This is a genomic window from Microbacterium sp. Soil_C_42 (assembly GCF_057656735.1).
This window is the reverse complement of the sequence record NZ_JBDGJU010000028.1, coordinates 1-49,146: the sequence shown is the minus strand read 5'-3', so window position 1 is coordinate 49,146 and position 49,146 is coordinate 1. Positions and strand designations below refer to the sequence as shown.

The window sequence follows — 49,146 nt, the reverse complement described above, 5'->3', positions numbered from 1 at the left end:
GGCGTGGGCGACGCGGTCGAGGTCGCCGGCGCGATCGTCGCCGCGGCGACCGACGACGCCAAGGCCCTCACCGCGGAGCGCGACGAGGCGGAGCGCGCGGGCCTGCTGCGCACCCTCGGCATCGCGGAAGGGGCCGCGGTGCCGCCCGCCGTGCGGTCGCAGCTGTCGGCGCTCGAGGACGAGCAGAAGCGCCGCGCCACACGCAGCCTGCGCGACGGCATCGACCGTGTGCTCACCGACCTCGAGTCGATGTTCCGCGACGTGCTGCTGCTGCAGTTCGGCCGCGACGCCGACCTCATCAACCGCGAGCTCGAGCCCGACCTGCGGGCTCTCGCCGCCGCGTGGACGCCCGAGCGCACGCTCACGGTCGTCGACCGCATCGGCGTCACCCGCGAGAACCTCGAACTGAACGCCGCGCCGGCCCTGGCGCTCGAGAGCATGCTCGTCACCGTCGCGAGCGGAAGGATCCCGTGAACCCGCCCCGCCCCCGCCGACTTCGTCGCGCTCTCGCCGTCGTCGTCGGCCTGGTCGCAGGATCCGTCATCCTCAGCGGCTGCCTGTCGGCGATGATCCCCGACTCGTCGCCGCGTCCGAGCTCGAGCAAGGCGGCCGACACCGACGGGGTCGCCGAGAACCTCCTGCCGTACTACGAGCAGCCGCTCGAATGGTCCAGCTGCGACGAGACGTTCGACTGCGCCACGGTCACCGCGCCCCTCGACTGGGCCGACCCGACGAAGGGCGATATCGAGCTGTCGGTCATCCGCAGCCGTGCCGAAGGCACTGACGAGCCGATCGGGTCCCTGCTGACCAATCCCGGCGGACCCGGCGCCAGCGGTGTCGACCTGATCCGCGACTCGGTGTCGTTCGCGGTGAGCGAGCCGGTGCGCCGGCAGTTCGACGTCATCGGCTTCGATCCGCGCGGCGTCGGCGCGTCGACCGCGGTGACCTGCTACGACGCGGCCGATATGGACGCGTACCTGTTCGACATCCCCGAGGGCGCCCGCGGGACGGAGGCCTGGGCCGACGACCTTCTCGCCCGGCACCAGAGCTTCGGCGAGGCCTGCGACCAGAACAGCGACGGCATCCTCCCGTACATCACCACCGAGAACTCCGCCCGCGACATGGACCTGCTGCGTGCGGTGCTCGGCGACACGGAGTTGAACTACCTCGGTTACTCGTACGGCACGTTCCTCGGCGCGACGTACGCGAAGCTGTTCCCCGAAAAGGTGGGACGACTCGTGCTCGACGGCGCCGTCGACCCCTCGGTGTCGAACCTCGACGTCAACGTGACTCAGGGCATCGGGTTCGAATCGGCTTTGCGCGCATACATGGCGGACTGCCTCACCGACAAGGAGTGCCCGTTCCGCGGCACCGTCGACGAGGCGATGGCCGACCTCGGAACGCTGCTCGCGAGCGTCGACCGCGACCCGATCCCGAACGCCGACGGCCGCCAGCTCGGCTCCGATTCACTGATGACAGCGATCGTCGCCGCGCTCTACTCGCCGGACAGCTGGGGTTACCTCACGATGGCGCTGACCGACGTGCTCCAGGGCAACGCCGACATCGCGTTCCAGCTGGCGGACTTCTACTACGACCGCCAGGGCGGCACGTACACCGGCAACCAGACCGAGGCGTTCCGCGCCTACAACTGCATGGACTACCCCACGGGTGCCACCGATGAGGACCTGGCGGCGGCCGAGGCGACCCTCGCCGAGAAGGCGCCCACGATCGCGCCCTACTGGTTCGGACCCGACCCCTGCGAGGTGTGGCCGTACCCGCCCACCGGCGTGCGCGAGCGCATCACCGCCGAGGGCGCCGCGCCGATCGTCGTGGTGGGCACCACGAACGACCCGGCGACGCCGTACGAGTGGTCGGTGTCGCTGGCAGATCAGCTCTCCTCCGGTGTGCTGGTGACGCGCGTCGGCGAGGGCCACACCGGGTACAACAAGGGAAACTCGTGCGTCGACTCGGCGATCGAGACGTACCTGCTCGAGGGCACGCCCCCGCAGGATGGGCTGCGCTGCGAGTGAACTGACGAACGACAGAAGCGGATGCCGCGATCTCAGGGTCGCGGCATCCGCTTTCTGCTTGCGAGGTCGTGGTCGTCAGCGGCGCAGCACGCGGCGGGCGAGCGCGTTGCCGAGGAACTGCACCAGCTGCACGATCACGATGATCACGAGCACCGCGGCCCACGTGACCGCCGGGTTGAACTGCTTGAAGCCGTAGACGATCGCGAACTCACCGAGTCCGCCCGCCGCGACGGCGCCCGCGATCGCCGTCATGTCGACGAGGGCAACGACGATGAACGTGTAGCCGAGGATGAGCGGGCCGAGCGCTTCGCGGGGGAGCAGGCGCAGGAGGATCCGCGAGCGGCTCGCTCCCGTGGCGCGGGCGGCCTCGATCACGCCGGGACGCACCGTCAGCAGGTTCTGCTCGACGATGCGGCTGATCGCGAAGAGCGACGCGATGGTGATCGCGAAGATGCCGAACTCGGGACCGATGCCCGGGATGCCGAGGCTGCGCGCGATCGGCTGCACGGCCGCGAGCAGGATCACGAACGGGATCGGCCGGAAGAAGTTCACGATGACGTTGATCGTGCCGAACAGGAACCGGTTGGGGAACAGGCTGCCCGGCCTCGTCGCGTACAGCGCGAGCCCGACGAAGAGTCCCGCGATGCCGCCGAAGACGAGGCTCAGCGACACCACGTACAGCGTCTCGGCCGTCGCGGCCCACAGCTCGGGAAGAAGGTCGATGAGCCTATCCACGAACGTCCTCCTCGATGAGCGGTGCGAACGCCGAGGCCGCGTCGATGGCCTGCTGCACGGCATCCGTCTCTCCGGTCAGTGCCAGAGTCAGATGCCCGAAGACGCGCCCGCCGATGTCGTTGATGCCGCCGTGCACGAGTTCGAAGCGCACGCCGCGCGACGACAGCGCGGCGAAGACGTCGGCCTGCGTGACGTCGCCGTCGCGGATCGTGAACGTCACGATGCGCCCCGGGTGGCGGCCGTGCAGCGCGCGCAGCTGGTCGCCGACCGGCACGTCCTCGATGATGCTCGCGACGAAGCGGCGCGTCGCGGCGTGCTGCGGCGACGAGAGCACGTCGAACACGGCGCCGCTCTCGATGATCGCGCCGTCCTCCATCACGACGACGCGGTCGGCGAGGGTGCGGATGACGTCCATCTCGTGGGTGATCACGAGGATGGTCACACCGAGGTCCCGGTTGATGCGCTTCAGGAGCGCGAGCACTTCCTGCGTGGTGTCCGGGTCGAGGGCGCTCGTCGCCTCGTCGGCGAGCAGGATGCGCGGGTTCGTCGCGAGCGCGCGGGCGATGCCGACGCGCTGCTTCTGCCCGCCCGAGAGCTGCTCGGGGTAGTTCTTCGCCTTGTCGGCGAGGCCGACGAAGCGCAGCAGCTCGTCGACGCGCGCCGCGATCTCGGCGCGCGGGCGACGCGCGACCTCGAGCGGGTAGGCGATGTTCTTCGCGACCGTGCGGGAGTCGAAGAGGTTGAACTGCTGGAAGATCATGCCGATGTCGCCGCGCAGCTCGCGCAGTTCGCGCTCGCGCAGGTGCGTGATGTCACGGCCGTCGATCTCGACGGTGCCGGAACTCGGCGTCTCGAGCGCGTTCACGAGCCGCAGCACGGTGCTCTTGCCGGCACCGGAGTAGCCGATGATGCCGCACACCTCGCCGGCCGCGATGTCGAGCGAGATGTCGTCGACGGCGACGACAGGCGCGCCGTCTTTGGATGCCGGCGGGAAGGTCTTGGTCACGCCGGTCAGGCGGATCAGGGTCATGAATGCTCCTCGGCGGAACGCGCGTGTGCGGCCCGCGCGCACGAGGTGCACGCGGACCGCACAGGCGAGTGCCGCGAAATGGCGGCTGTTACGAGTTGGCGCGGATGTCGTCCTCGACGTCGGTGAGCGACGTCACGAGCTCGTCCACCGGGGTCTTCACGAGGACGGCGGTGCCGCCCGACGCCTCGACGACGCCATCGAGGACGTCCTGCGTGTTCTGGTAGATCTCGACGAGCTTGAGGTACGTCGGGTTGTCGGCGTCCTCGGCCTTCGCCGCGAAGATGTTGATGTACGGGAACGCGCTCGGGTCGGTCGGGTCGTCCGTGGCGATGGCGTCCTCGGGGGCGAGGTCGGCGTCCGCGAGGAAGTCGTTGTTCACGATCGCCGCCGCCACGTCGGGAAGCGACGTCGCGGTGAAGGCGGCGTCGAGCGCTTCGACCTTGACCTTCGACTCGGGCAGCACGTCGGCGACGGTCGAGAAGACCGAGCCGCCGTCCTTCAGCTCGATGAGGCCGGCCGACTGGAGAACGAGGAGGCCGCGCGCCTGGTTCGACTCGTCGTTGGGAACGGCGACCGTGGAGCCCTCGGGGATGTCGTCGGTCGACTCGTACTGCGACGAGTACAGACCGAGCGGGTAGATCGCCGTGGCGCCGATCGGCTGGAGGTCGTCGTCGCTCTGCACGTTGTAGGTCGCGAGGTAGATGATGTGCTGGAACTGGTTCAGGTCCAGCTCGCCCGCCGAGAGCGCGGGGTTCGGCTGCGTGTACTCGCTGAAGTTGACGAGCTCCACCTCGATGCCCTCGTCCGCGGCGGCCTCCTTGTAGGTCTCCCAGTACGGGTCGCCGGAGTCGACGACGCCGATGCGGACGACCTCGTTCTCGTCGGAGGTGCCGGAGGCGGCATCCGTTCCGGTTCCCGCGCAGCCGGCGAGAAGGAGGGCGAGGGGAAGCGCGAGCGCTGCTGCGGCGGTGAGCTTCTTGGACGTGGACATGTGAGTGCTCCTGTGGATCGAGGCCCGTCTCGGGCTTGTGACCGCGCGCACGATCCACGGACCGCGCACGCTTCGTCGCGGACCGGCTTCGAACCTACGTGGGGTGATGCGCCATCTCGAACCGGGCGTAACACGTCGACACCGAGTCCGTCAGGAAGTGGCATCCAGTCCGGGACGGATGCCTCGGCCGTCCTGGTTCGCGAGCACCCGCGAGACCCTGTAAGATCGTTGCTTGTGCGTCGCGCAAGCGAGGCCCGCCACCTTAGCTCAGTCGGCAGAGCGAATCACTCGTAATGATTAGGTCAAGGGTTCGATTCCCTTAGGTGGCTCCGAACGGGAACGGCCGCGCACAGCGGCCGTTTTCCGTATGCGAAGGAGGGTGGTGCGGTGCCTCAGGCGATCGACGCTCTCGCCGAGATCTTCTCGTGGATCGGATTCGGCGTCGGCGCCCTCCTCGCCGGCGTCGCGCTCATCATGTATCTGTTCGACGGCACGTGGCTGCCGGTGCGCGCGGTCGTCGAGAGCGGTCCGAACGGCCGGCTCGTCCGCTGGTTCGACGAGGACGGCGGCGTCGGCGAGGCGCACCTCACCCACGAGCAGGACCACCGCATCGGCGACGCCGACATGGCCGACATCTTCGTGCGCCGCGGGTCGCGGAACCGCATGCGGCTGACCCACGGTTCCCCCGCAGTGCGGGCGGTCACGCGACTCGCGATCGGGATGCTCGCACTCGGCGTCGTGGCGCTGGTGACGTCCCTCGTCATGCTGTTCGTGCGGGGCTGATCCGCCGATCCCGTCTGCGGCCGGGGCTCACGCGACGGCGAGCATGCCCCCGGCGGTCAGTGCGAGGCCGAGACCGATCCACTGCACCGTGGCGACGCGCTCGCGCAGCACGATGGCGGCGAGCAGGATCGTGCCGGCGGGGTAGAGCGCGGTGAGCGCCGACACGACGGCCAGGTCCCCCGTGCGCAGCGCGAACAGCGCCAGGGCGTTGGCTGCGGCATCCGCGATCCCGCATGCGATCGCCAGCCACCACGCCTGACGCGTCGAGGCGACGACCCGCCCGACACCTGTCGTCGCGTGCTCGAGGTCTGCGTGTCCACTCGGCGTCGCGCCCAGGGGGAGCCCGGCGACGGAAAGGACAGAGCGGGCACGCTCACCGCGGCGCAGGGCGGCGAGGGCCAGTATCCCGACGATGACACCCGTCACGACGGCGCTCGTCGCGCGACTCGTCAGGAGCGGCACGAGTCCGCTGTCGTCCGAGGTCTGGTCGAGCACGATGAGGAACGCACCGATCGCGAGGCCCGCGCCGACCGCCATCGCCAGTCCCCGGGCGCTCGGCCGGACGATCTTCTCGCCGGGGATGAAACCCACGAGCACGACGGCGACGAGTGCCACGCCGAGGCCGGCGTACCCGAGGGGTGCGAGCGCGTCGCCGTTCACGAACAGCCCCCACAGCATCGGGGCGACGGCCGACACGACCGCGGTCAGCGGCGACAGGATGCTCATCGGCCCGATCGCGAGGCAGGCGTACAGGAGTGCGATCGCGACCACGCTGAAGACGCCGCCGAGCACCCCCCACGCCACGTCGGGTGCCGACCACACGCCGCCGAACAGTGGCTGGGCGACGAGCAGGGCCACGAGACCGGAGAGCGCGGCGACCGCCGTCACCACGATCGAGCGCAGGCGTCGGGCGGCGAGGCCGCCCAGGAAGTCCGCTGCGCCGTAGACGATGGCGCCCACGAGGGCGATGGCGGCGGAGATCATCGCGACCCAGCATAGGAGCGCGGCGAACGACATCGATCAGGCGACCTGATGTCAAGTGTCGAACTGATGCCAATTCGCTAGATAAGCTAGCGATATGACCTCGGCTCACCACGCGAACCGTCGCCCCTCGGGCTGGCTGCGGATCGGGATCCCCGCTCTCCTCGTGCTCATCTGGCTGACCGTGGGATCCATCGGCGGCCCGTACTTCGGCAAGGTCGACGAGGTGTCGAGCAACGACCGCTCGTCGTTCCTCCCCGAGAGCGCCGACGCGACGCAGGTGAACGAGCGGCTCGCCGGGTTCCTCGGCGGCGAGAGCATCCCCGCGGTGGTCGTGGTGACGGGCGACGGTGAGCTCTCGGACGACGACATCGCCGACGTGCAGGCGCTCGCCGACGACATCGCCGAGGTCGAGGGGGTGCAGGAGGACGTGTCGCCGCCGATCCCGTCTGATGACGGCGAGGCGGTGCAGATCTTCGTTCCCATCGACGCCTCGGGTGAAGTGGGATCGACCGTCGAAGAGATCCGCTCGCTCGTCGCCGAGGACCTGCCGATCGGGCTCGAGGGCTGGGTCACCGGTCCTGCCGGCTTCACCGCCGATCTCGCCGAGGGCTTCCTGGGGATCGACGGCCTCCTGCTGGGCGTCGCGCTGATCGCGGTTTTCCTGATCCTCGTGATCGTCTACCGCTCGCCGCTGCTGCCGGTGCTGGTGCTCCTGACGTCGGTGTTCGCGCTGTGCGTGGCGCTGCTGACGGTGTGGTGGCTCGCGTACGCCGGCATCGTCGTGCTCAACGGGCAGGTACAGGGCATCCTGTTCATCCTCGTGATCGGCGCGGCGACCGACTACGCCCTCCTGTACGTCGCCCGGTTCCGCGAATCCATCGCGACCGGGATGTCGAAATGGGATGCCACGCTCTCCGCGTGGCGCGGAGCCTTCGAGCCGATCCTCGCCTCGGGCGGCACGGTGATCGCCGGCCTGCTGTGCCTGCTGCTCTCCGATCTCGCGACCAACCGTGCGCTCGGACCGATCGCGTCCATCGGGATCGCGTTCTCGATGCTGTCGGCGCTGACCTTCCTGCCGGCGCTCCTGGCGCTGTTCGGGAGAACCGCCTTCTGGCCCTTCATTCCGAAGAAGCCGATCGCGATGATCCCCGACGACCTCACGCAGCCGGTCAAGGGCCTCTGGCCGCGCCAAGCGCGGTTCGTCGCCCGGCACGCGCGCGTCGTGTGGATCGCATGCACGATCGTGCTGCTCGCGGGCGCCGTCGGCATCACGCAGCTCAAGGCCGACGGTGTGCCGACGAGCGATCTCGTGCTCGGCTCCTCCGAGGCGCGCGACGGCCAGGAGGTCCTCGCCGAGCACTTCCCTGCAGGCTCCGGCTCGCCGGTGTACGTGATCGTGCCCGAAGAGGACCTCGCCGACGCGGTCGGCGTCGTCGAGGCATCGGACGGGATCGAGTCCGTGTCGGTCGCCTCGGACGACTCCCCGACGGGGCAGGCAGAGGTCACGGTCGAGGACGGCGAGCCGGTGTTCACCGCAGTCGGCCCGCCCGGCACGCCCGCGCCCACGCCGACGGTGTCCGAGGGCGACGTGCTCGTGATCGGGACGCTGACGGATGCTGCCGACTCCGTCGCCGCGGAGGACACCGTCCGTGACCTCCGCGCCGACCTCGACGAGACGCTCGGCGCCGGCACCGCGGTCGTCGGCGGCGAGACGGCCACCGACATCGACACCAATGACACGTCGACGCGCGACCGCACGGTGATCATCCCGGTGATCCTCGCGGTGATCCTCGTCATCCTGATGCTGCTGCTGCGCTCGCTCCTGGCGCCCGTGCTGCTGATCGGCACCGTGATCCTCTCGTTCGCGACGGCGCTCGGCGTCAGTGCGCTGGTCTTCAACGAGGTGTTCGGCTTCCCGGGGGCCGATCCGGCCGTGCCGCTGTACGGCTTCGTGTTCCTCGTGGCGCTCGGCGTGGACTACAACATCTTCCTGATGTCACGGGTGCGTGAGGAGTCCCTCGTCCACGGGACGAGAGCCGGCATCCTCCGCGGCCTCGTCGCCACCGGCGGGGTGATCACCTCGGCGGGACTCGTGCTCGCGGCGACGTTCGCGGCGCTCGGCGTCATCCCGATCCTGTTCCTCGCGCAGATCGCGTTCATCGTCGCCTTCGGCGTGCTGCTCGACACGTTCATCGTGCGGTCGCTGCTCGTGCCGGCGCTCTCCTACGACATCGGCAAGGCGATCTGGTGGCCGTCGAAACTGTGGCGGCGGGACATCGGCCCTTCGGCAGCGTCAGGGACCGCGAGCGTCGCTGAGCCCGCGCAGCCGGTCGCCGAGTCTGCCGACGCGCTGCCCACCGAGACTGATCCCGAGCTCGTGGCGGGCGACGGGCACCCTCTCACGCGCGATGAGTACAGGCGTACGCTCGAACCATGAGCAAGGCGCTGTTCATCGTCGACGTCCAGAACGACTTCACCGAGGGCGGTGCGCTGGGCGTCGAGGGCGGGGACGCCGTCGCGCAGCGCATCTCGGAGTTCCTCGTCACCCATGCCGAGGACTACGCCGTGATCGTCGCCTCGCGCGATTGGCACCACGCCGAAGGCGACAACGGCGGGCACTTCCACCCGGACCCGGACTTCGTCGACACGTGGCCGGCCCATTGCGTGAGCGGTACCGAGGGCGCGGAGTACGACCCCGGCCTCGACACGTCGGCGGTGACCCACCACGTCAAGAAGGGGCAGGGCAAGCCCGCGTACTCGCTGTTCGAGGGCACGACCGATGACGGCGTGACCGTCGCGCACCTCCTCGAGGAGCACGGCGTGGTCGACGTCGACGTCACCGGCATCGCGACCGACTACTGCGTGCGCGCGTCGGCGCTCGATGCCATCGAGCACGGCCGTCACGTCCGCGTCCTCACCGACCTCATCGCCGGCGTCGCGACGGAATCCAGCGATGCGGCGCTCGCCGAGCTCGCGCACGCCGGAGCCGAACTGCGGCCGTCGGCGCTCGAGGGCGGTGACTGAACCGCGGCGCCGGCCTCGAGCGCGCACGCGCGACCCACCGCCCGCACCGCGCCCGTCTGAGGCCGGCGACCCGCTACTCTCGGGCTCGTGACCGAGATCCGCCCCCTCGCCCCTGCCGACCGCGACGCCTGGCTCCCGCTCTGGCGGGGCTACATCGAGTTCTACGAGTCCGAAGTGTCGGACGAGCAGACCGCGCTGACGTGGAACCGCCTCCTCGACCCGCAGTTCCCGATCCATGGGGCGGTCGCGACCGTCGACGGGCGCGCCATCGGCTTCGTCCACTGGCTCACGCACGCGGCCACGTGGTCGGCGGCGCCGTACGTGTACCTCGAGGACCTCTTCGTCGCCCCCGACACGCGCGGCAGCGGCGCGGGTCGCGCCCTCATCGCCCACGTGACCCAGTGGGCGCGCGCACACGGCGCGGCGAAGGTGTACTGGCTCACGCAGGAGACCAATGCCACCGCGCGGGCCCTCTATGACCGCGTCGCGACGCACACCGGCTTCGTGCACTACGAGATCGGGCTCGGCCGATGAGCGCCTCGGGCCCGACGGAGCGGAGCACCGGCGACCTCGTCGCGACGCTGCTCCTGATCGGGTTCTCGGTCGGCGCCGCGGTGGTGCTCTTCTTCGTCTCGCTCGCGTGGGCCATCGGCAACCACGACAACACGGTGGCGATCGTGCTGGGCGGCTACCTGCCGCTGGCGCTCGCCGTGATCGGCGCCGTCGCGGGAATCGTCGCGCTGTCGCGGAAGCATCGCGCGTTCTGGTACCCGTTGATCGCCCTCGTGCTCAGCATCGTCGCCTGGGTCGTGGCCGCCTCGATCGCCCGCTGACCGGGCGCCACCGCGTCGCTCAGGTCGCCGCGCGCCGCTGCCGCCGGGCCAGGAAGATCACGAAGCCCAGCGCGACCAGGGCGGTGAGGCAGAGCAGGCTGAGACCGATCGTGTAGCTGTGGGCTTCGGCGTTGTAGGTCGCGCCCATCACGAGCGGCGGGAAGTAGCCACCGAGCCCGCCCGCGGCACCCACGATTCCCGTGACGGTGCCGACCCGCTCGGCCGGTGCGCGCTGCGCCACCCACGTGAACACCGCGCCGGTGCCGAGTCCGAGGAAGAGCGCCATCAGGACGAACGACGCCCCCGCTGCGAGCTCGGGAGGCGGTTGCAGCGCGATCACCACCGCCATCACGGCCGCGCCGCCGAGCGAGATGCTGAGCACGGTCGCCGGGCCGATGCGGTCCGACAGCCAGCCGCCGACCGGTCGTGCGATCACCGCGGCGATCGCGAAGCCCGCCGTGCGGGCGCCGGCGTCGGCGAGGTCGTACCCGTAGACCTCCTTGAGGTAGGTCGGGAGGTACGTCGAGAAGGCGACGAAGCCGCCGAAGGTCACGGCGTAGAGGAACGCCATCTGCCACGTGACGGCGAGCTTGGACGCCGCCTTGAGCTTGGGCATGACAGGCGCGGTGTTCGGCTTCCACAGCGGCGAGTCCCGCATGAAGAGCCAGACGATGACCGCGACCACGAGCAGCGCGCCCGCGATGATGAGGTGCGTGGCGACGTAGCCGAACCACGCCACCATGCGGGGCGTGAAGAACGACGACAGCGCGGTGCCGCCCATGCCGGCGCCGAAGAGGCCCGTGGCGAAGCCACGCTTGGCCGGCTCGTACCAGGCGTTCACGAAGGGGATGCCGATCGCGAAGGTCGTGCCGGCGATGCCGAGCAGGAACCCGAAGGCGATCATGAGCGCATACGACCCCCACACTCCGGCGAGGGCCACCAGCACCACGGGCACGGCAGACACCGCCGTCAGGACCGTGAACATCAGGCGCCCGCCGAAGCGGTCGGTGAACGCCCCGGTGAGGATGCGGCCGAGCGATCCGACCAGCACCGGCGTCGCGATGAGCAGCGACGCCTCCGTCGAGGTCAGCCCCATCTCGGCCGTGTACTGCACCGCGAGCGGCGCGACCAGGTTCCACGCCCAGAACGTGATGGTGAAGGCCAGCAGTGCCAGCAGGAGGTTCTTCGTGCGGCCGGGCAGTTCCTGGGTCCCGGTCGCGGCGGGGGCTTCAGCTGGGCCCCCGCCCCCGGAGGCTCGCCGCGGCGCGCCAGCGCCGTGGGGAGGGGGAGTGGGGACCGTCGTCATCGTCGTGTGCCTCTCGTCTTGCCTGCGGTGGTCGCCTTGCGGTCCGGGGTGCGGTCGGTGGTGCCCACGGGCGCCCAGCCGCGCCGGATTCCGCGCGCCGTCGTCGGTCGCCCGTCGCGTGAGCGGTAGACGATGTACGGGCGGAACAGGTAATGCACCGGCGCTGTGAACGCATGCACGAGCCGGGTGAACGGCCAGATCATGAACAGCACCATGCCGATCACGGTGTGGATCTGGTAGTCGAGCGACGCCTCGCTCATCGCGGCGATGTTCGGCTGGACGACGAACAGCGACCGGAACCACGGCGAGACGGTGTCGCGGTAGGTGAGCTCCTGGTGTGGCCCGATGACTCCCAGCACCGTGGTCGCGAGGCCCGCGACGATGGCGGCCACCAGCACGACGTACATGGTCTTGTCGTTCTTCGTCGTGGCCATGAACACCGGTCCGGTGGTGCGGCGGCGGTAGATCAGGATGCCGATGCCGACGAGCGTCGCGATTCCCGCCACGGTGCCGAGACCCAGCGCGGCGAGGTGGTACATCTCATCCGAGACGCCGAAGAAGTCGGTCCATGCCTTGGGGATCACGAGGCCGATGACGTGGCCGATGATCACGACGAGGATGCCGAAGTGGAACAGCGGCGAGCCGATGCGCAGCAGCCGCGATTCGTAGAGCTGCGACGAGCGCGTGGTCCAGCCGAACTGGTCGTAGCGATAGCGCCAGATCGTGCCGCCGACGAGCACCGCGACCATGACGTAGGGGAGGATGCCCCATAGGAACAGGTCCATCAGCGCCTCCCCACCGGCTCGAGCGGCAGCAGCCGCGGGTCGTGGGCGTCGAGGCCGACGGACTCGCGCGGCGGTCCGGCGGCTGCCATCGCCATCGCCTGCTGGCGGTCGGCGGGGGAGCGCCCGGGAAGCGTGTCGCACACCGCCGCGACGATGCCGGCGTACGGCGACCCGCGATCGGCGAGGGCGAGGCGGATGAGTTCGAGACTGGGCCGGTACTCCTGCAGCAGCGCCGCACCGTCGCCCGGCGCGTGCCGTGCGTACTCGAGCACGAGCGGCAGGAAGTCGGGCAGCTCGCCGGTGCCGTCGATCGTGAGCCCGGCTTCGCGGTACCGCCGATTCAGATCGGCGAGCACCGCGCCGCGCCGGCGCGTGTCGCCGTCGGTCCAGTAGCTCAGGTACAGCGCGTGGCGCCGTGACATGTCGAACGTGTCGACGTACACGGTCTGCACCGCGGGCGCCGGCGTCTTCTCCCACCACTCGAGGAGCGGGGCGAAGGATGCTGCCGCCCGAGGCGCCGCCTCCGACAGGGCGGGGCCGATCAGCGCCGCTGAGCCGAGCACGCCGTCATCCGGATAGCTCAGGCAGAGCGACGCCGCCTGGTAGACCACCCGGACGTTCACGACGAGCCTCCTGCCGAGGCATCCGGAGCCGCATCCTTCGGCGGGAAGAGACCGGGCGGTGCGCCGTTGCCGTCCCAGTTGAGGAGGTTGACGCGGCCGCGCAGCGACTCGGCGCTGGCGGCGGTGTCGGCGCTCTGGCGCTCCTTGAGGGCGTGGAAGGTCTCGACCGCCACCGGGACGGGCCGGCCGCTGGCCTCGCCGAACATGCCCGACTCGTTACCGTACGGGCCGCCGTCGAAGTCGAGCGAGCAGCCCAGCTCCTCGAGCTCGTGCGCGCGCTCGTAGTGGGCGGTCGGGATGACGTAGCGGTCCTCGTACTTGGCGATCGCGAGCAGCCGGTACATCGCGTAGATGGACTCGCCGGTCATGCCGACGGCGGCGGGGATCGACTCGTCGCGATCGCGCTCGAGCGTGATGTCGCGCAGGTACGAGCGCATCGCGGCGAGGCGCCACAGCACCCCCGTGATGATGTCGGTGTCACCGGCGGTGAAGAGCTCGGCGAGATACTCCACGGGGATCCGGAGCGCCTCGATCGCGCCGAACAGGGTGCCGGCGGCCTCGGAGTCGTGGCCCTGGTCGCGCAGCAGGTCGACGATCGGCGACAGCGGCGGGATGTACCAGACCATCGGCATGGTGCGGTACTCGGGGTGCAGCGGCAGCGCCACCCGGTACGTCTTCGCCAGGGCGTAGACGGGGGAGCGGCGCGCGGCATCCATCCAGTCCTCGGGGATGTCGCCCTGCGCGCGGGCCGCCGCGATCACCTCGGGGTCGTTCGGGTCGAGTATGAGGTCGAGCTGCGCCTCGTACAGGTCCTTCGGATCGGGTGTCGAGGCCGCCTCCGTGACGCGGTCGGCGTCATAGAGGAAGAGGCCGAGGTAGCGCAGGCGCCCGACGCACGTCTCAGAGCAGACGGTGGGGATGCCGACCTCGAGGCGCGGGTAGCACAGCGTGCACTTCTCGGCCTTGCCGGTCTTGTGGTTGAAATAGATCTTCTTGTACGGGCAGCCGGTGATGCACTGGCGCCAGCCGCGGCAGCGGTCCTGGTCGACGAGCACGATGCCGTCCTCGGCGCGCTTGTAGATCGCGCCCGACGGGCACGACGCCATGCACGACGGGTTCAGGCAGTGCTCGCAGATCCGCGGCAGGTAGAACATGAACGTCTTCTCGAACTGCAGCTTGATCTTGTCTTCGGACTCGCGCCGTACGCGCTCGACGATCGGGTCGAGATGGCCCATCTCGCTCGCGCCGCCGAGGTCGTCGTCCCAGTTCGCCGACCACGTGATCTTCGTGTCCTCGCCGGTGATGAGCGACTTCGGCCGGGCGACGGGGAAGTCGTCGCCGAGGGGTGCGTCGATGAGCGTCTCGTAGTCGTAGGTCCAGGGCTCGTAGTAGTCCTCGAGCTTCGGCTGCACCGGCGATGAGAAGATCGAGAACAGGCGCTTCAGGCGGCTGCCCGTGCGCAGCGACAGGCGGCCGCGCTTGTTGAGCGTCCAGCCGCCGCGCCACTGCTCCTGGTCCTCGTAGCGGCGCGGGTAGCCCTGGCCCGGACGCGTCTCCACGTTGTTGAACCACACGTACTCGGTGCCGGCACGGTTCGTCCACGCCTGCTTGCACGTGACCGAGCAGGTGTGGCATCCGATGCACTTGTCGAGGTTCATGACCATGCCCATCTGGGCCATCACGCGCATCAGAACACCACCTCCTGCGAGCGACGGCGCACCGTCGCCACCATGTCGCGCTGGTTGCCGGTCGGGCCGAGGTAATTGAACGCATAGGACAGCTGGGCGTACCCGCCGATGAGGTGCGTCGGTTTGACCAGCAGCCGCGTGACGGAGTTGTGGATGCCGCCGCGCCGGCCCGTCGCCTCGGACTTCGGCACGTCGATCGTGCGCTCCTGCGCATGGTGCACGTAGACGACGCCGGTGGGCATGCGATGCGACACGATCGCCCGCGCCACGAGCACGCCGTTCGAGTTCACGCACTCGACCCAGTCGTTGTCGGCGGCACCGATGGCGGCGGCGTCCGCCGGACTCATCCAGACGGTGGGGCCTCCACGCGACAGCGACAGCATGAAGAGGTTGTCCTGGTACTCGGAGTGGATCGACCACTTCGAGTGCGGCGTGAGGTAGCGCACCACGACCTGCTGCTCGCCGTTCGGGCCGAGCTTGGGCTCGCCGAACAGTCGGTGCATGTCCAGCGGCGGGCGGTAGATCGGCAGGGCCTCGCCGAGGTCACGCATCCACGCGTGGTCGAGGTAGAAGTGCATGCGCCCGGTGAGGGTGTGGAAGGGCTTGAGCCGCTCGATGTTGACGGTGAACGGCGCGTACCGGCGCCCGCCCGTCTCGGAGCCCGACCACTCCGGCGACGTGATCACCGGCACCGGCGCCGCCTGCGTCATCGCGAACGTGATGCGCTTCTCCTCGGAGCCCTCGGCCAGGTCGGCCAGCGGCTTGCCCACTCTCTTCTCGAGGGTGCGGAAGCCCTGCGAGGCGAGTTCGCCGTTCGTCGTGCCCGAGAACGCCAGGATCGCCTCGGCCATCTTGACGTCGGTGTCCATCGCGGGCCGGCCATCGGCGGCGCCACCGAGCATGACGCCGTTCTTCTGGGCGAGCCGCTCGACCTCGTGCGCCACGTCGTAGGTCACGTTCTTGATCGTGAACCCGAGGCTGTCGGCGAGCGGCCCGACGGCGGCGAGCTTGTCGGCGATCGCGGTGTAGTCGCGCTCCACGACCGTGAACTGCGGCATGGTCCTGCCCGGAATGCCGGCGGTGTCGCCGCGGGCCCAGTCCCGCACCTCGCCGCCGGGCTGCGACGTCTCGCCCGGGGTGTCGTGCTGCATGGGCACGGAGACGAGGTCTCTCCGCGTCCCCAAGTGGGTGCGCGCCTGCGCCGAGAACTCGACGGCGATCGCATGGAACAGGTCGAAGTCGCTCTTCGCCTCCCACGGCGGGTCGATCGCCGGAGTGAACGCGTGCACGAACGGGTGCATGTCGGTCGACGACAGGTCGTGCTTCTCGTACCAGGTCGCGGCCGGGAAGACGACGTCCGACAGCAGCGTCGTCGAGGTCATGCGGAAGTCGGCCGACACGAGCAGGTCGAGCTTGCCCTCGGGGATCTCGTCGTGCCACTTCACGTCGTTCGGGCGCACGCTCGCCTCGTCCGTCGCCATCACGTTGTTGTGCGTGCCGAGCAGGTACTTGAGGAAGTACTCGTTGCCCTTCGCGCTCGATCCCATGAGGTTCGACCGCCACAGCGTGAGCAGGCGTGGCCAGTTCTCTGGCGCGTCGACGTTGGCGATCGCGGGCTGCAGTGCGCCGGAGGAGAGCTGCGCGGCGACGAAGGATGCGGCGTCCGCCGCCTCTCCGTTCGCCACCGCCGCGTCGGCCCGGTCGGCGAGGTCGAGCGGGTTGACGTCGAACTGCGGGTAGAACGGCATCCAGCCGAGGCGCGCGGACTGGGCGATCGTGTCAGCGGTGTGCATGCCGGCGAGGTTGCCCTCGGCGAGCGGCGACGCCAGCGCGTCGGCGGAGTACCCGTCGAAGCGCCACTGGTCGGTGTGCATGTACCAGTACGCGGTGCCGATCATCGTCCGCGGCGGGCGGCTCCAGTCGAGGGCGTTCGCCAGCGACAGCCAGCCGGTGATCGGGCGGCACTTCTCCTGCCCGACGTAGTGCGCCCAGCCGCCGCCGTTGCGCCCCATCGACCCGGTGAGGATCAAGAGCGCCAGGATCGCCCGGTACGTCGCATCGCCGTGGAACCACTGGCAGATGCCGGCGCCCATGATGATCATCGAGCGCCCGTTCGACTCGACCGCGTTCGCGGCGAACTCGCGTGCGATGCGCGTGCACGCCTGAGCCGGCACGCCGGTGATCTCCTCCTGCCACGCGGGCGTGTACGGCGACTCGGCGTCGTCGAGCCCGGTCGGCCAGTCGCCCGGCAGCCCGTCACGGGGGACGCCGTACTGGGCAAGCATCAGGTCGAGGACGGTCGTCACCAGGATGCCGCCCACCCGCGTCGCCGGCACGCCTCGGTGCAGCACGGCTCCCTCGCCGTCGGCGGAGTCGAAGCAGGGGAGCAGAACTTCCACGGCCTCAGGAGTTCCGGTCGCGGAGGGGAGGTCGGCGATGGACAGTGCCGGTTCCACGCCGTCGAGGTCGAGGTTCCAGCGGCCCTCGCCGGACGCGGCATACCGGAAGCCCATCGAGCCGTTGGGCACGCGCGGGGCTCCGGTCGCGGCATCCAGCACCACCGTCTTCCACTCGTCTTCGGGGGTGCCGCCGCCGAGGTCCTTCGACGTGACGAACGTGGCGGGGACATACGCACCGTCGCGCTCGGTGAGCCGCACGAGGTGGGGGAGGTCGGTGTACTGGCGCGCGAAGTCGGCGAAGAACGGCACGCGGCGGTCGACGTAGTTCTCCTTGAGCACCACGTGGCCCATCGCCATCGCGAGTGCCGCGTCGGTGCCGGCCTGGCACGGCAGCCATTCGTCGGCGAACTTCGTGTTGTCGGCGTAGTCGGGGCTGACCGTGACGACCTTCGTGCCGCGGTAGCGCACCTCGGCCATCCAGTGCGCGTCGGGCGTGCGGGTGACCGGCACGTTCGAGCCCCACATCATCAGGTACGTGGCGTCCCACCAGTCGCCCGACTCGGGGACGTCGGTCTGGTCGCCGAACACCTGCGGGCTCGCGACCGGGAGGTCGGCGTACCAGTCGTAGAACGACGTCATCACGCCGCCGACGAGCTGCGTGAAGCGCGTGCCGATGCAGTGCGACACCATCGACATCGCCGGGATCGGCGAGAAGCCCGCGACCCGGTCTGGGCCGTACTCCTTGATCGTGTGCACGTACCCGGCGGCGACGAGCTCGACCGCCTCGCGCCATGACGCGCGCACGAGACCCCCCTTGCCGCGCGCCTGCTGGTAGCGGCGGCGCGTCTCGGGGTTCTTCGTGATCTCGCCGAAAGCGAGCACCGGGTCACCGGTGCGGGCCTTCGCCGCGCGGTATTCCTCGAGCAGCACGCCCCGGATGTACGGGTAGCGCACGCGGGTGGGGGAGTAGGTGTACCACGAAAAAGCAGCCCCGCGGGGACACCCGCGGGGCTCGTACTCGGGACGGTCGGGGCCGACGCTGGGGTAGTCGGTCTCCTGGGCCTCCCACGTGATGATGCCGTCCTTGACGTACACCTTCCACGAACAGGAGCCCGTACAGTTCACGCCGTGCGTCGACCGGACGACCTTGTCGTGGCTCCACCGATCGCGGTAGAACGCGTCGCCCTCGCGCCCGCCCTCGAGGAAGGCGGCACGATGATCGGCGGTTTCGTCCCACCTCGTGAAGAACCGCCCTGCGCGCAGCAAGGCGTCGGAAGCCGGACCGTCCACACCGATCTGGGGCGTCATGACTCGGACCCTAGCGAAACGTCCGGATGTTGCACCAGGGGGGCGCGCCGGAAAACCGACGGCTGGACGGCCGCTCGATCGAGTGGAAGTGGTGCCCCCACAGGGACTCGAACCCTGGACCCACGGATTAACCTGCTGCACTGGGCTTTCCCCAGCCACCGTCTCCGGCTTGCAGTCTGGACTATATCTTCACCTTCGGCCGGACCGGTCAGGTGCGCCGCGTGTAGTCTCTGAGGTTCCCTTGCGGTTACCTGCTGATTACCCAATCCCTCGGATTGTCACTGCCGTCTCCGGCGAGTACCTCGGGCTCTCAGGGCGTCCCAGCATATAGCGGCGGTCATCCGACGCATTTCTGCGCCGGCGCTCCATTTTGTTCTGTTGAAGTCCGTTGCTCTAACCAACTGAGCTATAGGGGCCTGTCCACCCTAGCAATCCGAGAGCGATGCTCGGAGCGTCGGTGCCCGGCTCTACGATCGGCGCTGCTGATGTTCGATCCACGCGAGGAGGCTGACCAGCGTGCTGAAACGCTGCGGGACGTGCCGTGAGTTCAAGCCCCTCACGGAGTTCAACCGGAAGTCCGCGCGTGCCGATGGTCTGCAGGAGGTCTGCCGACACTGCAATCGCGAGTCTTCCCGCGCCTACTACGCCCGCAATCGCGAGCGGCATGTGCAGGTCATCGTGGAACGCACGGCGATGCGTCGCGCGGCGGCGAAAGCCTTCCTCGCCGTATATCTCCGCGAGCATCCGTGCGTCGACTGCGGGATCCCTGACTTGCGCGTGCTCGATTTCGATCATCGACCCGGCGACGGGAAACGCAAGGACGTCATGGCAATGGTGCGGGAAGGCTTCAGCATCGCCAAACTCGAAGAGGAGATCGCCAAGTGCGATGTCCGGTGTCGCAACTGCCACGCGATCGTGACGCTCGAGCGCGGCGGCGTGAATTGGCGGTCTGAGGCGATGCGCCGAGCGATGGACCGATAGCTCGCTCAGCGCTTCCCGTTGCCCTTGCCACTCCCGCTGTTGCTGCCGGGGCCGTTTCCGTTGCCATTGCCGCTGCCGTTGTTGTTGCCGGGTCCGCTGTTGTCGCTCCCGCCTCCGCCGGTGTCCGCCGGCGGCGCCTCCTCGGGAGCGACCTCCTCGGCCGGCGCGATCGCCGGCGCTTCCTCGACAGGAGCGTCCTCCGTCGGTTCCGGGGAAACCTGCTCGACGGGGGACGTCGGCGCGGGTTCGGGTTCCGCAGCCCAGCTGTTCGCCAGCCAGAGCGTTCCGAGAGCGATCGCTATCGCAAGGAGCGCCGCGAGCACTGCGCCGATCATCAGCACCCGACGCGAGGGACGACGCTCGTCGTCCGGGACAGCGGGGAGGACCGGTGACGTTGCGACAGCAGACGTCTCCACTGCGGTAGGCACACCGGCCGCTGACAGGCGGGCATCGCGGCGGAGCGCCCCGGGCGCGACAGGAGGTGATGCGGGTGCCGGCTGGGGAAAGATCTGCGTGGGGCCGGTGGCGATGATCGCGACCGGCGCGGTCGACGGGTCGGCGTTCTCGCGGGCGATGGTGTTCTCCATCGCTGCCAGTCGCGATGCCGCCGTCACCACCTCGAGCGCGGTCGGCCGGTCGTCGGGGCGGATCGCCGTCATTCCGCGCAGCAGACCCTGCCATGCCGGATGGAGGGACTCGGGGATCTTCGGCGCCGCCGACAGGCGCGCCATGACCGTGCCGATGCCCTCGGCCTCCCCGAACGGGCGCTCGCCCGTGAGCGCCTCGATGAGCAGCAGCCCGAACGCGTAGATGTCAGCGGGCGGCGCCGGCGCGACACCTCGCGCCTGCTCGGGCGCGACGTACGCCATCGTGCCCACGATGACGCCCGGGGTGGTCACCCGGGCCGAGTCCATGAGGTAGGCGATGCCGAAATCGGCCAGCTTTGCCCGCCACTCCCACCCGGGCCGCGGCGAGGACCACAGGAGCACGTTGGAAGGCTTGATGTCGCGGTGCACGACCCCGTGGTCGTGTGCCACGTGGAGCCCTTCCGCGATGTCGATCGCGATCGAGGCGACCACGCGGGGATCGACCGGTCCTCGTGCGATCAGGTCGCGCAGCGTGATGCCGTCGACGAGCTCCATGACGAGGTAGCTGCTCTCATCCGTGCCGACCCGGGCATCGAACACGGTGACGAGCGAATGATGGCTGAGGGAGGCGAGGAGCGTCGTCTCAGACAGGGCGCGCTCGACAGATCCGATGGCGTCGGTCGGCTCACGGAACACCTTCACGGCGACGAGACGCTGGAGATGCGTGTCCTCGGCGCGATACACACGCGCCATGCCGCCCTCTCCGATGCGTTCCCGCAGCAGGTAGCGCCCGTCCAAGAGCTCGCCGGTGGCGATCTCTCCGGACGCGAGCAGGTCAGTCACATGTCCTCCCACCCGTTGCGCGCACCCCTCCGGCGCCGCATCGGGCCTGGTACCACGGTACGGACTGCGCTCCTCGCCGATGGAGGGCTTGACGAGCCTGCTTCGACGTGCAAGCGCGTGCAGCGCGGCCGCCGGCGCACCTCGCAGGCGCCGGCGGCCGCGCCGCCCCCCATTGCCGGCGTGACGCCGGCGTTCGATCACTGAGCCGGAGGCATCAGGACCGCGTCGATGAGGTACACGGTGGCGTTGGCGGTCTGCACGCCGCCGCAGATCACGTTGGCGTCATTGACCTTCCACATGTCGCCCTCGCCCGTGACCTCGAGGTCGGACCCCTGCACCGTGGTGTGGGTGCCCGCGATGTCGGCCGGCTCGACCCGGCCCGGCACCACGTGGTACGTGAGGATCGACGTCAGCGTCGCGCTGTCGGTCTTCAGCGACTCGATGGTGGCGGGGTCGATCATCGCGAAGGCCTCGTCCACCGGCGCGAACACCGTGAACTCGTCGCCGTTCAGCGTGTCGACGAGGTTCACGTCGGGATTGAGCTGCCCGCTCACGGCAGCGGTCAGCGTCGTCAGCATCGGATTGTTGGATGCCGCGACCGCGACCGGATCCGCTGACATGCCTTCGATCGAGCCGTCGCCCTCCGGCACGGCTTCGGCGTACGCCGCGCAGCCGGGGCCGACGAGCCCGGCGGCGGGATCGGCCATCGGCTCCTCGCTGGCCTCCATCGAGGGTGTCGACGTCGAAGGTTCGGTTGTGGATTCTGCGGTCGATCCGCCCATCGAACAGGCGGACAGCGCGAAGGTCGCGGCGACGGCGAGCATCAGCCCTGCCGACACACGCTTCCGGGTGATGCGAGACATCTCTTCCTCCTCTGTGCGGTCCTCGGACCGCGGTCTGCGTGTCCCCGGTGCGGGGAGCGTGCCGCGAAAGCGGCTACACGGACTGTTCGGAGGGCTCGTCGCATCGGATTGCAGATCGGATGAAGCGGATGCTGCCGCCCCGGATCGCAGCATCCGTCCCGGTCGCGCAATCCGAACGCGGGGCCGCCCCGAACAACCCACGACGCATGACGCATCGCCCGTCACCAGGGGCGGTCGCCGCCCCGCGTGCGACGTCGAGGCGCCGCCGGGCGTGGAAGTGTACTCGTTCACCTCCGGGCGAGGCCACGACGGGTCGGAGGGAAGCGCGTAGGGCATGCTGGAACACATGGTGATCGACGGGATCGACGTGCCGGACGACGGCACGGAGCCCGTCGATCGCGTCGCACAGCTCCTCGTACGCGCCGCGGGAGGCGATCAGGCGGCGTTCGCCCGCCTCTACGACCTGCTGTCTCCCCGGGTGTTCGGTCTGATCCTCCGCGTGCTGGTCGACCGTGCGCAGAGCGAAGAGGTGCTGCAGGAGGTCTTCCTCGAGGTGTGGCAATCCGCCGCGCGATTCGCTCCGAACAGAGGTCAGGGAAGATCGTGGGTGCTGACGATCGCGCACCGCCGAGCCGTCGACCGCGTGAGGTCGTCGCAGGCGAGCACGGATCGCGACGTGCGCGCGGGCTTCCGAGACCTCGACGTCGCCCACGACGGGGTCGCGGAGCAGGTCGAGCTCCGCATCGAGGGGCAGAAGGTGGCGGTGGCGCTCTCGGGGCTTCCCGATGCCCAGCGGGAGGCGCTCACCCTTGCGTATTACGGGGGTTACAGTCAGAGCGAGATCGCGGCCCTGGTGGGGGCGCCGCTGGGCACGATCAAGACGAGGATGCGGGACGGCCTGTCCCGCCTGAGAGCCGAGATGGGGGTGACCGCGTGATGGACGAGCAGGAGTTCGCCGAGCTCGCCGCAGGCGCTGCGCTGAACGCGCTGTCGCCCGCCGACCGCGCGGCCTTCGAGGCGGCGCGACGCGAGCACCCCGAGTGGGAGCACTGGATCGAGACGGATGCCGCCACCGCCGTGGCGCTCGCCGATACCGTCTCGGACGCCGTGCCTCCGCTGACGCTGCGCTCGACGCTGCTCTCGCGGATCGCGACGACTCCGCAGCTTCCCGCGATGGACGCGGCGGTGGCCGCGACTGCCGAGCCCGTCGATCGGTGGACGCCCGGCCCGACGCCCGCACCGGAACAGCACGACGACGACCCGCCGGTCGAGCCGCCCCCGCCGACGGCGGTGATCCAGGCGGTCTCGCGACGTCGCTGGACGCGGGGCATCCTGACGCTCGCCGCCTCCATGGTGCTGCTCGTCGCGCTCGGCCTCGGGGCCGTGCAGATCAACGAGTACATGAACCGGCCTCCCGAGGTCGTGGCGCTGCAGCAGATCGAGGACGCCCCCGACGCGCGGTCGGCGACGGTCGAGGTCGCGGACGGCGGGACGTCCACGGCGCACTGGGCGGAGTCTGTGGGCAAAGTCGTGCTGGTGTCGCAGGGACTGCCGCAGATCGCGGACGACGAGAGCTTCGAGCTCTGGTTCGTGCGCGACGGCGCCGCGGTGCCCGCGGGGGTGTTCGAGCCGACCGACGGGACGACGACCGCGCTGCTCGAGGGTGCGATGGAACCCGGCGACGTGATCGCGGTGACGATCGAGCCCCAGGGCGGCTCGCCGACGGGGGAGCCGTCGTCCGACCCGATCGTGACGATCCCGACGGCCTGACGCCGGCGACGTACGCCCGGTCGCTCTGCTCGTCGAAGCGCCGCCGCGACGCCCCCGATCCGGGTAGCGTGAGGCCGTGGCATCCGTCCCCCAGAGAGCACAGACGGCACAGTCGACCCAGACCCTCGCGCACCTGCGCCGCGCGCGCGACCTCATGGATCGCGACTACGCGCAGCCGCTCGATGTGCCCACGATGGCGGCGAAGGCGCTGATGTCGCCCGCGCACTTCTCGCGCGAGTTCAAGGCCGCGTACGGTGAGACGCCGTATGCGTACCTGATGACCCGGCGCATCGAGCGCGCCATGGCCCTGCTCCGCGAAGGCATGTCGGTGACGGATGCCTGCACTGCCGTCGGAGCGACCTCGCTCGGCTCGTTCAGTTCGACGTTCACCGAGATCGTGGGCGAGACGCCGAGCTCGTACCGTTCACGCCCGCACGACGCCGCCGAGGCGATGCCGCTCTGCGTCGCCAAGATCCTCACCCGCCCGACCCGTTACGCCTGATCGGAACCGAGCAGGATCGGAGAAGCGCGCGGGGCAGCGTCGCTCTAGCGTGGCAGACATGACGAACATCGCCCTGGCGTACAGCCCCATCACCGTCGACGACGTCGACGCCGCCATCCCCTTCTACCGCGACGGACTCGGTCTCGAGGTCGTGAACGACGTCGCCTACGACGGCCACCGCTGGGTGAGCTTCGGGTTCCCCGGCCAGCCCGGCCTGTCGCTCGTGGTGTCCGACCCGACGGCGGGCCGATCGCCCGAGGACGGCGACGCGCTGCAGCGCCTCGTCGTGAAAGGCTCCGGCCCCGGACCCTACGTGTTCACCACGACCGACCTCGACGCCACCTTCGAGAGGCTGCGCGCCTTCGGTGCCGAGGTGCTGCAGGAGCCCAAGGAGCAGGGCTGGGGTCCGCGCGACGCCGCCTTCCGGGACCCGGCGGGCAACCACATCCGCCTGAACCAGGTCTGAGACGGGCGCGCGAGGTGTGCCTGCCCTGGGTCGCCGCGATCAACCGCGAGCCCGTGCTCGCGGCGGCGAGTAGCCTGGACGGAATGAGCGACTCGTCCAGGGAGTTCCACAAGCCCGTCCGCCGACCGGCCGAACTCTTCGACCGGGTGTTCGCCGCCGAGGACCCGGCCGAGGTCTCCCGCGTCGCGCACACCACCGCACATGCCCTGCTCGCACGCGTGAGGGCCGACCCCGACGGCACCGTCGTGGACCGGCTCGTCGCCTTCACCGACGAGCACGGCATCGACGACCTCGCCGAGCTGTGGTCTCGGTCGCCCGCGAAGACGCTTCCCGGCGCCCTGTGGCGGCTGTACCTCGTGCAGCTCATGATCCACGACGACCCGCGCACGGCCGCGCTCCTCTACGAGCGCGGCCGTGCCGAGCTCCGCTCCGCCGACGACGTGGTGGCCGGCGCCCCGTCCCCGGCGGGACCGGAGGAACTCGTCGCGCTGGTCGACACCATCCTGCGAGGGCTCTTCGAGGGGGACTTCGCCGTGGCGCTCGACCGGGCGGCCGCGTTCTGCCGGGTGCAAGCCGCCGGCGCGACCCACGTCGCCGACGATTACGAAGCGACCGAGCCCGACCGTGCGTCGACGTTCACCACGCGCGCCCTGCGTCTGTCGGACTACGCCGCCGACCTCACGGCCTGCGCGGCCCTCTGGCGCCGCGACGCCCTGAACTGACCCCGCGGCCCGCTCTCCCCGCCCCCCGCCCCCGCCTGTCTGCGCGTAGGCCCCTGCACACAGCGTCGGATCCGCAGGTACGGACGCGCTGGATGAAACGTCGGCCGAGCGTCACCGCGAAGCGGCGTGTTTCGGGTCATGTCCGCATGTGCGGATCCGATCCTGCGCCGGGGTTCGCGGCGGGCGCCGCGCCATCCGCGCGCCGGGCCTCCTCCCCAGACCGGATGACGATCGGCACATCCACAGACTGAAGGCGAGCAGCACCCAGCCGAATGCCGATGGGCCGAGCATCAGGGGATGTGCACTGTCGACGCGCCTGCCGTGATGTCATTTCGTGAATTGAGCGCGAAGGGCTACACGCCCCGCCGCATCCGCGCCGAAGTAGCCGGCGGTTCCTGGCGGGTGCTCCGCCGGGGCGTCTATGCGCGCTCGGGCGCGTGCAACGCGGTGGCTGAAGCCGCCACTCACGGTGGCTCGCTGGCATGCGTGGGGGACACGCCGGCGGATGCGCCGATCAACCGGCGTGTTGCCGCGGGCGTCCGCACCTGCGGATCCGCGGGTGCTGACGGGAGTTCGATGCCATCCGGGAATCCTCGTCGGGGGCGCCGAACCGGCGCGGCCTCGCCGGGGCCGGAACGTGCCGGCGGTGGAGCGCCAGGGTGCCGATGCGCTTTGCGGGAGAGACGCTCGGCCTCGATCAGCGCGTGCGGGGAAATCCGGGCATGAAAGTGCCGGGCCGCAGAACGCCTCTCGGCGCGGCGCCGCTCGAAGCGGCAAATTTTGGAGCCCGGGGTTACTGCGGCCCGGCCGATCCAGTGTAACCGAGTCCGCGGTCGCGGCATTCCCGAACGCCTAAGCTCGGGGGCATGGCCCTGCGTTTCGCGCTCGTGATCGAGCCCGCGGCATCCGATGATCCTCGTCCCGATTTCGCCGACTCGTTCCGCGTGATCGACCCCTCCGCCCCGGCGCTCAGCGTCGGCGAGCTGAGCACGCAGCGCGGCGACGGCATCTTCGAGTCGATCGGCGTCGTCGACGGTCACGCGCAGGAGACCCAGGCCCATCTCGAGCGACTCGCACACTCCGCGCAGATCTGCGACCTCCCCGCCCCGAACCTCGAGCAGTGGCGTCAGGCCGTCGCCGTCGCCGCGCAGCACTCGCCGAGGGAGGGGGAGGGCGTCATCAAGCTCATCCTGAGCCGCGGCGTCGAGCACGGTCCGGCGCCCACCGCGTGGGTGACCGCGACGGCCGCCGCCGACAACTCCCTCGCCCGCGAGAAGGGCATCCGGGTCGTCACGATGGACCGCGGCTACGGCATCGACACCCCCGCCCGGGCGCCGTGGCTGCTCCTGGGCGCCAAGACCCTGTCGTACGCCGTCAACATGGCCGCGATCCGCGAGGCGAAGCGGCGCGGCGCCGACGACGCCGTGTTCGTCACGTCCGACGGCTTCGTGCTCGAGGCGCCCACGGCGTCGCTCATCCTCCGCATCGGCGGGCGCTTCGTCACCCCGGCGCCCAACGGCGGCATCCTGCACGGGACGACGCAGCTGAGCCTGTTCGCCCACCTCGAAGCGCAGGGGCACGAGACCGGGTACGAGGTGCTTGCGACGAGCGCGCTCGGCGAAGCGGATGCTGCGTGGCTGGTGTCCAGCGTGCGGCTCGCAGCTCCGATCACGGCGATCGACGGCATCGAGGTCCCGCTGGACGCCGAGCTGACCGCATCCTTCAACCGGTATCTGCTGAGTCCGCGCGACTGAGCCCCCGAGCTCACCTCGTCACGCCCGAGATGCCGCGGTGCGAGCAGCGCGAGACCGGGCAGCGCGAGCGCGACCCACGTCAGGGCATTCCGCGCCCGCAGGACGACGAAGCCCCTCGCCAGGCGGCGAGGGGCTTCGTTCGTGGAGTGGGACGGGCTTATCCGAAGCGGCCCGAGACGTAGTCCTCGGTCGCCTGCACCGAAGGCGTCGTGAAGATCGTCTTGGTCTCGTCGTACTCGATGAGCTTGCCCGGCTTCCCGGTGCCGGCGATGTTGAAGAACGCCGTCTTGTCGCTCACGCGCGAGGCCTGCTGCATGTTGTGCGTGACGATGACGACCGTGTAGTCGTTCTTCAGCTCGCCGATCAGCTCCTCGATGGCGTACGTCGAGATCGGGTCGAGCGCCGAGCACGGCTCGTCCATCAGGATGACCTCCGGCGATACCGCGATCGCGCGCGCGATGCACAGGCGCTGCTGCTGGCCGCCCGACAGGCCCGAGCCCGGCTTGTCGAGGCGGTCCTTGACCTCGTTCCAGAGGTTGGCGCCCTGGAGCGACTTCTCGACGAGCGCCTCGGAGTCGGACTTCGACATCTTCTTGTTGTTGAGCTTCACGCCCGCGAGCACGTTCTCCTTGATGGACATCGTGGGGAACGGGTTGGGGCGCTGGAACACCATGCCGACCTGACGGCGCACGAGCACCGGGTCGACGTTGGCGCCGTAGAGGTTGTCGCCGTCGAGCAGCACCTCACCCTCGACGCGGGCGCCGGGGATCACCTCGTGCATGCGGTTCAGGGTGCGCAGGAACGTCGACTTGCCGCAGCCCGAGGGCCCGATGAAGGCGGTGACGCTGCGCGGCTCGATGTCGAGCGAGACGCCTTCGACAGCCAGGAAGTCGCTGTAGTAGACGTTGAGGTCGTTGACTTCGATGCTCTTGGACATGGTTCCTGTCGATTCTTTCGGGTGAGGATGCTCAGCGGCCGAGCTTCGGCGAGAAGACCTTCGCGACGATGCGCGCGATGAGGTTGAGGAGCATCACGAGGACGATGAGGATGAACGCGGCGGCCCAGGCGCGGTCGATGTAGGCCTGCGCGGGGATGCCCTGGTTCATGTACTGCGAGTACGCGAACACGGGGAGCGTCATCATGCGGCCCTCGAAGAGGTTGTAGTTCATCGAGGTCGCGACGCCCGCCGTCAGCAGCAGCGGCGCGGTCTCGCCGATGACGCGCGAGATCGAGAGCATGACGCCCGTCGTGATGCCGGCGATCGAGGTGGGCAGCACGACCTTCGAGATCGTGCGCCACTTCGGCACGCCGAGCGCGTACGACGCCTCGCGCAGCTCGTTCGGGACCAGTCGCAGCATCTCCTCGGTGGAGCGGACGACGACCGGGATCATCAGCACCGACAGGGCGATGGAGCCCATGATGCCCATGCGGACGCCGGGACCGAAGATCAGCGCGAAGACCGCGTAGGCGAACAGGCCGGCGACGATCGACGGGATGCCCGTCATGACGTCGACGAGGAAGGTGATGCCGCGGCTCAGACGACCGCCACGCCCGTACTCGACGAGGTAGATGGCGGTGAAGATGCCGATCGGGATCGAGATCACGGCCGCTGCGAGCGTGATGAGCACCGTGCCGACGATCGCGTGCAGCGCACCGCCGCCTTCGCCGACCACGTTGCGCATGGACGACGTGAAGAACTCGGCCGACAGGCCCGCGACGCCGTTGACGACGACGGTGATGGCCACCGAGACGAGGGGGACCATCGCGATGAGGAACGCGATCGTCACCACGCCCGTCACGAGGCGGTCGACGCCCTTGCGGCGACCCTCGACGAGCGACGAGATGATCGTGATGAGCGCCAGGTAGAGCAGGCCCGCCACGATGGCCCAGCCGGCCAGATTGAAGCCCTCGCCGGATCCCATCGCGATGATCGCGAACAGCATGGCACTCGCCACGAGGCTGCCCACGAGGATGGCCCATGGCGCCCAGACGGGCAGGTGGCCGCTGGTCAGGCGGGGCGTCTCGCGCACCGGTGCAGCAGCCTTCGGAGGCTGAGGAGGAGCGGTCGTCACGGTCATGTCAGTTCGCTCCCGAGAATTCCTTGCGCCGGCTGACGATCCATCGGGCGATGGCGTTGACGGCGAAGGTGACGATGAAGAGGATGAGGCCCGTCGCGATGAGGACGTTGATGTTGAGGCCGTAGGCCTCGGGGAACGTCAGCGCGATGTTGGCGGGGATCGTGCCCGGGTTCTCCGAGGTGAAGAGCTGGAAGGTGACGACGTTGGCCACCGAGAGCACCATGGCGACAGCCATCGTCTCTCCGAGTGCACGGCCGAGGCCGAGCATGGAGGCCGACACGATGCCGCTGCGGCCGAAGGGGAACACGGCCATGCGGACCATCTCCCAGCGCGTCGCACCGAGGGCGAGCGCGGCCTCCTCGTGGAGGACCGGCGTCTGCAGGAAGATCTCGCGGCAGATGGCCGTGATGATCGGCACCACCATGACCGCGAGGACGATCGCGGCGGTGAAGATGGTGCGGCCCGTGCTCGAGACGGTGCCGCTGAAGAGCGGGAACCACCCCATGTTCGCGTTGAGCCAGGCGTAGACCGGCTGGACGGCGGGGGCGAGCACCAGGATGCCCCAGAGGCCGAACACGACGGAGGGCACCGCTGCGAGCAGGTCGACGATGTAGCCGAGACCCTGCGCGAGGCGGCGCGGTGCGTAGTGCGAGATGAAGAGGGCGACCGCCACCGCGAGGGGGACGGCCATCAGCAGCGCCAGGAACGACGCCCACACGGTGCCGAACGCGAGCGGCCAGACGTACTCCCAGAAGTTCCCGGAGAGGATGCTGGCGGTCTCGCTGGTAGCGGTGAGACCCGGGATCGACTGGATGATGAGGAAGATCGCGACGGCGGCGAGCGTGACGAGGATCATCACACCGGCGCCGAGCGCGGTTCCCGAGAACCAGCGGTCGCCTGGCCGCTGCTTGACCTTGCCCGCGGCGGGGGCGGTCGTCGTGGTCATGGTGTCCTTCTGGATTCGGGTGCTCTCAGGGTGATACCCGGCCCGGTCGTTCGACCGGGCCGGGTATCGGGGGCTTACTCGACGACGATCAGCTCGATCGCCGCGTTGACCTGCTCGCGCAGGGCGTCCGAGATCGGCGCGTTGCCGGCGGCGGCAGCAGCCGCGTCCTGGCCCTCCGCGCTCGCGACGTACTCGAGGTAGCCCTTGACGATCGGGGCGACCGCCGCGTCGGCGTACTCCTGGCACGCGATCATGTAGCTGACCAGGACGATCGGGTAGACGCCGGCCTCCTCCGAGGTGCGCTGCAGCTCGATCGCGAGGTCGCCCTCGCCACGACCCTCCTCGAGGGGCGACGCGTCGACGATCGCCGCGGCGGCCTCCGGCGAGTACTCGACGAACTCGTCGCCGACCTGGATGGCCGCGGTCGACAGGCCCTCCTCGGCGGCGCGCGACGCGTCGGCGTAGCCGACGGTGCCGTTGCCGCCCGCGACGGCCGAGACGACACCCGAGGTGCCCTGCGCGGCCTCGCCGCTGGAGAGCGGCCACACGCCGTCGGGCTCGGAGGTCCACACGTCGCCGGCGGTCTGGAAGAGGTAGTCGGTGAAGTTCTCGGTGGTGCCCGAGTCGTCGGCGCGGTGCACCGGCGTCACGGCCAGGTCGGGGAGCGTCGCGTCAGGGTTGAGCGCGGCGATCGCCGGGTCGTTCCAGTTGGTGATCGTGCCGGCGAACAGGCCCGCGGCGGTCGCGGCGTCGAGGTTGAGCGAGTCCACGCCCTCGACGTTGAAGATGATCGCGATCGGCGAGATGTAGGTCGGGAGCTCGATGATGCCCGAGCCGTCGACGCACGAGTCGAACGGGCCGGCCTCGATCTCCTCGACCTTGAACGCGCGGTCCGAGCCCGCGAACGGGAAGGCGCCCGCCTGGAACGATTCGCGGCCCGCGCCGGAGCCGGACGGGTCGTAGTTGATGGTGACGTCAGGGTTCGCCGTCTGGAAGCCGGCGGTCCAGGCCTGGACCGCGACCTCCTGCGACGACGCGCCGCCGCCCGAGATCTCGCCGGAGAGGTCCGACGCGGCCGTGGTCTCGTCGGTGGTGCCGCCGGGGGTCTCGTTCGAGGCGCAGCCGGCGAGAGCGAGAGCCGCGACTGCGGCGACAGCGCCCACCTGGGCGATGCGAGAGATCTTCACTGTGTGAATCCTTCACGTGTCAGGGAAACAGGCCGAAACGGCCTTCGGGTTCGAACCCGGTGCGGGGTTCGCTCTGAAACGTAGGCTCGGACTCTTAAGAGAGTGCGCTGTGCGGGTGAACGGAAGGTGAACGGGATGCCGACATCCATGCATCGGCATTGACATGCAGAGGCGCGTTCCCGCGGAATTCCGCGACACGAAGCTCCGTTCGTTCACCGGCGCCCGCTAAGGTTCCCGCATGAGCAAGACCACCAGAGCACAGCGCAAGGCCTTCGACGCGATCGACGATGCGGAGTCCGCGGCGAAGAAGGCCCGCCGGGTCGCCAAGACTCTCCCGGCGAAGAGCGCGAGGAAGCTGCGCGAGCTCGCCGCCGAGACCGTCGACGACGTCGACGTGTCGAAGAAGGCGATCCGCAAGAACCCGCGCAAGGTGGCGAAGAAGGCGCACCGCGCCGAGGATCGCGTCCGCAAGGCCACCCGCGCCGCGGTCGTGAAGGCCGAGAAGAAGGCGCGCCTGCGGGCGGAGGCCGAGCGCGCCGCCGCCGAGGCGGCGAAGGCGGCCGAAGAGGCGAAGTCGCGCGCCGCAGAGGCCAAGGCGCTGAAGAAGGCGGCTGCGAAGGCCGAGCGCGTCGCCGCCAAGGCCGAGCAGGAGGCGCTCGAGGCCGACCGTGTCCTCGAGGCGGAGCTCACCTCCGGGGAGGCGGACACGGATGCTGCCGCCACCGCGGCGCCGGAGCCCACGGCCGCGGCAGAGGCCGTCGTCGCGGCAGCCCCCGCAGTCGAGGCGCCCGCTGCCGCTGCGAAGGCACCCGCGAAGCGCTCCACGACCCGCACGCGCTCCCCGCGTGCGCAGAAGCCCGCGAGCACGCCGACTGCTGCCGCCGCAGCATCCGACTCCACCGCGCTCGACACGCTCACCGTCGCGCAGCTGCGCGAGCGCGCCCGTGCGGCGGGCCGGGCCGGCTACTCGCGGCTCACCAAGGCCGAGCTGATCACCCTGCTGTCCTGACGTGAGCTCGATCGATTCGCCCCCGGCCGTGCCGGCACCGCTGGATCGCATCGACGCGGCACCGGAGCCGCGCACGCTGCTCGACATCCTCCGCGCCACCGTGCAGCGCACGCCGGAGGCCTCCGCTCTCGACGACGGCTCGGGAGCGCTCAGTTACCGCGAGCTCATGGCGCGGGTGGGTCGCACCGCCGCGCTGCTGCATGAGGCGGGCGTCCGCCGCGGCGACCGGGTCGGGGTGCGGATGCCCTCCGGCTCGAAGGAGCTGTACATCTCGATCCTCGGCGTGATCGCCGCCGGAGCGGCGTACGTCCCGGTGGATGCCGACGACTCCGACGAGCGCGCCCGGCTGGTGTTCGGGGAGGCGCACGTCCACGGCGTGATCGGCGAGGGCGGCGCCTACGTGCCTGCCGGCGCGGCCGGCGAGGAGCCCGCCGCCCTGTTCGGCGGCGCCGCCCCGCATCCGAGCACGCATGCGATCGTCACGGTGCCGCCGCCGACGATCGACGACGACGCCTGGATCATCTTCACCTCGGGCTCGACGGGGGTGCCGAAGGGAGTGGCGGTCTCCCACCGCTCCGCCGCCGCGTTCGTCGACGCCGAGGCGCGTCTCTTCCTCCAGGACGCGCCGCTCGGCCCGGGCGACCGCGTCCTGGCGGGGCTCTCCGTCGCCTTCGACGCCTCGTGCGAGGAGATGTGGCTCGCGTGGCGCCATGGCGCGTGCCTCGTGCCCGCGCCGCGCTCGCTGGTGCGCTCGGGCGAGGACCTGGCGCCCTGGCTCATCCGGCAGGCGATCACGGTCGTCTCGACCGTGCCGACGCTCGCCGCGATGTGGCCGGCCGACGCGATCGAGAACGTGCGCCTGCTCATCTTCGGCGGCGAGGCCTGCCCGCCCGAGCTCGTCGCGCGGCTCGTCGCCGACGGCCGCGAAGTCTGGAACACGTACGGCCCGACCGAGGCCACCGTGGTCGCGTGCGCGGCGCTGCTCGACGGAGAGGGACCGGTGCGCATCGGTCTCCCGCTCGACGGCTGGGCGCTGGCCGTCGTCGACGGTGACGACCGTCAGGTCGGGCCGGGTGGCGTGGGTGAGCTCATCATCGGCGGAGTCGGGCTCGCCCGGTACCTCGACCCGATCAAGGACCTCGAGAAGTACGCACCCATGCCGACGCTCGGGTGGGAGCGGGCGTACCGCTCGGGAGACCTCGTGCGCTACGAGCCGGAGGGTCTCGTCTTCCAGGGCCGTGCCGACGACCAGGTCAAGGTCGGCGGCCGCCGCATCGAGCTCGGCGAGGTCGAGAACGCGCTCCAGGAGCTGCCGGGGGTGACGGCCGCGAGCGCCGCCGTGCGCACGAGCGACGCGGGCGTCCCGGTGCTCGTGGGCTACCTCGTCGTCGACGGCGAGCTCGACCGCGCCGCGGCGCGCGGCCACCTCGCCGCGCGCCTCGCCGCCGGCGTCATGCCGCTGCTCGCCGTCGTGCCCGATCTGCCGGTGCGCACGTCCGGCAAGGTCGACCGCGCCGCCCTGCCGTGGCCGCTGCCCGACCTCGACATCCCCCGCGCCGACCTGAGCCCCGACGAGGCATGGCTGGCCGACCAGTGGCAGGCGGTGCTCGGCCTTCCGGTCCCGGATCGCAAGGCCGACTTCTTCGACCTCGGCGGCGGCTCGCTCGCCGCGGCGCAGCTGGTCTCCCGGATCCGTGCGCGCGTCCCCGACTTCTCGGTCGCCGACATCTACGACGTGCCGCGCCTCGGGGCGATGGCCAAGGCGCTGCAGCCGTTCCTCTCGCGAGAGGAGGCGGGGGACTTCCGGATGCCGGAGCCCACGCCCCGTGCCACGCAATGGGTGCAGTCGCTCCTCGGCGCCCCGCTGTTCATCCTCTCGGGCGTCCGCTGGCTCCTCTATCTGCTGACGGCCGGGGCCATCCTCCAGCTGTTCCCCGGATTCGAGGCGCTGCCCGCGGCGCCGTGGTGGCTGCTCATCATCGGCCTCGTGCTCTTCGTCACGCCGTTCGGGCGCATGGCGATCGCCGCAGCATCCGCTCGCCTTCTCCTGGCGGGACTGCGTCCCGGGGACTATCCGCGCGGCGGCTCGGTGCATCTGAGACTCTGGCTCGCCGAGCAGATCTCGGATCAGGTCGACGCCGTGGGGCTGGCCGGCGCGCCCTGGGTCTCGTACTACGCGCGCGCCCTCGGCGCCCGCATCGGCACGGACGTCGACATGCACACGCTGCCGCCGATCACCGGGATGCTGAAGGTCGGCGATCGGGCCTCGATCGAGCCGGAGGTCGACCTCAGCGGCTACTGGATCGACGGCGACCTCGTGCGCATCGGCGAGGTGCGCATCGGCGCCGACGCGACCGTGGGCACGCGCAGCACCCTCGCGCCCGGCACGCGGATCGGCCAGCGCGCCGAGATCGCGCCGGGCTCCGCCGTCTTCGGCCGCGTGCGCGCGAACCAGTCGTGGGCCGGCTCGCCCGCCGTGCGCGTCGGCGGCACGAGCGAGGGCTGGCCCGCCGAGCGTCCTCGTGCCGCACGCCGGTGGCTGTGGGCGTACGCGGTGTCGGCCGTGGCCCTGGGGCTCCTCCCCATCGTGAGCTTCGCGGCCGGGGCCGTGGTCCTCGCGCTCGGCATGCGCGGCGCTCCCGATCTCGGCAGCGCCCTCGGCGCGGCGCTCGTGTGGCTCGTACCCGCGGTGCTGGTGACCGGGGTCGTGTATGCCGGCGCTGTCGTGCTGGGCGTCCGCCTCGCCGCGATCGGGCTCCACGAGGGCACGCACGCCGTTCGCAGCCGCGTGGGGTGGCAGGCCTGGACCACCGAGCGGCTGCTCGACTCCGCGCGGACGATCCTCTTCCCCCTCTACTCGAGCCTGTTCACCCCGGTGTGGCTGCGCCTGCTCGGGGCGCGGGTCGGACGCGACGTCGAGGCATCCACGGTTCTGCTCATCCCGGCGATGGCCCGCATCGAGGACGGGGCCTTCCTCGCCGACGACACGATGGTCGCGTCCTACGAGATGCGCGGCGGCTGGCTGCGGCTCGGCGAGGTGCGCATCGGCAAGCGTGCGTTCCTCGGCAACTCCGGCATGGCCTCGCCCGGCCACACCGTGCCCAAGGACGGCCTCGTCGCGGTGCTGTCGGCGGCGCCGGTGAAGGCGAAGGCCGGCTCGTCGTGGCTCGGCTCGCCCGCGACGCGCCTACGCCGCCAGCCGAACGAGAGCGACGCGAGCCGCACCTACAACCCTCCGACCTCGCTGCGGATCGCGAGGTCGCTGTGGGAGATCTGCCGGTTCATCCCCGTCGTCGTCACGTGCGGCCTGGGCCTGCTCGTGCTGTTCGCGCTGGCCGCGCTCGTCGACACCGTCGGCCCCTGGGTCACGCTCCTGCTGTCGGGCTTCGTGCTGCTGGGCGCGGGCGCGGTCGCCGCGGGCATCTCGACCGCGGCGAAGTGGCTGTTCGTCGGCCCCATCCGCGCGGGGGAGCAGCCGCTGTGGTCGAGCTTCGTGTGGCGCACCGAGGTGTCGGACACCTTCACAGAGATGCTCGCCGCGCCGTGGTTCGCGCGCGCCGCCGCCGGCACGCCTGCGCTCGCCGTGTGGCTGCGCAGCCTCGGCGCCCGCATCGGGCGCGGCGTGTGGTGCGAGAGCTACTGGCTGCCCGAGCCCGACCTCGTGACGCTGGGGGACGCATCCACGGTGAACCGCGGGTGCGTCGTGCAGACGCACCTGTTCCATGATCGAATCATGAGCATGGACACCGTCGAACTCGAAGCCGGTGCGACCCTCGGACCGCACAGCGTGATCCTTCCGGCCGCCTCGATCGGCGCCCATGCGACCGTCGGCCCCGCGTCGCTCGTGATGCGCGGCGAGAGCGTGCCCGTCGGCTCCCGCTGGAGCGGCAACCCGATCGGACCGTGGCGCGCGGTCAAGGTGCGCGCGTACCAGTCGACGTCGTGATCGGCCCCGATCCGTACACGCCGCGCAGCGGCGACGCCTCGTTCGACGTCGTCTCGTATGACCTCGACCTGCGTTATCGCGTCCACACGAACCGCCTCGAAGGCACCGCGCTCGTCAACGCGGTCGCGACCCAGCGGACCCGCTCGGTGCGGCTCGATCTGATCGGCCTGCGTGCGTCGCGGGTGCGGGTGGACGGCGACGCGCGGACGAAGTTCACTCAGGATGCTGCGGGCCTGCGCATCACGCCGCCCCAAGCGCTGGAGGTGGGCGAGGAGTTCTCCATCGAGGTGCGCTACGCCGGTGCGCCGGGGCCTCGGCGTTCACGGTGGGGCACGATCGGCTGGGAGGAGCTGGAGGATGGCGCGCTCGTCGCGTCGCAGCCGGTCGGCGCGCCGACCTGGTTCCCCTGCAACGACCGACCCGACGACCGTGCGAAGTTCCGCATCGCGATCGCGACCGATCCGGAGTACACGGTCGCGGCGACCGGGGTCCCGCAGCAGCCGGACCGCATCGGCGGGCTCACCCGCTGGGAGTTCGTGTCGGAGGTGCCGACGGCGACCTACCTCGCGGCCGTCCACATCGGCCCGTATCGCGAGAGCGCGATCGGACCCGTGCGGCTGATGGCGCCGGCTCCGCTCGTCACCGCCGCCCGGCGATGGTTCTCCGACGTGCCGCGCATCCTCGACTGCTTCGAGGAGGCGTTCGGGCCGTACCCGCAGGAAGCCTGCACGGTCGTCGTCACCGCAGACCCCCTCGAGATCCCCCTCGAGGCGCAGGGACTCGTCGTGTTCGGCGCGAACCACTTCGAACCCGAAGCCGCGCGCCTGGTGCCGCACGAGATCGCGCACCAGTGGTTCGGCAACAGCGTGGGCGTCGAGCGGTGGCGCGACATCTGGCTCAACGAGGGATTCGCGTGCTACGCCGAGTGGCTGTGGTCGGAGGCCTCGGGCGGCGACGACATCGCGACGCTCGCCGACGGGCACCACGCGCGTCTCCGGGCGCTGCCGCAGGATCTCGTCATCTCGGACCCTGGCCCCGCGCTCATGTTCGACGACCGCGTCTACAAGCGCGGCGCGCTCACGCTGGAGGCGCTGCGCCGCACGGTCGGGGCGGACGTGTTCGCCGACCTGCTGCACACGTGGGTGCGCGAGCACCGGCACGCACTGGCCACCACGGAGGCGTTCCGCGACTGCGTCGCCCGTGTCGCCGGGCCGGCGGCGGTCGAGCTCCTCGCCGCATGGCTCGACTCCGCACCCCTCCCGCCGCTGCCGCCGCGCCCGCCGGCGCCTGCGGTGCGACGGTGGCTCAGACTCCCGGGCTCCCGGGACTGAGGATCGCGACGCTCACGAGGATGCCCGGCGGCCCGGCCGCATCCCATCCCGTGTAGACCTCCCCGTCGGGGACGCTCGCCGTCCAGCCGTCCGCGGCGTGGGCGACGACAACCGTCGAGGGCTCCACGCGGAGTCCCCGGCCGTCGGCCTTCAGCGCGGCCTCGACGCGGATCCATTCCCGCACGCTCGCCTCGCCGTCGCCGAGCACGCCGGACATGCCGGCCGCGTCGCGGCGCGCGTCGTGCTCAGGCTCGGCGTCGACGCCGAGGGCCGCAGCATCCCGTGTCGCCGCCACGGCCGCGATCGCATACCCGCGCGCGTACGTGACACCGGCCAGGAACGGCGCGTGCGAGACGGCCACCGGGCCGTGCGGTCCGCCACAGCGGGGGCACGGATTGCTCAGTTCGGCGCCGACGGGCAGCATCGCCCGCAACAGTCGCCACGCGTGCTCGCGCCGGGATTCACCGGGCGGCACCTCGACCCACGCGATGTCGGCGATCGACCGCGTCATCACACCTTCGGCTCGTGCGTCTCGATCGTGACGATGCCCGAGCCCGGGTTCTCGACCGACAGGTGCACCACCGAGAACGCGGCGGGCTCCAGGGCCGAGGCGCTGCCGAGGTACGAGCCGCGCAGCGTGCCCGTCGCCAGGGCGAGCTCGCTGAGGATGTCGGGGAGCACCGGCCCGTGACTGCACAGCACGGCGGGCTTGCGCGAGCGCACGCGCTCCCCGATCACCGTGCGGGCGTCGGACTTGCCGTCCTCCCAGGCGTCCTGGCTGATCAGCTTCGTGGTGTCGATCTCACGGCCGATGGCCGCCGAGAGCGGTGCGACGGTCTTGACGCACCGGGCAGCGGGGCTCGACACGATCTTGCGAACGCCGAACGCGACCAGGGGACCCACGATCGAGGCGGCCTGCTTGCGGCCGCGCGCCGCGAGCGGCCGGGCGGCATCTTTCCCGTCCCACTCCTCGCGCGCGAGGGCCTTGGCGTGCCGGAGGGCGACGATCGGGAACGTGCGCAGCACGCGCTCGTCGACGAGCCGCAGGAAATGCTCCATGATCTCGGCGTCGACGGGGTAGCTGAGCCGCTTCAGCGCCTTCTTCGGCGACACCCACTCGATCGCCGCGATCTCTCTGTTCGGGACGAAGGCGGACGCGCGGATCGCGGCATCCGTCGCCTCGGCCGCCCAGTAGTGGACGATCTTGGTGCGCTTGCTCGGCAGCCGGTAGCGCGACACGCCGACCGGCACGCCGAGGGCGACGCGGATGCCGGTCTCTTCGTGGATCTCGCGCACCGCGGTCTCGGCGAGCATCTCGCCGGGGTCGACCTTGCCCTTGGGCAGCGTGACGTCCCGGTACTTCGTGCGGTGGATGAGAAGCACCCGGAGCTTGTCGTCGACGACACGCCAGACGACGCCCCCGGCCGCGTAGACGGCCGTCTCGGTCATCGCACCGCGCGTGCACGCCGGCGGCGCTGCACGTTGGTCATGGTCCGGTCCTGGAGATCGAGGAGCGGCTTCCCCTCCTCGCTCTGGTTGTGCCGCACCCACTCGCCGTCGGGACCGAGGTGCCACGAGCTCGTCGTATCGCTCATCGAGAGCGTGAAGAGGTCGTTGATCTCCTTGACGTGCGCCGGCGCCGACACGCGGACGAGCGCCTCGACTCGGCGGTCGAGGTTGCGGTGCATCATGTCGGCGCTGCCGATGTACACGATGGGGTCGCCGTCGTTGTGGAAGACGAAGATGCGCGAGTGCTCCAGGTAGCGGCCGAGGATCGAGCGCACCGTGATGTTCTCGCTCATCCCCTCGACGCCCGGCTTCAGCGAGCAGATGCCGCGGACGCAGACCTCCACCTTCACGCCGGCCTGGCTCGCCCGGTAGAGGGAGTCGATGATCTGCTCGTCGACCATCGAGTTGACCTTGATGCGGATGCCGGCGGGCTTGCCGGCCAGCGCGTTGCGCCGCTCCTTGTCGATGAGCCGCAGGAGGCCCTTGCGCAGGTGCAGCGGTGCGACGAGCAGGCGTTTGAACTTCTTCTCGATCGCGTAGCCGCTCAGCTCGTTGAACAGCCGCGTGAGATCGCGACCGACCTGGTCGTCGGCGGTGAAGAGGCCGAAGTCCTCGTAGATGCGGCTCGTCTTGGGGTTGTAGTTGCCCGTGCCGACGTGGCTGTAGCTGCGCAGCACCCCGTTCTCCTCGCGGATGACGAGGGCGAGCTTGCAGTGGGTCTTGAGGCCGACCAGCCCGTAGACGACGTGGACTCCGGCCTTCTCGAGCTTGCGCGCCCACACGATGTTGTTCGCCTCGTCGAAGCGCGCCTTGATCTCGACGAGCGCGAGCACCTGCTTGCCGGCCTCGGCGGCGTCGATCAGCGCCTCGACGATGGGGCTGTCGCCCGACGTCCGGTACAGGGTCTGTTTGATCGCGAGCACGTGCGGGTCCTTCGCCGCCTGCTCGAGGAACGCCTGCACGCTCGTCGCGAACGACTCGTAGGGGTGGTGCACGAGCACGTCGCCCTTGCGGATCGAGGCGAAGATGTCGGGTCGCTCGTTGTTGTCGCCCGGCTGGAACGCCAGCGCGGTCGTCGGCAGATGGGGCTTGAAGCGCAGGTCGGGACGGTCGATGCGCAGGTCGAAGAGGCCCCGCAGATCGAGCGGACCGGGGAGGCGGTAGACCTCCTGCTCGGTGATGTCGAGCTCCTTGAGGAGGAGGTCGAGCGTCACGTCGTCCATGTCGTCGGTGATCTCGAGGCGGATCGGCGGGCCGAAGCGGCGGCGCAGCAGCTCGGCCTCGAGCGCCTGGATGAGGTTCTCGGTCTCGTCCTCCTCGATCACGACGTCCTCGTTGCGCGTGAGGCGGAAGGCGTGGTGGTCGAGCACCTCCATCCCGGGGAAGAGGTCGTCGAGGTGGCTCGAGATGAGGTCCTCGAGCGGCAGGTAGCGCACGGCGCCGTCGACGGGCGGCAGCTCCACGAAGCGCGGGAGCATCGGCGGCACCTTGAGGCGCGCGAACTCCTGACGCCCGGTGCGGGCGCTGCGGATCCGGATCGCGAGGTTGAGCGACAGCCCCGAGATGTACGGGAACGGGTGGGCCGGGTCGACCGCGAGCGGCATGAGCACCGGGAACACCTGCGCCTGGAAGTAGTCGTAGAGGGCCTCGCGCTCGGACGGGTCGAGCGACTCGTACGACACGACCTCGATCCCGGCGTCCGCCATCGCGGGCTTCACGAGGGCGGTCCACGCCTCGGCGTGACGCAGCTGCAGCCGGTGCGCCTCGGCCGAGATGTCGGCGAGCACGTCCGCGGGGGAGCGCCCCACGTTCGTGGGGAGGGCGAGGCCCGTGACGATGCGGCGCTTGAGGCCGGCCACGCGCACCATGAAGAACTCGTCGAGGTTGCTGGCGAAGATCGCCAGAAAGTTCGCCCGCTCCAGCGTCGGCAGATGGGGATCCTCCGCGAGCTCCAGCACGCGCTGGTTGAACGCGAGCCAGCTCAGCTCGCGATCCAGGTAGCGGTGGTCGGGAAGCTGCGAGTCGAAGACCTCCGAGAGGTCGAAGTCGTCGTCGTCCGCATCGCCCAGGCCGGCGTCGAGCACCTCGGGTTCGATCATCCCTTCATCATTGCAGGGTGACGTGACGAGAGTGTGAACGAAGTCCCGGGCCCGTGGACGGCGTTGCGCCGCCCCGGTCAGGCGTCTGTGCGCTCGCGGGGGGCCGGTTCGGGCTCGTCCTCGTAGACGTTGAACCGGTAGCCCACGTTGCGCACGGTGCCGATCAGCTGCTCCATGTCGCCGAGCTTGGCGCGCAGACGTCGCACGTGCACGTCGACCGTGCGGGTGCCGCCGAAGTAGTCGTAGCCCCACACCTCGCTCAGCAGCTGCTCGCGGGTGAAGACGCGCGAGGGGTGCGTCGCGAAGAAGTGGAGGAGCTGGAACTCCTTGTATGTGAGGTCGAGCGGACGACCGTGCACCTTGGCCGAGTACGACGACTCGTCGATCGTGATCCCCGAGGTCTGGATGCGCGTCGAGACCTGCTCGGCCGACTGCCGGCCGACGGCGAGGCGGATGCGGGCGTCCACCTCGGCGGGACCTGCGGTGAAGAGGATGACGTCGTCGACGCCCCAGTCGGGGGACACGGCGGTCAGTCCGCCTTCGGTCACGATCAGCAGGAGAGGGGCGTCCAGGCCCGTCGTGTTGAGGATCTTGCACAGCGACTTGGCGCCGACGAGGTCGACGCGGGCGTCGACGAAGATGATGTCGGCGCTGGGCGCGTTGACGAGCTGGGCGGGCTCAGCGGGGATCAGGCGCACGCGGTGGCTCAGCAGTTCGAGCGAGGGCAGCACGGGGCCGCCTCCGTGTGTGGAACTGAGAACCAGGAGCTGTGCCAATGGATCGCCTTCCCGGCGCAGGGGGGTGCGCCGCGAACCCCAGTGTAGGGCGTGGGGGAGGGGCGCTCGGCCCGCATGTCCTCCGTGGACAGCCGATCACCCGAGACGCGGCGCGTGCGCCGTGCAGATTGTTGCGCGATGATGGGACGCGTGGCCGTGCCTGAACTCGCTCCTCGCCGCACATTCGGCGGCATCGTCGCCGTGTGGGTGCTCGCGGCCGTGATCGCGATCATCGTCGGCGTCTTCGCCGCGCCGGACTGGCGTGCGGCGTGGCTGGGCGTCGGACTGGGCGGATGCCTCATCGCGGGGTTCGCGATCCAGCTCTGGTCGGGCCGGTCCCACGGGTTCACCGAGCGCGTCGCGGCGAGCGTCCTCGGCGCCGCCCTCGTGATGGGCGTCATCAGCCTGGGGTTCGGGCTTGCCGCCCTCGTTCCCGGCTAGACTCGCTCGTATGGATACCGTCGCGCTCGAACTGTTCTTCGTGGGCCTGCTCGGTCTGGCGTCTCTGGCGATCGTCTTCGTCTCCGCCGTCGTCGTCAAGAACCTCTACCGCGGCCAGCGCTGACGGGGCCGGTCGTGCTCGACATCCCGACCGACCTTCCGGCGGAGCTCGTCCCGCTGTCCTGGCTCATCGGAGTGTGGGAGGGCACCGGCGTCATCGACTACGGTGACCACGCCTACGCCGGCGAGTTCACGCATCGCGTGAGCTTCAGCCACGACGGCGGCGACTATCTCAACTACTCCGCCGACGCGTGGCTGCATGATGCGGAAGACCCCGAGAAGCGCACGCGCCTCGTTGCCGAGCTCGGCTACTGGCGTCTCGCACTCACCGCGACCGACGCCGACGCCGGTCCGGGCCTCCTCCCCGCGCTCGCCGCGGCGGTCGTCCGCACCGCCGACGACATCGAGAGGCTGCGCAACGCCGACGGCGGCTTCGACATCGAGGCGGCCCTCGTGCACGCCGACGGCGTGAGCGAGCTCTACCTCGGCCAGATCAAGGGCCCTCGCATCGACATCGCGACCGACGCCGTCGTGCGGCCCGCCGGCGCGAAGTCGTACGCGGCCGCGACCCGCATGTACGGGCTCGTCGACGGCCACCTGCTGTGGGCGTGGGACATCGCCGCCCTCGGCTTCGAGCTCGGCGCGCACGCGTCGGCACGACTCGCGCGGGCAGAGTGATGACCGGCCCGTTCACCGCTGTTCCCGGCGCCGTCGTCGACGACGCCGGGCTGCAGCACGTCGGCAACCCGCTCGTCGAGCAGCGCCGGCTCGCCGCCGGAGCCGCGCTCGCGCCCCGCGCCGACCGCGCCGTCATCGCCGTCCCCGGTGAGGACCGCTTGACCTGGCTCGACTCGCTGTCGTCGCAGGCGCTGACCCGACTCGCCCCCGGCGCGGGCACCGAGCTCTTGATCCTCGACCCGCAAGGACACGTCGAGCACGCGGCCTCCGTCGTCGACGACGGAGAGACCACCTGGCTCATCGCGGATCGCGCCGACGTCGAGGGCCTGTACGACTGGCTCCGCAAGATGCGGTTCCGTCTGCGCGTCGACCCGCGCATCGCCGACGACGAGTACGCCGTGATCGGCGGCACCGCCGCTGCGCTCGAGCGCATCTCGCCGGCGGCGCCGGCAGGAGTGCCCCTCGTGTGGCGCGACCCGTGGCCGTCGGTCACGCCGGGCGGCCACGCCTACGCGCCGGTCGAGCCGCACCCCGGCGCCGATCGCGATTGGGCCGAGGCGATCGTGACACGCGACGAGGAGACGCGGATCGCGGATGCCGCGGCCCGCGGTGAAGTCGAGCTCGCAGGCCTGACGGCGGTCGAAGCGCTGCGCGTCGCCGCGTGGCGACCGCGGTGGACGACGGACGTCGACGAGCGCGCCCTGCCGCACGAGCTGGACTGGCTGCGCACCGCGGTGCACCTCGAAAAGGGCTGCTACCGCGGGCAGGAGACCATCGCCAAGGTGCACAACCTCGGGCACCCGCCGCGGCGCCTCGTCGCGCTGCAGCTGGACGGCTCGGGCAGCGTGCTGCCCGAGCACGGCGCGGCCGTGCGGCTCGGCGACGACGCCGTCGGCATCGTGACGTCGGCGGCGCTGCACCATGAGGAAGGGCCGATCGCGCTCGCGGTCGTGCGCCGCACCACGCCCGTCGACGCCCCGCTGACGGTCGACACCGCCGACGGCCCGGTCGCCGCGGCGCAGGAAGTGGTCGTTCCGCCGGACGCCGGCGCCACGGCGAACGTGCCTCGGATCACCCGGCTGTCGCGCCGCGCGGCGGCCCAGTAGGGGACCCGGCGGTGAGCGGCGACGGCGAGACCGCCGCGATCACCCAGGTCGTCCCCACGGGCTGGCGTGCCCGGTTCGATCTGCGCCCGCAGCTGTCGCGCGTGCGCGGGTCGGCGCTCGCCATCGTGCAGATCACGGTCGCAGCGACCGCGGCGTGGGCCTTCGCGCACTACGTCGTGGGGCATCCGGCGCCGCTGCTCGCCGCGACGGTCACCATCACCAGTCTCGGCCTGGTGCGCGACGCCCGCCCGCGGCGCGTGCTCGAGACGGTGGTCGGGATGCTCGTCGGCATCCTCGTCGCGGAGGGCTTCGTCGTTCTCGTCGGACCGGGCTGGTGGCAGCTCGCGCTCGCCCTCGGGGTGACGCTGCTGGTCGCCCGCTTCCTCTCGCCCTATCCGCCGTTCGCGATCATGGCGGGCGTCCAGGCGTGCATCGTGATGTCCCTGCCGGCGACGGAGCCGTTCTCCCGGCTCATCGACGGCGCCGTGGGCGGCGTCGCCGCCCTGGCCGTGACTGCGCTCATCCCGCGCAATCCCCGCAGGGAGGAGGCGCGCGACGGGCACGCGGTCTTCGCGGCCGCGGACGCCGCGGCGCGCACCATCGTGCAGGCGCTGCGCCGGGGCGATGCGCTGCGGGCCGCCCGCGGCCTGGAGAAGGCGCGGGCGATCGCCCCGCGCATCGATGAGTGGCGGGCCTCACTGGATTCCGGACTCGCCGTCGCCGGGTTCTCACCGTGGCTGCGCCCGCAGCGGGCCGAGCTGCGCCGGCACCACGCGGTGCTGCAGGCGATGGACTTCGCCACCCGCAACCTCCGGGTCGTCGCCCGACGTGCGGTGTACCTCTGCGATGACGGCAAGCGCCGTCCGGTGCCCGCCGAGGTGCTCGCCGAGCTCATGCGCGCCGCGGAGCTGGTGGGCGAGAGCCTCGACGACATCGCGCTGCAGCCGGCAGCACGTGAGGCGGTGCGCGCGGTCGCCGTGCGCCTCGACCCGGCGCAGATCCTCCCCGACGGCTCGCAGGGCGAGCAGAACCTCATCACCGCGATGCGGCCGTTCGCGGTCGACCTCCTCACCGCGACCGGCATGCCCTCCGCCGAGGCGCGTGCGGTGCTGCCCCGCGTGTGACGGACCCCGCGCCGCCGTTCAGCGCGGGGCCACGGCATCCCACGGCACGGTGACCTCGCCCAGGCGCCACCGCGACCGCTCGAGGATCGGCCAGCCGCCGTCGACCAGCGCCGACAGCGCCGTGCGCCAGCGGTGCACGGGGCCGAAGGGGGACACGCTCGCCGCGCGCTCCCACTCCGCGTCGAGGGCCGCGAGGAACGCGTGCACGGGCTCGCCGGGGACGTTGCGGTGGATGAGAGCCTTCGGGAGCCGCTCCGCGGCGATGGACGGATGCTGCAGCCCGGCCAGCCGCAGCGATACCGTCAGCGTGCGCGGCGCGGCGTCGGGGCCGAGGGCGACCCAGGTCGCGATGCGGCCGATCTCATCGCACGTGCCCTCGACGAGGAGTCCGTCCTGCGCGAGGCGCGCGCACATCGTCGCCCACGCTGCCGCGACCTCCGGCTCGTCGTACTGTCGCAGGACGTTGAACGCCCGCACGACCGCCGGGCGTCGCCCGCCGGGGACGGGCACCTCGAAGCCGCCGCGCCCGAAGGACACGCGCGCGTCGGGCGCGAACGACGTGCGGCCCGCCCGCACCTGTTCCAGCTGGGCCCGCGCCCGGGCGACGCGCGAGGGATCGATCTCGAGGCCGAGCACCTCGACGTCCCGCCGTGCGCGGACCAGGCGCGCGTACAGCTCCAGTGCCGTCACGCCGCTCGCGCCGTAGCCCAGGTCGACCACGAGAGGATCGGCGGCGCGGCGCAGCGCGGGATGCCGCGCGATCCAGCGGTCCACGCGTCGCAGCCGATTGGTGCCGGTGGTGCCGCGCGTGATCTGCCCGACCGGTCCCCGCGCCATGCCTCCATGATGCCAGCCGCACCCGTCACAGCATCGGGGGGCGGCACGCGGCGCGGATATCATGGGGCGCATGACCGCGCCCTACACGCTGATCCTCCTCCGACACGGCCAGAGCGAGTGGAACAAGACCAACCAGTTCACGGGCTGGGTCGATGTCCGCCTCACCGACCAGGGCAAGGCCGAAGCCCAGCGCGGCGGCGAGCTGCTCGCCGAGTCCGGGATCCTTCCCGACGTGCTGCACACCTCCGTGCTCAGCCGCGCCATCCAGACCGCCGACATCGCCCTCGACGCCGCAGACCGCCTCTGGATCCCCGTCAAGCGCTCGTGGCGCCTCAACGAGCGCCACTACGGCGCTCTGCAGGGCAAGGACAAGGCGCAGACCCTCGAGGAGTTCGGCAACGACCAGTTCATGCTGTGGCGCCGCTCCTTCGACGTCCCGCCGCCGCCGCTGGCCGCCGACGACCAGTACAGCCAGGTCGGCGACCCGCGCTACGTGGGCATCGACGGCGAGGTGCCCGACACCGAGTCGCTCAAGATCGTCATCGACCGCATGCTGCCGTACTGGCACAGCGACATCGTTCCCGACCTCAAGGCCGGCAAGACGGTGCTCGTCACGGCGCACGGCAACTCGCTGCGCGGCCTCGTGAAGCACCTCGACGGCATCAGCGACGCCGACATCGCCGAGCTCAACATCCCCACGGGCATCCCGCTGGTGTACCGCCTCGACGAGAACCTCGAGCCCATCGGACCGGGCGAGTACCTCGACCCCGAGGCCGCCGCCGCCGGCGCTGCCGCGGTCGCGAACCAGGGCAAGGCCTGATCCCTGACAACGACGGAAGAGCGGATGCCTCCCCACGAGGCATCCGCTCTTCCTTTTCTTCGCCTTCGCAGCGGCAGCCCCCCAGCTGCAGGCCGCGTGACGGCTCTAGAGAGACGTGGCGACGACGTCGATCGTGTCGGTGCTCGACGTCCAGTCCCCGGTCGACAGGTACGCGACCTTCTTCGCGACCGAGACCGCGTGGTCGCCGAAGCGCTCGTGGTAGCGGCTGGCGAGCGTGGCATCGACGGTGGCGGACGGATCGCCCTGCCAGCTGTCGCTCAGCACCTTCTCGAACACCGAGACGTGCAGCTCGTCGAGCTTGTCATCGGCGTTGCGGATCTCGTCGATGAGGTCGCCGTCCTGCGTGCGCAGCAGCTCGGTGAGCTGGCGTGCCGCCTCGACGTCGAGTTCGCCCATCTTGAGGAATGTGGACTTCAGGCCCTTGGGGATGGCCCGCTCGGGGAAGCGCATGCGGGTGAGCTGGGCGATGTGCTCGGCGATGTCGCCCATGCGCTCGAGCGACGCGCTCATGCGCAGCGCGCTGACGACGATGCGCAGGTCGCGGGCGACCGGCTGCTGGCGGGCGAGGATCTCGATGGCGAGCTCATCGAGCTCGACGGCCTTCTCGTCGATGACCGCGTCGGCCTCGATGACCTCCTCCGCGAGCGCGACGTCGCTCGTTCCGAACGCCCGCGTCGCCTTGTCGATGGCGATCGTGACGAGCTCGGCGATCTCGACGAGACGCCCCTGCACGTCCTCGAGGGACTGGTGGAAGACTTCGCGCATTCCGACGCACCTTTCATGGATGGGGGAGCTTTCGCCCGCGCCCCGGCCGATTGTCGTCAGCGAAGGTTAACGGACGGTGCCCCCGTGGTGAACAGTACCGGGCGCGGGTGCCCGGCTCCCCGTCACGGTCCATTGTCCCGCGCGACGTGCCCCTACGCTGGAGCCATGGACACGACGCAGCTCGCGCTGCTCGCCCTCCTCGCGGGGATCATCATCGGCGGTTCGATCTCCGCCGTCGTCGTCGCGTCGATGCGGGCGCGTGACCGGGCGCATGCCGAGGGTTCGATCGAGATCCCCGACGGCGTGCGCGGCGTCCTCCATGGCATGGACGATGCCGCCGTCGTGGTGGACGCGTCGTTCACCGTGCTGGCGGCCTCCTCCCCGGCCGCGGCGTTCGAGCTGCTCGAAGGCGGCACGCTTCCCACCGACGAGCTGCGGACGCTCGCGCGCCGCGTGCGGACCACCGACGCCGAGGTCGCCGAGGCGAGCGCGACGGAGACGATGCGGCTGCGCCGCGGCGCCCCGCCGGCCGAGCCTCGTCTCGTGGCCGTGCGCGCGTCGCGCATCTCGCCCCGGCTCACCCTCCTCGTGCTGCGCGACATCTCGGAGCGCGAACGCGTCGAGGAGATGCGTCGCGACTTCGTGGCGAACACGAGCCACGAGCTCAAGACACCCGTCGGCGCGGTGAGCCTGCTCGCCGAGGCGATCGAGTCGGCGGCAGACGATCCGCCGCAGGTGCGGATCTTCGCGACGCGGCTGCAGGCGGAGGCCAACCGGCTGGCGTTGCTGACCTCGCGCATCATGAACCTGTCCCGGCTGCAGGCCGCGGACGAGCTCACGCAGCAGGACGTCTCGATCGACGAGGTCGTGGCGTCGGCCCTCGACGCGCACGCGATCCAGGCGGACTCCGCCGGCGTCGAGGTGATGCGCGGCGGCGCGCGCGGTCTCTACGTGCATGGCGATGCACAGGTGCTGAGCGAGGCGGTCGGCAACCTCATCGCCAACGCCATCGCGTATTCGCCGCGAGGCTCGAGCGTCGGCGTCGGCATCAAGGCCGTCGACCGCATCGTCGAGATCGCCGTGACGGACCGCGGCATCGGCATCGCCGAGGGCGAGCAGGACCGCGTCTTCGAGCGCTTCTACCGGTCCGATCCCGCGCGCGCCCGCCGCACCGGCGGCAGCGGGCTCGGCCTCTCCATCGTCAAGCACGCGGTGCAGCGGCACGGCGGCGAGGTGCGCCTGTGGTCGCGCCCGGGTCGCGGATCCACGTTCACGATCCGCCTGCCCCAGATCGACGCGCCTGCCCTGGAGCCGGCGCCCAAGCGCGGGCGCAAGAGGAAGCGGCCCGCCGCTGAGGTGGCCCCCGCCGGGGCTGCGGCTGCGTCTGGCGCCGCCGGGGTGGCGCC

Annotated in this window: 43 protein-coding genes, 1 tRNA gene and 1 pseudogene; 24 read left to right on the top strand and 21 right to left on the bottom strand. The window is 70.7% G+C overall.

What is annotated here, in order from left to right; genetic code table 11:
- Together AC3A46_RS14945 and AC3A46_RS14940 are read left to right on the top strand one after the other, a co-directional pair.
- Nucleotides 1-474, top strand: a pseudogene (locus AC3A46_RS14945) (DNA polymerase III subunit delta'); the annotation flags it as partial.
- Nucleotides 471-2,030, top strand: coding sequence for an alpha/beta hydrolase (locus AC3A46_RS14940; protein ID WP_487665899.1), 1,560 nt, complete (start codon nt 471-473; stop codon nt 2,028-2,030). The pseudogene AC3A46_RS14945 and the gene AC3A46_RS14940, both read left to right, overlap by 4 nt.
- A gap of 75 nt (nt 2,031-2,105) precedes the next feature.
- Here the strand turns inward: AC3A46_RS14940 and AC3A46_RS14935 are convergent, their stop codons facing one another.
- The 3 genes from AC3A46_RS14935 to AC3A46_RS14925 form a co-directional block, all read right to left on the bottom strand.
- The gene (locus AC3A46_RS14935; RefSeq protein WP_082497028.1) at nt 2,106-2,765 is read right to left on the bottom strand and encodes a methionine ABC transporter permease; all 660 of its coding nucleotides are present in this window, start codon (nt 2,763-2,765) and stop codon (nt 2,106-2,108) included.
- Nucleotides 2,758-3,795, bottom strand: coding sequence for a methionine ABC transporter ATP-binding protein (locus tag AC3A46_RS14930; RefSeq protein ID WP_487665898.1), 1,038 nt, complete (start codon nt 3,793-3,795; stop codon nt 2,758-2,760). Before AC3A46_RS14930 ends, AC3A46_RS14935 begins: the two co-directional genes overlap by 8 nt.
- Nucleotides 3,796-3,883: 88 nt before the next feature.
- On the bottom strand, nt 3,884-4,786 hold the full coding sequence (locus AC3A46_RS14925) for a MetQ/NlpA family ABC transporter substrate-binding protein (protein WP_487665897.1): 903 nt from the start codon (nt 4,784-4,786) through the stop codon (nt 3,884-3,886).
- 256 nt (nt 4,787-5,042) lie between these two features.
- Between AC3A46_RS14925 and AC3A46_RS14920 the strand changes: the two genes are divergently transcribed.
- Together AC3A46_RS14920 and AC3A46_RS14915 are read left to right on the top strand one after the other, a co-directional pair.
- Nucleotides 5,043-5,115: transfer RNA gene (locus AC3A46_RS14920), tRNA-Thr, on the top strand.
- Nucleotides 5,116-5,173: 58 nt separating this feature from the next.
- A complete protein-coding gene (locus AC3A46_RS14915; RefSeq protein ID WP_487665896.1) occupies nt 5,174-5,569 on the top strand; it encodes a hypothetical protein in 396 nt (131 codons plus the stop codon).
- Between the two features lie 27 nt (nt 5,570-5,596).
- On the opposite strand, the gene AC3A46_RS14910 is transcribed toward AC3A46_RS14915, so the two are convergent.
- Nucleotides 5,597-6,553, bottom strand: coding sequence for an EamA family transporter (locus AC3A46_RS14910; RefSeq protein ID WP_487665895.1), 957 nt, complete (start codon nt 6,551-6,553; stop codon nt 5,597-5,599).
- Between the two features lie 94 nt (nt 6,554-6,647).
- Here AC3A46_RS14910 and AC3A46_RS14905 point away from each other — a divergent pair, with 94 nt between their 5' ends.
- The 4 genes from AC3A46_RS14905 to AC3A46_RS14890 all read left to right on the top strand — a co-directional run bounded on the left by AC3A46_RS14905 (nt 6,648) and on the right by AC3A46_RS14890 (nt 10,410).
- A complete protein-coding gene (locus AC3A46_RS14905; RefSeq protein ID WP_487665894.1) occupies nt 6,648-8,990 on the top strand; it encodes an MMPL family transporter in 2,343 nt (780 codons plus the stop codon).
- Nucleotides 8,987-9,577 (top strand): isochorismatase family protein, encoded by a 591-nt coding sequence (locus tag AC3A46_RS14900; protein WP_487665893.1) that lies wholly within the window; start codon nt 8,987-8,989, stop codon nt 9,575-9,577. Before AC3A46_RS14905 ends, AC3A46_RS14900 begins: the two co-directional genes overlap by 4 nt.
- An 87-nt stretch (nt 9,578-9,664) precedes the next feature.
- Nucleotides 9,665-10,111 carry an N-acetyltransferase family protein gene (locus AC3A46_RS14895; protein ID WP_487665892.1) on the top strand — a complete coding sequence of 149 codons (447 nt, stop codon included), beginning with the start codon at nt 9,665-9,667 and terminating at the stop codon, nt 10,109-10,111.
- Nucleotides 10,108-10,410, top strand: coding sequence for a hypothetical protein (locus AC3A46_RS14890; RefSeq protein WP_487665891.1), 303 nt, complete (start codon nt 10,108-10,110; stop codon nt 10,408-10,410). The genes AC3A46_RS14895 and AC3A46_RS14890 overlap by 4 nt, the downstream gene beginning before the upstream one ends.
- Before the next feature lie 19 nt (nt 10,411-10,429).
- On the opposite strand, the gene AC3A46_RS14885 is transcribed toward AC3A46_RS14890, so the two are convergent.
- The 5 genes from AC3A46_RS14885 to AC3A46_RS14865 are packed head-to-tail and all read right to left on the bottom strand — an operon-like array spanning nt 10,430 to nt 18,519.
- Nucleotides 10,430-11,716 (bottom strand): nitrate/nitrite transporter, encoded by a 1,287-nt coding sequence (locus AC3A46_RS14885; protein ID WP_487665890.1) that lies wholly within the window; start codon nt 11,714-11,716, stop codon nt 10,430-10,432.
- Nucleotides 11,713-12,501 (bottom strand): respiratory nitrate reductase subunit gamma, encoded by a 789-nt coding sequence (narI, locus tag AC3A46_RS14880; protein WP_487665889.1) that lies wholly within the window; start codon nt 12,499-12,501, stop codon nt 11,713-11,715. The genes AC3A46_RS14885 and narI overlap by 4 nt, the downstream gene beginning before the upstream one ends.
- A complete protein-coding gene (narJ, locus tag AC3A46_RS14875; RefSeq protein WP_487665888.1) occupies nt 12,501-13,124 on the bottom strand; it encodes a nitrate reductase molybdenum cofactor assembly chaperone in 624 nt (207 codons plus the stop codon). The genes narI and narJ overlap by 1 nt, the downstream gene beginning before the upstream one ends.
- On the bottom strand, nt 13,121-14,812 hold the full coding sequence (gene narH, locus AC3A46_RS14870; protein WP_487665887.1) for a nitrate reductase subunit beta: 1,692 nt from the start codon (nt 14,810-14,812) through the stop codon (nt 13,121-13,123). The genes narJ and narH overlap by 4 nt, the downstream gene beginning before the upstream one ends.
- Nucleotides 14,812-18,519 carry a nitrate reductase subunit alpha gene (locus tag AC3A46_RS14865; protein WP_487665886.1) on the bottom strand — a complete coding sequence of 1,236 codons (3,708 nt, stop codon included), beginning with the start codon at nt 18,517-18,519 and terminating at the stop codon, nt 14,812-14,814. Before AC3A46_RS14865 ends, narH begins: the two co-directional genes overlap by 1 nt.
- Before the next feature lie 516 nt (nt 18,520-19,035).
- On the opposite strand from AC3A46_RS14865, the gene AC3A46_RS14860 reads away from it, so the two are divergent.
- Entirely contained in the window at nt 19,036-19,500 is a 465-nt protein-coding gene (locus tag AC3A46_RS14860; protein ID WP_487665885.1) for a hypothetical protein, read from the top strand.
- 5 nt (nt 19,501-19,505) lie between these two features.
- Here AC3A46_RS14860 and AC3A46_RS14855 read toward each other — a convergent pair whose 3' ends face one another.
- Nucleotides 19,506-20,930, bottom strand: a complete 1,425-nt coding sequence (locus AC3A46_RS14855) for a serine/threonine-protein kinase (protein WP_487665884.1) — start codon at nt 20,928-20,930, stop codon at nt 19,506-19,508.
- A gap of 197 nt (nt 20,931-21,127) precedes the next feature.
- Nucleotides 21,128-21,793: a fasciclin domain-containing protein gene (locus AC3A46_RS14850; protein WP_487665883.1), complete on the bottom strand. Its 666-nt coding sequence runs from the start codon at nt 21,791-21,793 to the stop codon at nt 21,128-21,130.
- A 334-nt stretch (nt 21,794-22,127) separates the two neighbouring features.
- Between AC3A46_RS14850 and sigK the strand changes: the two genes are divergently transcribed.
- The 6 genes from sigK (at nt 22,128) to AC3A46_RS14820 (ending at nt 27,007) form a co-directional block, all read left to right on the top strand.
- Nucleotides 22,128-22,730 carry an ECF RNA polymerase sigma factor SigK gene (sigK, locus tag AC3A46_RS14845; protein ID WP_487665882.1) on the top strand — a complete coding sequence of 201 codons (603 nt, stop codon included), beginning with the start codon at nt 22,128-22,130 and terminating at the stop codon, nt 22,728-22,730.
- Entirely contained in the window at nt 22,730-23,563 is an 834-nt protein-coding gene (locus AC3A46_RS14840; protein WP_487665902.1) for an anti-sigma factor, read from the top strand. The genes sigK and AC3A46_RS14840 overlap by 1 nt, the downstream gene beginning before the upstream one ends.
- 154 nt (nt 23,564-23,717) lie before the next feature.
- Entirely contained in the window at nt 23,718-24,065 is a 348-nt protein-coding gene (locus AC3A46_RS14835; protein ID WP_487665901.1) for a helix-turn-helix transcriptional regulator, read from the top strand.
- A gap of 58 nt (nt 24,066-24,123) precedes the next feature.
- The gene (locus AC3A46_RS14830) at nt 24,124-24,531 is read left to right on the top strand and encodes a VOC family protein (RefSeq protein ID WP_487665881.1); all 408 of its coding nucleotides are present in this window, start codon (nt 24,124-24,126) and stop codon (nt 24,529-24,531) included.
- Nucleotides 24,532-24,614: 83 nt separating this feature from the next.
- Nucleotides 24,615-25,253 (top strand): DNA-directed RNA polymerase subunit beta, encoded by a 639-nt coding sequence (locus AC3A46_RS14825; RefSeq protein ID WP_487665880.1) that lies wholly within the window; start codon nt 24,615-24,617, stop codon nt 25,251-25,253.
- 866 nt (nt 25,254-26,119) lie between these two features.
- Complete coding sequence (locus tag AC3A46_RS14820; protein WP_487665879.1) at nt 26,120-27,007, top strand: aminodeoxychorismate lyase; 888 nt, start codon at nt 26,120-26,122, stop codon at nt 27,005-27,007.
- Nucleotides 27,008-27,164: 157 nt separating this feature from the next.
- Here the strand turns inward: AC3A46_RS14820 and pstB are convergent, their stop codons facing one another.
- The 4 genes from pstB to pstS form a co-directional block, all read right to left on the bottom strand.
- A complete protein-coding gene (gene pstB, locus AC3A46_RS14815; RefSeq protein ID WP_045298071.1) occupies nt 27,165-27,944 on the bottom strand; it encodes a phosphate ABC transporter ATP-binding protein PstB in 780 nt (259 codons plus the stop codon).
- Nucleotides 27,945-27,975: 31 nt separating this feature from the next.
- Nucleotides 27,976-29,085, bottom strand: coding sequence for a phosphate ABC transporter permease PstA (gene pstA, locus AC3A46_RS14810; RefSeq protein ID WP_487665878.1), 1,110 nt, complete (start codon nt 29,083-29,085; stop codon nt 27,976-27,978).
- A 1-nt stretch (nt 29,086) separates the two neighbouring features.
- Nucleotides 29,087-30,031, bottom strand: coding sequence for a phosphate ABC transporter permease subunit PstC (pstC, locus tag AC3A46_RS14805; protein WP_487665877.1), 945 nt, complete (start codon nt 30,029-30,031; stop codon nt 29,087-29,089).
- Nucleotides 30,032-30,105: 74 nt separating this feature from the next.
- Nucleotides 30,106-31,218 carry a phosphate ABC transporter substrate-binding protein PstS gene (gene pstS / locus AC3A46_RS14800; protein ID WP_487665876.1) on the bottom strand — a complete coding sequence of 371 codons (1,113 nt, stop codon included), beginning with the start codon at nt 31,216-31,218 and terminating at the stop codon, nt 30,106-30,108.
- Between the two features lie 238 nt (nt 31,219-31,456).
- On the opposite strand from pstS, the gene AC3A46_RS14795 reads away from it, so the two are divergent.
- Genes AC3A46_RS14795 through AC3A46_RS14785 form a run of 3 tightly spaced genes read left to right on the top strand, consistent with a single transcriptional unit; the run spans nt 31,457 to nt 37,504 of the window.
- A complete protein-coding gene (locus tag AC3A46_RS14795) occupies nt 31,457-32,227 on the top strand; it encodes a hypothetical protein (RefSeq protein WP_487665875.1) in 771 nt (256 codons plus the stop codon).
- 1 nt (nt 32,228) lies between these two features.
- Nucleotides 32,229-36,173 carry a Pls/PosA family non-ribosomal peptide synthetase gene (locus AC3A46_RS14790; protein ID WP_487665874.1) on the top strand — a complete coding sequence of 1,315 codons (3,945 nt, stop codon included), beginning with the start codon at nt 32,229-32,231 and terminating at the stop codon, nt 36,171-36,173.
- Nucleotides 36,170-37,504, top strand: a complete 1,335-nt coding sequence (locus AC3A46_RS14785; RefSeq protein WP_487665873.1) for a M1 family metallopeptidase — start codon at nt 36,170-36,172, stop codon at nt 37,502-37,504. Before AC3A46_RS14790 ends, AC3A46_RS14785 begins: the two co-directional genes overlap by 4 nt.
- On the opposite strand, the gene AC3A46_RS14780 is transcribed toward AC3A46_RS14785, so the two are convergent.
- From AC3A46_RS14780 to AC3A46_RS14765, 4 genes are all read right to left on the bottom strand, one after another.
- Nucleotides 37,479-38,015 carry a chemotaxis protein CheY gene (locus AC3A46_RS14780; protein WP_487665872.1) on the bottom strand — a complete coding sequence of 179 codons (537 nt, stop codon included), beginning with the start codon at nt 38,013-38,015 and terminating at the stop codon, nt 37,479-37,481. The genes AC3A46_RS14785 and AC3A46_RS14780 overlap by 26 nt on opposite strands.
- Nucleotides 38,015-38,953 carry an NUDIX hydrolase gene (locus tag AC3A46_RS14775; protein ID WP_487665871.1) on the bottom strand — a complete coding sequence of 313 codons (939 nt, stop codon included), beginning with the start codon at nt 38,951-38,953 and terminating at the stop codon, nt 38,015-38,017. Before AC3A46_RS14775 ends, AC3A46_RS14780 begins: the two co-directional genes overlap by 1 nt.
- A complete protein-coding gene (locus tag AC3A46_RS14770) occupies nt 38,950-41,112 on the bottom strand; it encodes an RNA degradosome polyphosphate kinase (RefSeq protein ID WP_487665870.1) in 2,163 nt (720 codons plus the stop codon). The genes AC3A46_RS14775 and AC3A46_RS14770 overlap by 4 nt, the downstream gene beginning before the upstream one ends.
- A gap of 77 nt (nt 41,113-41,189) precedes the next feature.
- Nucleotides 41,190-41,888, bottom strand: a complete 699-nt coding sequence (locus AC3A46_RS14765) for a response regulator transcription factor (RefSeq protein WP_045298087.1) — start codon at nt 41,886-41,888, stop codon at nt 41,190-41,192.
- A gap of 141 nt (nt 41,889-42,029) precedes the next feature.
- Between AC3A46_RS14765 and AC3A46_RS14760 the strand changes: the two genes are divergently transcribed.
- The 4 genes from AC3A46_RS14760 (at nt 42,030) to AC3A46_RS14745 (ending at nt 45,297) form a co-directional block, all read left to right on the top strand.
- Complete coding sequence (locus AC3A46_RS14760) at nt 42,030-42,329, top strand: hypothetical protein (protein ID WP_487665900.1); 300 nt, start codon at nt 42,030-42,032, stop codon at nt 42,327-42,329.
- 135 nt (nt 42,330-42,464) lie between these two features.
- On the top strand, nt 42,465-43,067 hold the full coding sequence (locus tag AC3A46_RS14755; protein WP_487665869.1) for a heme-binding beta-barrel domain-containing protein: 603 nt from the start codon (nt 42,465-42,467) through the stop codon (nt 43,065-43,067).
- Nucleotides 43,067-44,173 carry a CAF17-like 4Fe-4S cluster assembly/insertion protein YgfZ gene (ygfZ, locus tag AC3A46_RS14750; protein WP_487665868.1) on the top strand — a complete coding sequence of 369 codons (1,107 nt, stop codon included), beginning with the start codon at nt 43,067-43,069 and terminating at the stop codon, nt 44,171-44,173. The genes AC3A46_RS14755 and ygfZ overlap by 1 nt, the downstream gene beginning before the upstream one ends.
- 11 nt (nt 44,174-44,184) lie before the next feature.
- Nucleotides 44,185-45,297 carry an FUSC family protein gene (locus AC3A46_RS14745; RefSeq protein ID WP_487665867.1) on the top strand — a complete coding sequence of 371 codons (1,113 nt, stop codon included), beginning with the start codon at nt 44,185-44,187 and terminating at the stop codon, nt 45,295-45,297.
- An 18-nt stretch (nt 45,298-45,315) separates the two neighbouring features.
- On the opposite strand, the gene AC3A46_RS14740 is transcribed toward AC3A46_RS14745, so the two are convergent.
- Nucleotides 45,316-46,134: a class I SAM-dependent methyltransferase gene (locus AC3A46_RS14740; protein ID WP_487665866.1), complete on the bottom strand. Its 819-nt coding sequence runs from the start codon at nt 46,132-46,134 to the stop codon at nt 45,316-45,318.
- Nucleotides 46,135-46,204: 70 nt separating this feature from the next.
- Between AC3A46_RS14740 and AC3A46_RS14735 the strand changes: the two genes are divergently transcribed.
- A complete protein-coding gene (locus tag AC3A46_RS14735) occupies nt 46,205-46,954 on the top strand; it encodes a phosphoglyceromutase (RefSeq protein WP_487665865.1) in 750 nt (249 codons plus the stop codon).
- Between the two features lie 105 nt (nt 46,955-47,059).
- Here AC3A46_RS14735 and phoU read toward each other — a convergent pair whose 3' ends face one another.
- Nucleotides 47,060-47,740, bottom strand: coding sequence for a phosphate signaling complex protein PhoU (phoU, locus tag AC3A46_RS14730; RefSeq protein WP_487665864.1), 681 nt, complete (start codon nt 47,738-47,740; stop codon nt 47,060-47,062).
- A 165-nt stretch (nt 47,741-47,905) separates the two neighbouring features.
- On the opposite strand from phoU, the gene AC3A46_RS14725 reads away from it, so the two are divergent.
- Nucleotides 47,906-49,146 (top strand): sensor histidine kinase (locus tag AC3A46_RS14725; RefSeq protein WP_487665863.1); only part of this gene is annotated, 1,241 nt, incomplete at its 3' end.

Excerpts from the sequence above, each read along its gene's own strand:
- AC3A46_RS14770 (WP_487665870.1), bottom strand. The coding sequence starts at position 41,112 with ATGATCGAACCCGAGGTGCTCGACGCCGGCCTGGGCGATGCGGACGAC.
- AC3A46_RS14865 (WP_487665886.1), bottom strand. The coding sequence starts at position 18,519 with ATGACGCCCCAGATCGGTGTGGACGGTCCGGCTTCCGACGCCTTGCTG.
- AC3A46_RS14795 (WP_487665875.1), top strand. The coding sequence starts at position 31,457 with ATGAGCAAGACCACCAGAGCACAGCGCAAGGCCTTCGACGCGATCGAC.
- phoU (WP_487665864.1), bottom strand. The coding sequence starts at position 47,740 with ATGCGCGAAGTCTTCCACCAGTCCCTCGAGGACGTGCAGGGGCGTCTC.
- AC3A46_RS14930 (WP_487665898.1), bottom strand. The coding sequence starts at position 3,795 with ATGACCCTGATCCGCCTGACCGGCGTGACCAAGACCTTCCCGCCGGCA.
- AC3A46_RS14900 (WP_487665893.1), top strand. The coding sequence starts at position 8,987 with ATGAGCAAGGCGCTGTTCATCGTCGACGTCCAGAACGACTTCACCGAG.
- AC3A46_RS14740 (WP_487665866.1), bottom strand. The coding sequence starts at position 46,134 with ATGGCGCGGGGACCGGTCGGGCAGATCACGCGCGGCACCACCGGCACC.
- AC3A46_RS14840 (WP_487665902.1), top strand. The coding sequence starts at position 22,730 with ATGGACGAGCAGGAGTTCGCCGAGCTCGCCGCAGGCGCTGCGCTGAAC.
- AC3A46_RS14890 (WP_487665891.1), top strand. The coding sequence starts at position 10,108 with ATGAGCGCCTCGGGCCCGACGGAGCGGAGCACCGGCGACCTCGTCGCG.
- AC3A46_RS14925 (WP_487665897.1), bottom strand. The coding sequence starts at position 4,786 with ATGTCCACGTCCAAGAAGCTCACCGCCGCAGCAGCGCTCGCGCTTCCC.
- AC3A46_RS14885 (WP_487665890.1), bottom strand. The coding sequence starts at position 11,716 with ATGACGACGGTCCCCACTCCCCCTCCCCACGGCGCTGGCGCGCCGCGG.
- pstC (WP_487665877.1), bottom strand. The coding sequence starts at position 30,031 with ATGACCACGACGACCGCCCCCGCCGCGGGCAAGGTCAAGCAGCGGCCA.
- ygfZ (WP_487665868.1), top strand. The coding sequence starts at position 43,067 with ATGACCGGCCCGTTCACCGCTGTTCCCGGCGCCGTCGTCGACGACGCC.
- sigK (WP_487665882.1), top strand. The coding sequence starts at position 22,128 with ATGCTGGAACACATGGTGATCGACGGGATCGACGTGCCGGACGACGGC.
- AC3A46_RS14760 (WP_487665900.1), top strand. The coding sequence starts at position 42,030 with ATGGGACGCGTGGCCGTGCCTGAACTCGCTCCTCGCCGCACATTCGGC.
- AC3A46_RS14825 (WP_487665880.1), top strand. The coding sequence starts at position 24,615 with ATGAGCGACTCGTCCAGGGAGTTCCACAAGCCCGTCCGCCGACCGGCC.
- AC3A46_RS14905 (WP_487665894.1), top strand. The coding sequence starts at position 6,648 with ATGACCTCGGCTCACCACGCGAACCGTCGCCCCTCGGGCTGGCTGCGG.
- AC3A46_RS14775 (WP_487665871.1), bottom strand. The coding sequence starts at position 38,953 with ATGACCGAGACGGCCGTCTACGCGGCCGGGGGCGTCGTCTGGCGTGTC.
- AC3A46_RS14735 (WP_487665865.1), top strand. The coding sequence starts at position 46,205 with ATGACCGCGCCCTACACGCTGATCCTCCTCCGACACGGCCAGAGCGAG.
- AC3A46_RS14820 (WP_487665879.1), top strand. The coding sequence starts at position 26,120 with ATGGCCCTGCGTTTCGCGCTCGTGATCGAGCCCGCGGCATCCGATGAT.
- narI (WP_487665889.1), bottom strand. The coding sequence starts at position 12,501 with ATGGACCTGTTCCTATGGGGCATCCTCCCCTACGTCATGGTCGCGGTG.
- pstA (WP_487665878.1), bottom strand. The coding sequence starts at position 29,085 with ATGACCGTGACGACCGCTCCTCCTCAGCCTCCGAAGGCTGCTGCACCG.
- narH (WP_487665887.1), bottom strand. The coding sequence starts at position 14,812 with ATGCGCGTGATGGCCCAGATGGGCATGGTCATGAACCTCGACAAGTGC.
- AC3A46_RS14780 (WP_487665872.1), bottom strand. The coding sequence starts at position 38,015 with ATGACGCGGTCGATCGCCGACATCGCGTGGGTCGAGGTGCCGCCCGGT.
- AC3A46_RS14835 (WP_487665901.1), top strand. The coding sequence starts at position 23,718 with ATGGATCGCGACTACGCGCAGCCGCTCGATGTGCCCACGATGGCGGCG.
- AC3A46_RS14850 (WP_487665883.1), bottom strand. The coding sequence starts at position 21,793 with ATGTCTCGCATCACCCGGAAGCGTGTGTCGGCAGGGCTGATGCTCGCC.
- AC3A46_RS14910 (WP_487665895.1), bottom strand. The coding sequence starts at position 6,553 with ATGATCTCCGCCGCCATCGCCCTCGTGGGCGCCATCGTCTACGGCGCA.
- AC3A46_RS14830 (WP_487665881.1), top strand. The coding sequence starts at position 24,124 with ATGACGAACATCGCCCTGGCGTACAGCCCCATCACCGTCGACGACGTC.
- pstB (WP_045298071.1), bottom strand. The coding sequence starts at position 27,944 with ATGTCCAAGAGCATCGAAGTCAACGACCTCAACGTCTACTACAGCGAC.